The following is a 57,226-nucleotide window of genomic DNA, read 5'->3' on the forward strand; positions in this document are numbered from 1 at the left end:
GTGACACCCGAAACATAATCCGCAGACGGGTCACTTCTCGATGGAAAACCCGGGTCACTTCTCAGTGGAAATCAACAACAAGGGTCCGAAGTTTGAAGGCTGATCGCGCTGGGCTGATGTCGTCCATCCACGACTTTCCAGCGCGACCTATCATATGGTGGTTCAGTCTTGAATGATGGGCAGCCAGACGGCGCTGGCCGCGTCGCCGCCCCGGTGGATCGTCTCGGTCGCCTTCATATAGTCTTCGGGCTTGGCCTCCATGATCGAGTTCACCCAGCTTTGCGGGTTGCGGTCGTAGAGCGGAAACAGGCTCGACTGCACCTGCACCATGATCTTGTGACCCGGCAGGAACACATGGTCGACATTGGGCAGCGACCATTGGAAGGCATAAGTCTTCCCCGACTCCAGCGGCGCGGGGGTGGAGAAGCCGTGGACATAGCGGCCGCGGAAAATCTCGATGCCGATGCCCAGTTGGTAGCCCGCCATGGCTGGATTGGCGGAGTTCTCCTGAGGATAGACGTCGATCAGCTTGACGACGAAATCGCTGTCGCGCCCTGTGGTCGCAGCCCGCAGATCGACCTTGGGTGCCCCCTTGATATGCACGGGCTTGTCGAGCGTGCCGGTTGTGTAGCTGAGCACATCCGGACGACCGTCGACGAAGCGCTGGTCATGCACCAGCCAGGTTCGCCATTCCTCACCCTGCATATGGACCGGGCGCGGCAGCATCGGCACGGGCTTGGCAGGATCAGAGACATAGCTGTCACTGCCTGCCTCCGGCCTGGTCCAGGACAAGCCGAAATTGCTGCCGAGGTAAAGCGGCGTCGGCGTGCCCGCCGGCCATTGCTGCGACACCTCCCACTGATTTGCGCCGGTCGCATAGGTCAGCACGGGAGGGGTCGTGCATGGTGGCGGATTGGATTTGAGATGGCAGTCCAGAAAAGGCTTCATGTACCGCGTGCGGAACTGCAACCCCGTGTCGCCTTCCCATTGCAACGGGCCAAGGGCGCGGGCTTCATAATTAACCTGGCTATGCCGCCAGGGACCGATGACGAGGCTGACCATGTCATTGGCCGCGTCCTGCTTTTCCAGCGCCCGGTAGACAGCCGGGGCGCCATAGCTGTCTTCCTGGTCCCACTGGCCGACAACCAGCATAGTCGGAACCGTCAGCTTTCTCTTCTCCAGCAGCTTGTCGACCGCCTGCCCCTGCCACCATGCGTCATAGCTGGGATGCTCCAGCACCTTGCGCACCACGGGCAGGTCCAGCAGGCCGTAGGCCCTGGCATAGTCGGCCGCTGACCCCGCCTCCAGATAGGCGCTATATTCGTCGCCCGTCCCCTTGGGCACTGCCCCGCCGCCCTTCTTCACCGTCTGGCCCAGGTCATAATCGAAGCCGAAGGTGCGGAACGCGCCGTTGTGGAACCAGTCGTCGCCCATCCACCCGTCGACCATCGGGCTTTGCGGCACTGCGGCCTTGAGCGCCGGATGCGGGTCGATCAACGCCATGAGCGACGTGAAGCCGAGATAGGAGGAGCCGGTTATGCCGACCTTCCCGTTGCTCTCCTTCACATTCTTCACCAGCCAGTCGATCGTGTCATAGGCGTCGGTGGCGTGATCGACCTTGGTCGGGTTGAGCGGGCCGCGCAGCGGGCGGTTCATGACATAGTCGCCCTCCGACCCGTCAAGGCCGCGCACATCCTGATAGACCCGGATATAGCCGTCATTGACGAACTCCGCGTCCATTACGGGCAGGATCTCCTCGATCTTCTGGCTGCGGTTGCGGCTGGTGGATTTGTCGGCATTATAGGGCGTGCGGCTCAGCAGGATCGGCGCATCGCTCACGCCCTTGCGATACACGATAACGGTGTAGAGCTTCTTCCCGTCGCGCATCGGGATCATCACCACTTTGCGCACATAGTCGGCCTGCGGGCGAACCCAGTCATAGGCCTTGACCTGCTCGTTCATCATCGTGTCAGTCAGCGGCGGCCGCTGCATCGGCGCTGCGGCGCCCCCCAGTACCCATCCGCAAAGGGACAGGCATAGTGCGCCGGCCAAGCGGTGACGAAAGGAAACTCCCAAACTGCTTTCATGCATCATCTTTGCTGTCCTTCCGTCACGATGCGCCATCTTATGCGGCTGCACGCCCCTTATTGCCCGGCTTGGTCGCGACCGCCAGATGCGCCTTCCCCGGCATGCGGATGAGATCGCCATCGCGCCAAGGATCCAGCATGGTTTGCGCCTGCGCGATGACGGCGCGGCGCTCGCTTTCGCTCAGCCCGGCGATCAACGGGTTTGACCCGATCATCGCGCTGTCATGGGTCAAAATGCCCGCTGGCAGCACAATGTCATGAGTCCGGCTGTGCAGCGTGACGTGCGCCTGCCCTGCTGCTTCGCACGCGGCAATAATGCAATCGCCCTCATGCAGGGCCATCATGCCAGGCATATCCATGTCGATCGCAATGTCTGGCCATAGGGCCAGCCGCGCCTCCGCCAATAGCTGGTTCGGACCAAATCCATAGGGATTGGCCGCTACCCCAAGGACGGCGAGGCCGCCGGGGCGCAGCACGCGCGCCATTTCGGCAAGGCCCGCCCGCCAATCAGGGAAAAGCGGCACGCCGAATACCGAGCAGACGCGGTCAAACGAGTCTGAGGACAGATCGAGCGCCTGACCGTTCGTCTGCCGCGCCGTAATGGCAAGTCCATCAGACCGGCCAGCGAGCCGATCTATCATCGTCGCGGAAAAATCGATGGCGGTCACCTGCGCGCCTTCTGCCGCTGCGGCGAGCGCCAGCGCGCCGGGCCCCGTCGCGATATCAAGCAGGGACATGCCCGTTTCGATCTCGGCCAGCGCCACGGCATCGCGGCAAAATTGTGCGGTGAACGGTTCCGCGCCCACGATGTAGGCATCCGCCGTCTCGTCCCAATAGGCAGCGGTTTGAATGGGTTGCGTCACCTCAGCGCGCCTTGAGTTCAGCGACCAGAGCGGGCGCGGGATAGAGTTTTTCCAGCGCCTCCTGCACCGCATCGGTCGACACGACCACGGTGCGGTTCAACGCCGGATCATATCCATAATTGCCGCCCAGCGAATGGATGTTGCCATCGAACGCCGCGCCGATCACCGCCCCGCTGCGGTCGATGACGGGACTGCCCGAATTCCCGCCGATAATGTCGTTGGTAGTCACGAAATCATAGGTCGTGGCGGGATCGATCGCCTTGCGGTTGGCGGCGAAGGCGGTCGGCAGGTCGAACGGTGCGCTCCCGGTCGCGCGGTCGAATGTGCCCCCCATGGTCGTGGCATAGGGAACGGCCTTGCCCCGTTCGGTCCAGCCTTTCACCTGTCCATAGCTGATCCGCAGAGTGAAGGTCGCGTCGGGGTAGAGCGCGTTGCCATAGGCCGCAAAGCGCGCCCCGGCGAGCTTGCCCCCGGCAGCCGTCAGCGGCCCCTGATAATTTTCGTCCACCTGGCGCTTGAGAGCGCGCTGGCGCGGTTCGAGCTTGAGGGCATATTGGATCAGCGGATCCTTTGACGCCTCAATCGCCTGCAACCCGCCTTCCCATAGCTGGCGACGATAGTCGGGATCGGCCAGGCGCGTCTGCGACACCAGCCGCTCGGCCAGTTGTTCGGGACTTTCCTTGCCCAGCAGCAACTGCGTGTCCGCATCGTCCACGCCCAGATATTCGCGCGCCTTGGACAGGCTCCAGGACAATTGCAGCTTTTCCAGCCAAGGATAGAGCGGGCGCTTGTCCAATATCTGCTTTTCCAGCAGCGGCAGCGCGCTGTCGGTATAGCCTGGCAGGCGCTCTTCGTTCGGTTTGGCCCTTTCCTTCGCCGCCATGACCAGAGCCTCGGCATAACCATAAAGATCACTCGATGGCGTTATGAACCGATAGGGAAGATAGAGCGGGCGATAGGCCTGCACCGCCGCACTCACATCCGCCCATGGGTCGCCAATCGCCGCATTGCGACACGGCGCTCGCCTTGTTGATGACGACCACGTCAGCAAACTCGATCTGCTCGACCAGCAAGCCGACCAGGCTGCGGGTATCGTCCTCGCCCAGGCTCTCGCCACGGTCGGCGAGAAAATCCTGGCTCGAATAGTCGGCGAGCAGATTGAGCGCGTCGACTACCGTAACCATCGTGTCGAGCCGCGCGACATCGCCCAGGCAATTGCCATCCTCGTCGCGGAAGGAGAAGGTAGTCGCCACCGGCAGAGGCTCGGAAATGCCGGTGCTCTCGATCACCAGCGCATCGAACCGGCCCGCCTCGGCAAGCGCGCGCACTTCCTTCAAAAGGTCATCGCGCAAGGTGCAGCAGATGCAACCATTGGTCATCTCGACCAACGCCTCCTCGCTGCGCGACAGCGCCGCGTCGCCGCCGCGCACCAGATCGGCGTCGATATTGACCTCCGACATGTCGTTGACGATCACGGCAACGCGTCGCCCCTCACGATTGGCGAGAATATGATTGAGCGTCGTCGTCTTGCCCGCGCCCAGAAAGCCGGACAGTACCGTGACCGGGAGCCGATTGTCAGTGAAGCCATATTCTATCCTTGACCTTTATGTGACGGTATATCATTTCTCGATACGGCGAAGGACACAGGATGTCCAGCGTCAGTCAGAAATTGTTATGAATGTCTTTCCCCCGAAACAAAGCCTCCCCGACGAACCAGCGCGTGCACCCCTTTGTATGCTTTATCCCTTTGGCTCGCCGCCGCTTTTAGCCATGCAGCTACGCGCCCTGACGCCTATGTGGCCTGATCGGACCGCTCATATCTGGGCGCGTGTTTTCGAAGCACCTGCCACCCTGCTTGCGCAGCCCATGGTTATAAGCGCCCGGCATGCGTACCCTCCCCCGACTTTAATATTGGTGGCGAGTCGATCAGCCTTTCTCAGCAGCGATCACATAGTCGAAGCCATGGCGCAGCCCGCCGTCGCGCCCGATTATGGCCAAAGCGTCCTGTCGCAAGGCTTCGCCCCGCGCATGTAATGCCGCCGCCAGTGACCGATCCCCAAGCCTCGAAAGCCGCGACGCGCACATGTCGATCTGGCTGTTCACAAACTTCTCTTGGTAACGGATGGGGAAACGATGCGCGCTGACGACGCGAAAACCCGACGCCGTCATCTGTTCCAGCACCCATTCCATCGGAAATTCGCGGTAGGGTCGCTCGCCCGCTTGCAGCAACACGGCGTCGCGCCATCGCCCGATGTCACACAGGATGCGGCCGTCGGGTGTCTCCGGTCGTTCAGCGACATAGGGCTCAAGGCCGACCAGATAGAGCCGCCCGCGCGCCAATGTCCGCAGCCGGGCGAACATCCGTTCCTGAAAATAGGGTGCGAAGCCTTCGATCGCCCCGATCAGATAGTCGGCGAGAATGGTATCGAAACGCTCGCCTGCCAGCAGCGTCGGGTTGGCCCAGTTACCAAGGATGATCCTGTCCTGCGGTCGGCGAACGCGATCCGATGCGTCACGCACCTGAACGGCATGGCCCGCCGCGCCGGTGACGGCGACCCAGCGATCGGTCGCAAGCCCTGACACCCAGCCGATCGAATTGGTGCCCGTTCCCGCGTCCAGAAAGGTGCCCCAAGGCCGATCGCCCTGGAGCATCTCGATATGGCGGAACAGCGCGGACGGTCGCCGCGCTGTTCCTTTCGTCTTGCTCAGAATGCCCCCCCGCAGGCCGAACAAGAAGTTGCGGCCGCGCAACGGAGAAAAGGTCTTGATGAACGAGCTATGGTTATATGCCAACTCGTTGGTCAGGTTGGTGCCGCGCACGAACAGTTCCGCGCTGCGCTTGTCCCCCAGTTCGACGCGATAGGCGAGCGTCGCATTCACCATGTCATAGCCCGGCGTGCGCGTTTCAAAGGCTGCGATCCGGTCCTGTTCGAACACATGATAATATTCCGCATCCGCCGTGAACGGCCCGACATGCACATCGCCGCGTGCGCCAAGGCGCCCGGCCGGAATACGCGGCAGGTCACCGCCACCATTTTTCAGCTTGGCGCGAACATAGTCGCCGAACACCGACAGGGCGAACTGATCGTTGAAGGCATGGCGCACTTCCCCATCGATGCCGGTGAAGGTCGCCTCTGCCCCGGCATAGCGGATCAGACGGAAATCTTCGAACTGGTCGAGCGTCTGGGCGTAGATATAATTATCGAAGTCCTGATGATAGGCGCCGATGGTGAAGGTTGTCGGCCCTGCCGTCTTGCGCAGCGTCAGGTTGACCGAATTCGCCTTTTCAACGCCTTGCGATACTTTTTCGGCAAGGCGGCTGTTGCCGCTGACGATCCCGATCTCATAGGTGTTGGTCGCAAGGTGCAGGCCATAGGCATAAAGTTCCTGCACCGAAGGCGCGCGTTCGGTATGCGCCAGCGACAGGGCCAGCGAGTAGTCGCTGCCTATGCTCCAGATCGCGGCGGCTGACGCCGAAAAGGGCTTGTGCCTGATCGAGGGATAGCGCGTGATCAGCGACTTCACCGTCTGCCATTCCTGTCGGGCGGCCGCCTCCAGCCGGACATTGCCAAGCGAATAAGTCTCCAGCAGGAAAATCGCGGTATTGCTGGAGTCCGTATTCAGCGTGTGCGTCACACCGCCGCTGATCGCCTGGAACCGGCTGCCGCTCTGTTGGATGCCGAACGTACCGCGCAAGCCCCCCAGCGGCGCATGAGTCAGTTCCACACGCAGGTCGTGGGCCTTGTTGAGGAAGGTGTTTTCCGCTTCCCCATCCTCGATCTCGTCATGCGCATAGTCGGTGAAGGACAGGCGGAAGCGTACCTTCTCCAGCGCGGGCACAGGATTGTTATAATCGCTGCGAATGTCGAAGCGATTGCTGCGCAGCTTTACGAATGGCACTTCCTCCTCATGGTCGTGTTCATGATCATGGTCGTGATCATGCTCCTCTTCTTCTCCATGACTGCCGCAATGCAGGCTGATGCCATGGGGATGGCAGCTTTCATAATCATGATTGTGGCCCGGCACGCCATATTCATTACGCTGGCGGGTATAAGCAACGCCCAGATAGCCGTCCGGGCCGATCCAACTTCCCCCGACACTGACGGTCGATGTGTCATTGTAGGAGCCATGCACTCTGTCCTCCCCAAAGGCGCGAGGCACCCGATAGTCGTCGGAGCGGCGGTGGACGCCCTCCACCCGCAGAGCCAGTGGCCCGGCGCCGACCGTTGCACCGCCTACCAGGCTGCGCTCATCATCACCGGTGCCCAGCCGCCCTTCGGCTGCACCGGTGATGCCGCCCTCCGGAACATAGGTCGGAACCTTCTCGTCGAGCAGGTTGACCCCGCCGCCGATTGCGCCACTGCCATAGAGCAGGGTCGCCGGACCGCGCAGCACCTCGATCCCGCGCAGCAATAGCGGTTCGCCCGTGACATTATGGTCCGGCGAGATCGCCGAGGCGTCCTGCACATTGGCGCTGTCGCTCAGCACCTGCACGCGGGGCGAGGATTGGCCGCGAATGATCGGACGGCTGGCGCCGCCGCCGAAATTTTCGAAATTGATCCCCGGCTGACCTGCCAGCGTCTCGCCAAGCGTTGCGGCGCGCCGGTGAATCAGTTCTGCCCCCGTGAGTGTCACGACCGGCGTGGTGGTCTCATCAGCCTTCTGCCCCAAAGGAGCAGCCGTAACAACGATATCCCCCTGGCCATGCCCGCCTGCCTGAGCAAGGGCGATGCCGGGGGTGATCGCAATGATCGATACGGCGCACAAATGGTGAAGGTGATTTCTCACGGAATGTCCCCTGTCGATGTTCTGAAGATGCGGCGTGATACGTAATATTATATCACATCACAACCCTGAACTATGAACTATCACCCACGATAACGGTGTATTTCCATATAGTTACAGAATGTTTCTGGTGGCAGCCAAGATAGTAGAAGGACCGATGCTACCCTGCCACCTTATCGCGGGTCATTACGAATTGGCGGCTGATTTCACCGCAATTTCTCGCGATCAACATCGCCGATAGAAGAAAGGCGCCACGCCGCGTGTCTGGCCGGAAACGAGAGGATGAGGACCCTCGATCTTATCGGCGTAGGCCGCGATCAATAGATGCGGCACGCCAGGAGGCATCATTCACAATGGGCGGAAGTACGTCGCCTAGCAGGATGAGGAGTGATGCAACCATCATACACTCAGCAGTATTTTGACACGATATGGCTATGATATGTTGTAACGCGCAATAAAGGAGCATAAGAGACCCGCAACAGGGGAAAGCGCCTTGAGCGCAGTCAGGAGAGGATCCGAGGTTCGGATCAAAAAAGGGTACCCCATGCGCATCAGTTTGCTTCTATCGACCTGTTCAGCCATCGCGATCTTCACGCTCAGCAATCCCGCTCTGGCGGAAGATGAGAGGGCTGAGAAAGCCGCGCTGCACGAACAGACCCCTGCCAACATCATCGTCACCGCGCCGTTCCAACGTGACCGGTCCGATATCCTTTCGGGCGCGTCGGTGCTTCAGGGGAGCGACCTCACACAGGCGATACGCCCATCGATCGGCGAAACGCTCCAGCATACGCCTGGCGTGTCCGCAACCTCCTTCGGCCCCAGCGCGTCCCGCCCGGTCTTGCGCGGACTTCAGGGGGAACGCGTACGCGTGCTGGTCGATGGCATTGGCTCCATTGACGTGTCCAACACCAGTGTTGATCATGCGCCTGTGGTCAATCCATTGCTCGCCGAACGCATTGAAGTGCTGCGGGGTCCCCAGTCGCTGCTCTTCGGTGCGTCCGCGATCGGTGGCGTTGTCAATGTCATCGACAAGCGTATCCCCCGCAGCGTGCCCGACGAGCCCGTCCATATCGACGCGATCGCCACCTATGGCAGCGCAGCCGACGAGCGCAGCGGTGCCGGTTCGGTCGATGTGCCGCTGGGTGACAAGTTCGTCGTCCACGCCGATGGCAGCTATCTGAAATCGGATAATATGCGCATCGGCGGCTACGCCTTGTCGCCAAGCGCGCGCGCGCAGGCGCTGGCATCCAGCCAGCTTCCCGCCGAAGAGCCGGAAGAAGGCGAGGAAGCCATCGACTTTGCCGGTAATGCCGCGATACGGGGAAAGCTGCCCAACAGCCAAGCCAAGACGTGGACCGCGGGCGTCGGTGCAGCCCTCATTACCGAGACCGGCAATCTGGGCGTATCCTACAGCCATTATGACAGCCTCTATGGCGTGCCTGTGCGCTACGCGACGCTGCCCGGCCAGGAACAGGAGGCGCCACGCCTTGATCTGGCGCAGGATCGGCTGGATTTGCGGGCTGAGGTCGAAACGGGCGGCGGCTTGCTAAAAGCGATCCGTGCGCGCGCCAGCTACGCCGATTATCGGCATTTCGAACTGGAAGAGAGCGGAGAAGTCGGCACCGCCTTCTACAACAAGGGCATGGAGGGCCGCATCGAACTGGTGCAGGCCGATCATGGCCCATGGCAGGGCGCAAGCGGCGTCCAATATTACTCGCGGAACTTCAACGTCGTCGGCGAGGAAGCCTTCCTGCCCAAAAATGATACGCAGCGGTTCGGCGCGTTCACGCTTCAGACGCTCGACTATGGCGCGGTCAAGCTGGAGGCAGGCGGGCGCTACGAGCATAGCGAATTGCAGGCATTGCCACTTGAAGACCAGGATCAGTTCTTCGCAGGCAAGCGAACCTTCGACACCTTCTCCTTCTCGGGCGGCGCGTCCTATGGCTTCAATTCCGACTGGCGTCTGGGCGTCAATCTCTCCCGTTCCGAACGCGCGCCGTCGGCGGAAGAATTGTTCGCCAACGGCCCACATGCCGGAACGCAGGCGTTCGAGGTTGGCAATCCTGATTTCAAGACCGAACGCGCATGGGGTCTGGAAGCGGTGCTACGTGGGAAGGGCGAGAATTACAGTTTTGAGGCCTCGGCCTATCATAACTGGTTTTCCAACTTCATCTATGAAGGGCTGACCGGCGAGGAAGAGGATGGCCTGCCCGTCTACCAGTTTAGTCAGGCCAAGGCGCGCTATTACGGGTTCGAGGCGCAAGGGTCAGTCACCCTCGCCACGTTCGGGGAGATGAAGCTCGTAGCAGACGCGCTGGGCGACTATGTCCACGCGCGTATCGTCGGCGAAGGCCCCGCCCCGCGCATTCCGCCGCTTCGCTTGCTGGGCGGTCTTGGCGTCACCAGTCCCAAGGTGGACGTGCGCGGCGAGGTCGAATGGACGGACGACCAGAAGCGTGTCTCTGACTTCGAGACGGAGACGAAGGGCTTCACCCTCGTCAATGCGCAGGTCAACTACCGTCCTTGGGGTACAGAACGTCCTCTCAGCTTCGCGCTGTCGGCAAACAACATCTTCGATGTCGTTGCCCGCCGCCATGCCTCATTCCTGAAGGACTTCGCGCCCTTGTCGGGACGCGACATCCGCGTGACCGCCCGCGTCAGCTTTTGACGCCATATGTCCCGCCGGGGGAAACCGCGGCGGGACGCAATGGCAGCGTTCGTAGGAAGGATGACGCGGGCGCCAGTGGAATAGGTAAGCCTATGTGCGTCGCGGCCGCTGAGCATGATTTTTCAGGTCTGTTCTGTCGTATCTTGATAAGGAGGCATGGCAATCATGGGCGCGGTGAGATGCAAATGCGGGAGCGCCATCATTTTGATAGGACTTGGAAGATCGCCAACATGGCTGAAAATCCGAGCAATTGGGTGAAGCATCGTAGCAACGCGCCCAGACTGCTGCTTGATAGCCAGGCTATCGCCATCAAAATGAACGATGGGACTTAGCCGCAATAGGAAGCCCAGCGAATAGACAGCCGTGCACTAGCCTGACGGCGAGCAAGCCAGACGGCGGAGGGGAGCGGCTCCCTATTTGGTCCGACAACCCAACCCCGTTCATTGTCCGTTCCATTATGGCGAGCATTTTGATAAACAACTGAAAATCCGTTGTAATTTTCAAGTTCAGCAAAGGCGGCCTGGGGCTTTTCTGAGGCCCTTTTGCGCATTCCATTTCTATCATCTATTTGAAAATTAACTTAGAATTTTTGCGAGTTCGGTTCCGGCTCGGCCTCATCATGAGATCCCCCCTGTATTGACAGGCAAGTCGACCCATCTAAGGGAAAGGCGCGGCTATGTGTGCCGCGCTGACAGCCCCTTCAACAGAAAGACATATCGTGTCCGCCATGCTCAAAATCACTCTGCCCGACGGTTCCGTGCGTGAAGTCGCGCCCGGCACTACCCCGGCGGACATTGCGGCGGCGATCGGCCCGGGTCTCGCCAAGGCGGCAATCGCGGCGCGGGTCGATGGCGAATTGCGCGATATCGGCCGGCCGCTGCAAGAGGACGCCCATCTGGCGCTCGTGACCGCGAAGGACGAAGCGGACGCGCTGGAACTGGCGCGCCACGATTTCGCCCATGTGCTGGCCGAAGCGGTACAGGCGCTGTTTCCCGGCACGCAGATCACCTTCGGTCCGGCGACCGAGGACGGCTTCTATTATGATTTCGCGCCCAAGGACCGACCCTTCACTGAAGAGGACCTGCCCGTGATCGAGGCCGAAATGCGCAAGATCATCGCCGCAGACAAGCCGCTCAAACGCAAGGTGATCGACCGTGACACGCTGATTGCGCAATGGGAAGCGGCCGGCGAGACGTTCAAGGCGCAGTGGGCGGCCGAATTGCCGCAGGGTGAGGAACTGACCGTTTATCATTCTGGCACCCCCGGTTCCGAAGGCTCCTGGTACGATATGTGCCGTGGGCCGCACCTTGCCTCGACGGGCAAACTGGACCCGCAGGCCTTCAGGCTGACCCGCGTGTCGGGCGCCTATTGGCGCGGGGACCAGAAGAATGCGATGCTGTCGCGCATCTACGGCACGGGCTGGCTCAACAAGAAGCAACTGGCCGAACATCTGACGCGGATTGAGGAAGCGGGGAAGCGCGACCACCGCAAGCTGGGCGCGGAGATGGACTTGTTCCACCTCCAGCAGGAAGCGCATGGCTCGGTCTTCTGGCATCCCAAGGGCTATGTCATCTGGCGGAACCTCGAAGCCTATATGCGCCGCGCGATCGACGAGGCGGGCTATCGCGAGGTCAAGACGCCGCAGGTGATGGACGCGCGCCAGTGGGAACAGTCGGGCCATTGGGGCAAATATCGCGAGAATATGTTCGTCATCCCCGACGAAGTCCCCAATGTCGAGGACGAAGGGCCGCTGGTGTCGGACGATGCCGACTGGATGGCCTTGAAGCCCATGAACTGCCCGGCGCACGTCCTGATATTCCGGCAGGGAATCAAAAGCTATCGCGACCTGCCCTTGCGCTTCTACGAAAATGGCTGCTGCCACCGCAACGAGCCGCATGGCGCGCTGCACGGCCTGATGCGCGTGCGCCAGTTCACGCAGGACGACGCACATATCTTCTGCCGCGAGGACCAGATTGTCGAGGAAGTACGTGCCTTCTGCGCGCTTGCCGACCGTATCTACAAGGATTTCGGCTTCACCTATTCGATCAAGCTGGCGCTGCGTCCCGAAAAGCGATTCGGCACCGAGGAGATGTGGGACAAGGCAGAGGAAGAACTGCGCAACGCGGTCGCTGCCGCCGGGCTCAATACGCCGGACTATGGCTGGGAGGAGTTACCGGGCGAAGGCGCTTTCTACGCGCCCAAACTGGAGTGGCACCTCACTGACGCGATTGGCCGCACCTGGCAGGTCGGCACGATCCAGTCCGACCGGGTGCTGCCCGAACGGCTCGACGCCAGCTATGTCGGTGAGGATGGCGAGCGGCATCGCCCGGTCATGCTCCATCGTGCGATCTTCGGTAGCTATGAACGTTTCATCGGCATATTGATCGAACATTATGCGGGCAAATTCCCGCTCTGGCTCGCCCCGGTTCAGGCGGTGGTCGCAACCATCGTCTCTGATGCGGACGATTATGCCAAGGCGGCCGTCGACAGGCTTCGCGCCGCCGGAATCCGTGCCGAACTCGATACGCGCAACGAGAAGATCAACTACAAGGTGCGCGAACATAGCCTGGCCAAGGTGCCCAACCTGCTGGTCATCGGGCGACGCGAGGCGGATGAGGGCACGGTGGCGTTGCGCGAGTTGGGCAAGGATGGCCAGAACGTCCTGTCGCTGGACGATGTCATCGCCCGTCTTGAAAAAGAAGCGTCGCCCCCCGATATGCGGTGAGGCAGAAATGCTGCAAGGGTGCGTGATTTCGCCACGGCGGAACCGCGCACCCCTTTCCGCATTGGTAAAATGTCGCTAAAAGCCGCTCGTTTTCGTAACGACCATAGGAGATATTGCTATACGTCCCCCGATGATGCGCCGCCCGATGGCGCCGCCGCCGAAATCCGGCCCCCGTTATAACGAGTTCATCAACGTGCCCAAAGTGCGCGTGATTGACGATGAAGGCGAAAATCTCGGTGTGATGTTTACGCAGGAGGCGATCGAGCAGGCCTATGAGATTGGCCTCGATCTCGTCGAAGTCTCGCCTAACGCCGATCCGCCGGTCTGCAAGTTTCTCGACATCGGCAAGTTCAAGTATGAAGCGCAGAAGAAGGCGAATATCGCCCGCAAGACGCAGAAGACGCAGGAACTCAAAGAAATCAAGATGCGCCCCAACATCGACGATCATGATTATGAGACGAAGATGAAGAAGGTGCATGACTTCATCGGCGATGGCGACAAGGTGAAGATTACGCTGCGCTTTCGCGGCCGCGAACTCAGCCACCAGCAGTTGGGCATGAATTTGCTGCAACGCGTGGCTGAGAATGTCCAGGAAATCGCGAAGGTCGAAGCCTATCCGCGTATGGAAGGCCGTCAGATGCTGATGGTTCTCGCGCCGAAATAAGCGCGCGCACCAGCGAATCGCAAAAAGAGGCGGGGTCTGGAAGCAGACCCCGCTCTTTTCATTTGAGGCGCATCGACTGACCGGGTGCCTTCCGCCAAGCCATGGTATAGTCCGTCCGGCCTCAGCTCAGCCATTGGGCAGCAGCAGATATTTCTCGCCCGTGCGCCGCGCATTATAGGTCAACACTGCATCGCGCTTGAGCGCGTCCTCCAGTGAAATGCGCGCCTTATACTGGCTCGCGAAGGTCGTCGTCAGATTATCCCGCACGCGCGCTCTCAGTTGCTCCAGTGCGGCTGCATCAAGACTTTGCAAAAAGGGGAAGAGCAGCCAGCCCCCGACCGACCAGCTGAAACCGAAACTGCGGTTGAGAATGGTCGGGCCGGTATCGAGCGAGCCATAGATATAGGCCTGCTTGCGGCTGTTGGAGCCATAGCGGCTATACTCCTGCCCTTCCGACGCCACCTCTTCCATAGCGTGCAAGATCTGCCCGACCAGCGTGCCTCCGCCGATCGCATCAAAGGCCAAAGTCGCGCCCGTGGCCTTGAGCGCCGCGACGAGATGCGCTTTGAAATCGTCGCTGCTGCTGTCGACAACATGCTCCGCGCCCATATCCTTCAGCATCGCGGCCTGCGTAGGGCTGCGCACGATGTTGACGAGCGGAACGCCGTCTTCCTTGGTGATGCGCAGCAGCATCTTGCCCAGGTTGGAGGCGGCGGCCGTGTGGACGATCGCGCTATGGCCGTCGCGACGCATGGTTTCTACAAACCCGAGCGCGGTCAATGGATTGACGAAGGCGGACGCCCCCTGCTCTGCCGTCGCATTGTCCGGCAGCTCAATGACGGACCGGGCATCGACTGTCCGATATTGCGCGAACATGCCACCGGCGACACAAGCGATCGTCTTGCCCAACAAGGCTTGCGCGTCGGCGGCTTCCCCTGCCGCGACGACGGTTCCTGCACCTTCGTTTCCGACCGGCATCGCCTGCCCGACACGCGCGGCCATCGCCCGGCGCGCGCCGTCCGGCATCGTCGCTACGATGCGGCCATCGCCATATTCGGCATTGTCCAGGTCCGCCGGACCGAAAAGCAGGCCAAGGTCGGATGGGTTGATCGGCGCTGCCTCGACCCGCACGACGACGTCATGCCCGGTTGGCGGCGGCAGGCTTTCCTCCGCCAGTTCGACGACCAGTCGACCGTCCTCCTGCAAGGTCGTCAAAATCCGGCGGCCGCGCATGTCGCTCATCCTATCCTCCTGCATCGTTCCTCAAACAGGTAGGCGCAGGTCCGGCCAGAACAAGGGCCGGCTTCGCGCGCGCGTCTCAGGCGGAAGGCTGATCGCGATATGATGCCGGAAACATGGTTTTGAACGCCGCCAGCTTGGGCGCGTCCCAACGCAGGATATAGGGATGGCGCGGGTTCTTGCGCATGAAATCCTGATGATAGCTGTCGGCGTCCTGGAAGCCGGTGAACCGCTCCACCTTCGTCACGATCGGATCATTCCACAGGCCGCTTTTCCCCAGTTGCGCGAGATAGGCGCGCGCCGCCCGGTCCTGTTCGCCATTCAAGGGAAAGAGCGCACTGCGATATTGCGTCCCACGGTCGGGGCCCTGGCGGTTGAGCAAAGTGGGGTCGGCGATGACCGAGAAGAAGATGCGCAGCAGCGTGCCATAGCTGACGATCTTGGGATCATAGGTTACGCGCACGGCTTCGGCATAGCCGGTGTCGCCACCGCTGACCGTCTCATAATCAACGCGCACGTCGCGCGGGCCGCCGGCAAAACCCGAGACAGCGAGTTTGACGCCTTTGACATGAGAAAAAACGCCCTCGACGCCCCAATAGCAGCCGCCTGCGAAAACGGCTGTTTCCAGCTTGCGCTTGGGTGCGGCATCAATGGCGGGGGCAGGCGCGGACACGACACGCTCCGCGTGCGCTGGGGCGGCTGCGGCAAGCGCAGCCACCAGAAACGGGATGACGCGCTTAAAGGGCCGAGCCATCGGTCGAGGTCGCGGCGACAGCGGTGCTGCTGAACATCGGCGGCTCGTCGGGTTGCAGCATGACCATGCCAACAGCACCGATCGCAAACCCGCCCAGGAAGCGCAGGAACAAATCGGATTTGAGGAACGCCTTCATGGCAAACGCCTTTCTACCATAGTCTGCCGATCTCATCGGCTTTCCCGCTACCTTCATGCGCCTTGCCCCTGACTGAACAATCGATGCCACCGCAGCAGCTTTCGACCAATGCCAGGATAAGGACGACGAACGCCGCCGGATATTTAAGTTTCTGTTCGCAACCGGCATATAAGCCGCGCTGCGCCGAACACAAGACGGCGCAGCGGGAAAAGGACAGTTTCCAGTTTGGGCGAAAAAAGTTCCCGCCGCCTGTTTTTTTAGCGAGGCGGAAATAGACGGCCTTATTTCAGCGCCGCGCAGGCTTCCTGAATGCGGGTGCACGCCTTGCGCAGCACATCGTCCGAGGTTGCATAGCTGATGCGGAAGGCCGGCGACAAACCAAAGGCGGCGCCATGGACAGCGGCCACCTTGGCTTCATCCAGGAAATAGCCGATCAGTGCTTCATCGCTGTCGATCACCGCACCCTTGGGCGTCGTCTTGCCGATCACGCCGCTTGCGTCAGGGTAGACATAGAAAGCGCCCTCGGGGGTTGGGCAATCCAGGCCCGGTGCATCGTTCAGCATGGCGACGACCATGTCGCGGCGCTTCTTGAACACCGCATTGCGGTCTTCCAGAAAATCCTGCGGACCAGTGAGCGCGGCAACGGCGGCGGCCTGGCTGATCGAGCAGGGATTGCTGGTCGATTGCGACTGGAGCTTGCCCATCGCCTTGATGATCCATTCAGGACCGCCGGCAAAACCGATGCGCCATCCGGTCATGGAAAAGGCCTTGGAACAGCCATTGACCGTCAGCGTGCGGTCATAAAGGTCCGGGCACACCTGCGCGATGGTGGCGAAGGGCGATGCGGCATACCAGACATGCTCATACATATCATCGGTCATCACCATCACATGGGGATGGCGCAGCAGCACATCGGCCAGCGCCGCGAGTTCGTCCGCCGAATAGGCCGCGCCCGAGGGGTTGGACGGGGAATTGAGCATCACCCATTTCGTGCGCGGGCTGATCGCAGCGTCTAGCTGCGCCGGCGTGATCTTGTACCCTTGGGCAGCCGGCGCTTCGATGATGACCGGCGTGCCGCCCGCGAAATTGACGATGTCGGGATAGCTGACCCAATAGGGCGCGGGGATGATGACTTCATCGCCCTTGTCCACCGTGGCGATCAAGGCGTTGAACAAGGTATGCTTGCCGCCCGAATTGACGCTGATCTGGCTGCGCTTGTAGACAAGGCCATTGTCGCGCTTGAATTTGAAGGCGACCGCTTCCTTGACATCGACGGTTCCGTCCACGTCAGTATAGCGGGTCTGGTTGTTGCGGATCGCTGCAATGCCGGCGTCCTTGACGAAATCGGGCGTGTCGAAATCCGGTTCCCCCGCCGACAGGCCAATGACATCCACGCCTTCGGCTTTGAGCGCGTTGACGCGTGCGCTCATGGCGAGCGTGGCGGACGGCTGGATGCGACCGAGGGCAGCGGAAGTCTGGCTCATGGCAATCTTCTTTCTCAAATATCCTCTTGCCCGCACATTTAGCGGACGCGGCGGTCCTTAGTGCGCAACGCACTTAGGGGCAACCGCCAGATGGGCGGCAATGGCTTTGCCCTTTAAAAGCGCGGCTATCGACGGGCGCTTATCGCGCCAGCGTCGCCGCGACCATGCCGCGCGCGGCATTGCCGATGAAGAAGCCGCGCTCCAGGTCATGAACCTTGAGGTCCGCCTCCGCAGCTTCCCCCATGTCGATCAGGCTCTGGCGCAAAACGCCGGGTAGCAGGCCGCGCGTGAGCGGCGGCGTCACCAGCTTGTCGCCGCGTTCGACGAAAAGGGTCGAGAAACAGCCTTCGGTCAAATACCCTTTTTCATCGGTCAGCAACACTTCATAGGTGCCGCCACGGCGCAATGCGTCGCGATAGACGGCCCGATCCGTCGTTTTGTGCCGCAGGCGCGGGTCGTTAGCCGACGCCTGTCGGGGCACGACCGCAACCGGCACGATCGCGTGCGGCCAGGTGCGATGATCGCGCACCTCGATCGCCAGCGCTCCGCCCCTGGACACCAGCAACCGTACCCGGCTGCGTTCGCGCAGGCGGAAGGTCGCGGCCTGAAGTTCGTTGCGGACATCGTGCCGATCAAAGGCAAAACCCAGCGCATCGGCGCTTGCCTTCATGCGCGCGAGATGCAGGTCCAGCAGCCTTATCCCCTCATGCGGGTCGAAGGCCATGGTTTCGAGCAGGTCATACTGTCCGTCGATCAAAGACATTGCGGTTATTTCAAGCCCCTGCTCTCATTCAAGTCAAGCTGCGCAAAGAAATCGGCTCTTGGCAAGACATTCCGCCCATTCAGATGCGCCATCGGAATCCGCGACGATACCAGACCCCAGCCCCAACCGCGCCACGCCCTTGCCGTCTTCGATGCACAATGTGCGGATGGCGACATTGAACGCCGCGTCGCCGTCCGGATCGATCCAGCCCATCGCGCCGGTGTAGACGCCGCGCGGATGCGGCTCGACCGCGTCGATGATCTCCATTGCCCGCACTTTGGGCGCGCCGGTGATCGACCCGCAGGGAAACAGCACGCGCAACACATCGACGGGCGACAGGCCCGGCAGCACGCGGGCGCGGACGGTGGACACCAGTTGATGCACCGTGGGGTAGCTTTCCACCCGAAACAGGTCAGGCACGATGACGCTGCCCGCCTGCGACACGCGAGACAGGTCGTTGCGCAACAGATCGACGATCATCAGATTTTCGGCGCGCTGCTTGTCATCCTCCTCCAGCCAACGCGCCTGGGCCGCGTCGCTTGCCGGATCGACGCCGCGCGTCGCGGTGCCCTTCATCGGCCGAGCGGTCAGCTGGCCGCGCACCTGGCTGAAGAAGAGTTCGGGGGAGAAGGACAGAATGTTATGGCTGCCGGTGTGGACGACGCCACCATAGCCGGCGGCGGCGCGCGGGCGGACCGCGGCATAGAGCGCCAGCGGGTCGCCTTCGAACGGCACATCGCAAGGAAAGGTCAGATTGACCTGATAGATGTCGCCGGCATGGATATAGCCCTGCACCGCTTCGAAGGCGCGGCGATAATCCGCCACGGCGATCAGCGGCCGCACGGTTCCGATCTTTGCCTGCGCCCTGTCCGGCAGCAGGCCGGGCACGGCGGTGGAGGGGATGCGGCGCATCCCTTCGAACAGGCCGAACCACAGCAAAGGCGCGCCGCCCCCCTCGCTTCGCGCGGCGATCGGCGCCAACCTGTCTTCCAACGCCAGGCCCGCTTCATAGCTGATGAAGCCGGCGGCGTGCAGGCCCGCATCACTCGCCTGTGCGACGCGATCGAGCGCTGGTTGCACTTCATCCATGCGGTACGCCGCGATGGTGGCCACGGGATCACGATAGAGACGGGCGGGCGCGGGTCCGCGCACACGCGCGTCGTCGAACAGACAAAATATTTCGGTCGGACCCGGCAGGCGCATGACGCTTCCTAGCAGGCTTTGCGCCCGACGGAAGCGATGTCCGCGCGCCCATCATATTGCGCCGGTCCGGATGTCGTCCTAGCGATGAGGGCATGACCGATCCGATTGTCCCGCAACCGCCCGAACGCGCCGCCTGGCCCGCCATCGCGCGTGGCCTGCGTGGCCGCTGTCCCGCGTGCGGCGCGCAGGGCATGTTTGCCCGGTTTCTGAAGGTCAGGCCCTGCTGCGAGGGGTGCGGCCTCCAGCTGGACGCGCATCAGGCGGACGATTTCCCGGCCTATATCGTGATCCTGCTGCTGGGCCATATCCTGGTGCCATTAATGATCGAGACGAACAGGATGCTCGCGATCCCGCTGGCGTGGCAATCGCTGATCTGGCCCGGCTTGGCCGCGATGCTGGCCATCGCCCTGATCCAGCCGGTCAAGGGCGGGGTCATCGCTCTGCAATGGAGCCGCCATCTGGCGGGTTTTAGCTAAGGCGCCATCAGGCGGGGGTGCGCAGGAAATTCCGCTCCATCGCTTCGCGCAGCGTATCGTCGATAATGCGACGCCCTTCGGCGCCATGAGTCACCACCGTCGTATCGCAGGTCGCGACGCACACGCCCTTCTGGAACCCCGCCGAACTGATCGTCCAGCTGGTGCGGCCAATATGGCCGATGGCGCAATGGACTTCGAACGGATAGGGAAAATGCGATTCCTCCAGAAAATTGAGGTTCACATTGGCCACCAGCCAGCGCACCCCCTGTTCCTGCGGGTGACGGCCCAGATGATGGTGAAAGCGGATGCGCGCCGTTTCGAAAATACCAGAAATGGCCACATTGTTGATGTGACCCATCGTGTCGAGATCCTGGAAACGAGTATCGATGCTCGTGATGAAACGATAGGCATCGGGACTGAACCGCCAGCTTTCAGGTTTGGGCATGTTCTGCTTTCCCTTGGAAATATATGGTCATTGCCATAGCCGTCACGGCCATCGATGCAATAACATCATGCAAAATGACGAAGGTGCGGCTTTTCTGACACAGGCCTGCAACACACCATTCATGACGCACCTGTCACGACCATGACGCCAATCCGTCAACGATCCCTCACCACCTTGCAACATGCCGACGATACAGGCCCCTCGCGACCCGGCGATCAGACCGGTGTCCAGGGGGACTATCATCATGCGGCCACTTCACACTTTCTTGCTTGCATCGACTTTCCTGGCGGCGACGCCGGCTTTCGCGCAGGACGCCCTGCCCGCAGCAGCCACGCCGACGGACGGCGGGGAAATCATCGTCTTTGGCCGTGGCGAAACGCGCCAGGTGCAGGAAATCACGGACAAGGACATCGTCACGCTGACGCCGGGCACCAATCCGCTCAAGGCGATCGAGAAGCTGCCAAGCGTCAATTTCCAGTCCGCCGACCCGTTCGGCAATTATGAATGGTCGCAGCGCGTCACCATCCGCAGCTTCAACCAGAATCAGCTGGGCTTCACCTTCGACGGCATTCCGCTGGGCGACATGAGCTATGGCAACCATAACGGCCTGCACATCACCCGTGCGATCAGCAGCGAAAATATCGGCAGCGTGCGCGTCAGCCAGGGGGCAGGTTCGCTTGGCACCCAATCGACCGGCAATCTTGGCGGTACGGTCGAGACATTTTCCGCCGACCCTGCCGAATATCTGAGCGGCGGGTCGCTCGCGGGCCAGGGCAACCTGACCTATGGCAGCGACGAAACCTGGCGCGCCTTCGCCCGGTTGGCGCTGGGCACGCGCGATGGCATCCGCGGCTATGTCTCCTATGGTTATGGCGCGACCGACAAGTGGAAGGGCCAGGGGACGCAGGACCAGCATATGGGCAATGCGAAGGTCGTGATCCCGGCCGGCAACGCGACCATCGATGGGTGGCTGAGCTATTCGGACCGGCGCGAGCAAGACTATCAGGACATGTCGATGAACATGATCCGCCGCCTGGGATGGGACTGGGACAACACGTTCCCCGACTATGCGCGCGCGATCGATTATGCCGACCGCCTCAACGACGTCGATCGGGTCAGCAACAGCGGCGGATCGCCATTCCCCGACGGCCTGTACGATTATAGCGGCGCACCGGTCGCGGGCGGACAGGTCTATCCCGGCAACGTCACCAGCGCCGACGACGCCTATTATGACGCGGCGGGCCTGCGTAAGGACTGGCTGGGCGCAGTCGGCCTGACAACCCCGATCGGTGAGGCCGCGACCTTCCGCATCAAGGGCTATTATCACAATAATAGCGGCATGGGCCTGTGGGGGACGCCCTATACGCCCAGCCCCAACGGCGTGCCCATGTCGGTGCGCACGACCGAATATGACATGGACCGGATCGGCGTGTTCGGCAGCGTCGACTATACGCTGGGCATTCAGACGCTGAGCGCGGGGGCATGGTATGAGAATAACGAATTCCATCAGGCGCGCCGCTTTTACGCCTTCGCCAGCCGGACGGAGCCGGGCCTGAGCTTCCGCGACTATCCCAAAAACCCCTTCTTCACCCAATGGGAGTTCGATTTCACGACGAACACCTTCCAATATCATATCCAGGACAAGATCGACCTGGGCATGGTGACGATCAACCTGGGATGGAAGGGGTTCAAGGTCACCAACAAGGCCGATGCCATCGTCCAGGCGAGCTTCCCCGAAGGCAGGATCAAGGTCGAGGACTGGTTCCAGCCGCATGCCGGCTTTGCCGTCGAGCTGAGCCCGGAGGCGGAAATCTTTGGCGGGTTCACCCAGGTGACGCGCGCCTTCTCCTCCGCCACCACAACTGGCCCCTTTTCGACCAACCAGGTCGGCTTCGATGCGATCAGGGATGATCTCAAGCCTGAACAGTCCGATACCTATGAACTGGGCCTGCGCTACAACACGCCGATGTTCAACGGCGTGCTGGGCGCCTACCTCGTCAACTTCCGCAACCGCCTGCTGGCGGTGACGGTGGGCAGCCCGATCCAGGGTCTTGCGTCCGCGTTGCAGAATGTCGGCGGCGTGCGCGCGCTGGGCTTCGAAGCGGCGGGCGACCTCAAACTGGGGTCCGGCTTTGGCGTCTACGCGTCCTACAGCTACACCGACGCCACGTACCGGGACGATGTGCTGAACAGTTCGGACGGCACGCTGGTCGCGGCGATCAGGGGCAAGACCGTCGTCGACAGCCCCAAGCATATGGCGCGCGGCGAATTCAATTATGATGATGGGAAGGCGTTCGGCCGGGTCGGCGTCAATTACATGTCGCGCCGTTATTACAGCTACACCAATGATGCCTCGGTGCCCGGCCGGGTCATCGTCGACGCATCGGTCGGCTATCGCCTGACCGATCGGATCGAAGTGCAGCTGAATGCCACCAATCTGTTCGACAAGAAATATGTCGGAACGATCGGCTCGGGCGGCTTCGTCAACAGCGGCGACGCGCAGACCCTGCTGGTGGGCGCGCCCCAGCAGTTCTTCGCCACGCTCAAGACCGGCTTCTGAGCCGGATAGCGGAGAAAGACGCATGAAAAGACTCGCGCTTGTCGTTTCGGCCCTGACCACGGTTGTACCGCTCGCGGCCCGGGCAGAACCCGTCCTCCTCATCTCCATCGACGGGTTGCGCCCCGGCGATGTGCTGGAGGCGGACAAGCGCGGGCTTTCCATTCCCAATCTGCGTCGCTTCGTGAAGGAAGGCGCGCGTGCGACCGGCGTGACCGGCGTGCTGCCCACTCTGACCTACCCCAGCCACACAACGCTGATGACGGGCGTGTCGCCGGCCAAACATGGCATCGTCGCCAATAACAGCTTTGACCCCATGGGGATGAACCAGGGTGGCTGGTACTGGTACGCGCAGGATGTGAAGACGCCGATGCTGTGGGAAGCGGCGACCAAGGCAGGGCTGTCCACTGGCAATGTCCATTGGCCCGTCAGCGTCGCGGCCAGGGGCGTGACGTGGAACCTGCCGCAAATATGGCGCACCGGACATGAGGATGACGCGCGGCTGCTCGATGCGCTCGCGACACCGGGTTTGAAAGCGCAACTGGAAGCGCGGGTCGGCGAACCTTATGCCATGGGGATCGACGAAAGCCTGGCTGCGGACCAGAATCGCACGCAGTTCGCCCGCGCCCTGATCGACGCGCACAAACCCGATTTCCTGACCGTCTACTTTGCCGCACTGGACCATGAGGAACATGCCAGCGCACCGGGATCCCCCGCGGCGAAGGCCGTGCTGGAAAAGATCGACGCGCTGGTCGGCGATCTGGTGGCCGCCGAACGACAGGCGCATCCCGACGCGGTGATCGCGCTGGTCAGCGACCATGGGTTCGAAGCGACGCATAGCGCACTCAACCTCTACCGCCCCTTCATCGACGCCGGACTCATCACGCTGGGGTCCGACGGCAAGGTCGCGTCCTGGCTGGCGATGCCCTGGATCGCGGGCGGATCGGCGGCGATCATGCTCGCACGACCCGATGATGCGGGACTCAAGGCGCGGGTCAAGACGCTGCTCGACCGGCTGGCCGCCAATCCCGCCAACGGTATCGATCAGATCGTGGATCACGACAGGCTCGTTTCGATGGGCGGCAATCCGCAAGCGAGTTTTGCCGTGAACCTGAAGCCGGGCTTTGTGACCGACATCTTCCGGGGCGCGGCAGCTCCCGTAACCGGCCCAAGCCCGGTCAAAGGGATGCACGGCTATTTTCCCGGCCCCGCCGCCCTGGACGCGACTCTGCTGCTGCTGGGCGAGGGCATCCCGGCCGGCAAGGATTTGGGCCGGATCGACATGCGCGCCATTGCGCCCACGCTGGCGAAAATCATGGGCGCCGACTTGCCGACGGCGCAAGTGGAAGCGCTGGATATCGAGGATTAGCACGACCTCCCCCCCGGCGTTGCACGGGCCGGTCGCGGGCGTGACCTGCGTGATTGGTTGCAAGATGATGGACTTGCATGCGCGTCCGACCTAATTTGGCGGCACGCCACAACGGGGAGCATCCATGCCGCAGCGCTACAGCATAGCCGCCATCATCCTGCACTGGGCGATCGCCGCCCTGCTGGCGTTCCAGATTGCCGTGGGATGGGCGCTGGAAGATCTGGGCGCGCGCGGCTTCAACCTGTTCCAGCTGCACAAGTCGGTCGGCATCACCATATTGGCGCTGACGCTGTTGCGGATCGCCGTCCGTTACTGGAAGCCGCGTCCGCCAGCAAAGGAAGGCGGTTGGCAGGGCAGCCTGGCCTCTGCCGTGCATTTCGGGCTCTATGCCTTCATGCTGGCCGCGCCGCTGACGGGCTGGGCGCTGGTTTCCACTGCGAAGGTCAAGGTGCCGACACTGATCTTTGGCATCATCCCCCTGCCCCATCTGCCGGTGCCCGCTGGCGCGCACGAACTGGCCGAGGGCAGCCATGGCGTGATCGCCTGGATCGGCATTGCCTTGTTCCTGCTGCATGTCGCGGGCGCGCTGCGCCATCATCTGCTGCTGCGCGACGGGTTGCTCTGGCGGATGGTGCCAGGCCGCTCGCAGCTGTGGCTGGTGGCATTGCCCGCGCTGATCCTGATCGGCTTCCTGGCCGGCCGCGCGATCGTGCCGACCAGCGCGCCGCCCGCCCCGGCGCCGGTAGCGCAGGACGTGGATATGGGCAACGACGCCGCCAATGTCGCCGAAGCGCAGAATGCCACCGCCGCGACGGAGGTGGACAATGCGGTCGCCAACGCCAGCGACGCGGCCGAGGACACGACCGCAGAGCCAGCGACGTGGGCCGTGCAGCCGGGCGGCGCCATCCGATTTTCGGTGGGCAATGACGGTGAGACGATCAGCGGCACATTTTCCAAATGGACCGCGAACATCGTCATGGACCCCGCCCGGCCCGAAAGCGCGGACATCGCCGTGACGATCGACATGACGTCGGCGAGCGTCGGCGACGCCTATAAGGACGGGATGCTGCCCGGCGACGAGTTTTTCGCGACCGCCGCTCATCCGACCGCGACCTTCACCGCCAAGGGCGCACAGGAAACCAGCCCCGGCCGCTACAGCGCCGATGGCATGTTGACGCTAAAAGGGATCTCCAAGCCCCAGTCCATCCGGTTCAGCCTATCGGGCGACGGCGCGACGCGGCGGGTGCGCGGCATCGCCAGCATCGCGCGCGCGGCCTATGATGTGGGCAACGGGGAGAGCGGCGGCAGCCTGGCCCCGCAGGTGGCGGTGACGTTCGACTTCACCGCCCGACGCAAGGACTGACGCGGGACTGGCGACTGGACTGATGGCCCGGTCGATCAGCCTGATCGAGACAAATCATTGCGCAACGGACGGGCGCTACCGCTATAAACTTGCCTTGACCCGCGTGGCGGCGTAGGTGCGGCGCCTATTTTGATGCATGCGAAGGAGAAGAGACGTGGCGGCGAAGTGGACGCCGGAAAGCTGGCGGAGCCAAAAGGGCATTCAGATGCCCGTCTATCGGGACCAGGTGGCGCTTGCTTCGGTCGAGGCTCAGCTTGGCCAGTTTCCGCCGCTCGTCTTTGCGGGCGAGGCGCGCAACCTGAAGGCGGATCTTGCCAAGGTGGCGACCGGCGAGGCGTTTCTGTTGCAGGGCGGCGATTGCGCCGAGAGCTTTGCCGAATTCCACCCCAACAATATCCGCGACACGTTCCGCGTGCTGCTCCAGATGGCGGTGGTGCTGACCTTTGCGTCCAAGCTGCCGGTGGTGAAGGTCGGCCGCATGGCGGGCCAGTTCGCCAAGCCGCGATCGGCCGATACCGAGACGATCGGCGGGGTGGAATTGCCCAGCTATCGCGGCGACAATGTCAACGACATTGCCTTCACAGCGGAATCGCGGGAGCCGGACCCGGCGCGGATGGTGCGCGCCTATAATCAGTCCGCTGCGACATTGAACCTGCTGCGCGCCTTTTCGACGGGCGGCTATGCCAGCCTCGACCGGGTGCATGGCTGGATGCTCGACTTCATGGGCCGCAGCCCCTGGGCCGCGAAGTTCGAGGCAATGGCCGACCAGATCGGCCAGGCGCTCGACTTCATGCGCGCCTGCGGGCTGGACGCGGAGAGCGTGCCGCAGCTGGGCGGAACCAGCTTCTACACCAGCCACGAAGCGTTGCTGCTGCCGTTCGAACAAGCGCTGACCCGGCAGGATTCGATCACCGGCGAATGGTATGACACGTCGGCGCATATGCTGTGGATCGGCGACCGCACGCGCTTTGAAGGATCGGCGCATGTCGAATATCTGCGCGGGATCGGCAATCCGATCGGCATGAAGTGCGGGCCGAGCCTGGAGCCGGATGCGCTGCTGCGGCTGCTCGATGTGCTGAACCCTTCGCGCGAGGCGGGGCGGATCACACTCATCACCCGCTATGGCCATGACAAGATCGAGGCGGGCCTGCCCAAGCTGGTGCGCGCGGTGCTGCGGGAGGGGCATCCGGTGGTGTGGTCGTGCGATCCGATGCACGGCAATGTCATCAAGGCGCCGAACGGCTACAAGACGCGGCCGTTCGACCGCATCCTGGCCGAGGTGCGGGGTTTCTTCGCCGTGCATCGCGCCGAGGGCAGCTTTGGCGGGGGCATCCATGCCGAAATGACCGGGCAGAATGTCACCGAATGCACCGGCGGCGCGATCGCCATCACCGACGAAGGTCTGGCGGACCGCTACCACACCCATTGCGACCCGCGCCTCAACGCGGCGCAGAGCCTGGAGCTGGCCTTCCTGCTGGCGGAAATGTTGAACGAGGAACTGAAGGAACGTCGCGCGGCGGCGTGATTTCCCGTCCGATCGTGAAAGGGCGTCGCTGGCGAGGCGGCGCCCTTTTTCATGCCTATAGCGCGACAGCAAAAGCGACGGCTGTCAGGCGTTTTGCATTTCCGCGCCGCCAGGATCAAACATTATCGTTGTAAATCAGATGCTTAGCCGTTCGCAATAAGGCGCATTATTGCGAATCCTGCCATTTTGTAAAAAACGCTCCGCACCTGTCGCCTTTTCGGGGCGCGGTCAGTTGCTGCGCTGCGGCACCGAGAAGGTGCCCGAGACCCGTCCGCTGGGGCTGGTAGAGGTGCCCGCGCCGCCGCCGCTGGAGCGCCCATCGACGGTCGATCGCCCGCTGTTCAAATCCATCACCAGCCGTCCTCCGGTGAGCCGATTCGCCCCCTGCGTCAGCGCAACATTGCCCAGCATCGTGATCAGCTTGGCATTGAGGTCGTAAATGGCGACATTGCCGCGCGCGGTCTGATCGCCCTTGGTCACGACGACATTGCCCGATGCGTCGATACGGTCGATTTCGACGCCATTGGCGCCGCCGCCCGGCTGGTTGCGATAGGCGACGGTCATGCGCGCGGCGTTGAGCGTCATGCCCGCCTGCGTCACGACGACATTGCCCGACACGACGACGCGGTCGGCGCGGTCCTGCACCTCAATCCGGTCGGCGGTGAAATTGACCGGGGCGTTGCTGTCATGATTGCGGAGCGCCTGCGCGAACAGGGGGCCGCCAGAGCCGACGATCATCACGCCAGTGGTGGCCAGAAAGCCTGTCGAAAGCAGGATGAGGGTGCGTTTCATCACTTCTGCCCTTTGAGGCCATTTTGTTCGATACGCAAGCGGGCGCGGCCGTCCAATGTCACGGTGCGCGCGCCCATGTCGGCTTCGAGATGATCGGCGCTGAACGTGCCGATGGGAATGCGCCCGTCGACGCGGCCGGCGCTGCGCATTCGCCGCGTCGTGAGATCGACGCCGACGTCGCGGGTGGTGAGGCGATAGCCGCCCGCCGCCTGGAACTGCACCGGCCCCTCGATTGCGACGCGTTCGCTTTCCATGTCGTAGCGGCCCTTTTGCGCGGTCAGCACGGCGGGACCATCCGACAACAGGATGCGCGCGGACATGTCGTTCAGGTCCACGATCGGTTCGCGTGAGCTTTTCTGCACCGCCGATCCGGCGCGCAGTGAAAAGGGCTGACCCTTGCTGTCTTCGCCGCGATAGAGCGCTTCGGTGACGCGCATGCGTTCCTTGGCCACTTCCACCTTGTTCTTGTCGAGCACGAAGCTGACCTTGTCGCCGCTGGTGAAAGGCGCGGTGGCGAGCAGCGCGGCGAGTATGCCGACCGACACGGGCAGCCAGTTTTTGAGCAGCTTGACCAGTCGGTCATGGCTGCCCCCCGGCCGCGCCCAGTGGCGGCGTACATTACGTTGCTGTTCGGCCTGAACGGACATGGCGGTGCGTCCCCGTCCCCCTTACATATGCGCGAAAATGTCGGTTTCCGGCCAACCCGCCAGGTCCAGTTCGGCCCGGTGCGGCAGGAAATCGAAACAGGCCTGGGCCAGTTCCATGCGCCCTTCCCGCTCCAGCCGCTTGTCCAGTTCGGCCTTGAGCTGGTGGAGGAACCGCACATCGGATGCGGCATAATCCTTTTGCGCGTCGGACAGGACCGGACCGCCCCAGTCGCTCGATTGCTGCTGCTTGCTGATGTCCTGCCCCAGCAATTCGCGCACCAATTCCTTCAGGCCATGGCGGTCGGTATAGGTGCGCACCAGGCGTGAGGCGATCTTCGTGCAATAGACCGGCGCGGCGACGATGCCCAGATAATGGCGCAGCGCGGCAATATCGAAGCGGCCGAAATGATAGAGTTTGAGGCGCTCAGGATCAGCCAGCACGGCCTTCAGATTGGGCGCGGCATAATCGCTGCCGGGGTTGAAGCGGACCAGATGCTCGTCCCCTTTCCCATCGCTGATCTGGACCACGCACAGCCGGTCGCGCGGGGTGATGAGCCCCATGGTTTCGGTATCGACGGCGATCGGCCCGGGCGCGAGCACGCCGACGGGCAGATCTTCTTCATGGAAATGAACGGTCATGCCACCCCCTCTATGGCGAAACCGCTCGCACCGCAATCGACGCAATGCAGGACCCCCGTTGCGCGACGAGCGGACGCGCACATGCGGCAGGATGCTCATGATAGCGATAATATCGCGAAAAGGAACGGATCGGGTCCGAAGAGGTGAAAATCATTCGCATGGCCCTGAAAAGTTGATATAGTGATTCCCAAACCCGCCTTTGCGGTGGATTTTGCATGTCATTCGCCCGACATGTTTGTCCGATTGGTCTTGGGGCGAAGCGAAAGTGACTAACAGGGCATGAGTTTTGATAGAGGTCGCCGCGGCGGGCGCGGCAAGGACAAGCGCGACGGTTTCGGCGACGACAATTTCTACGATCAGGGCCGCGGCGGTTTTGGCGGCGGCGGTTTCGGCGGTGATCGCGGCGGCTTCGGCGGCGGCGGTGGCGGTTTCGGCGGCGATCGTGGCGGTTTTGGCGGCGGTGACCGCGGCGGCTTCGGCGGCGGCGGCGGTGGTGGTCGCGGCGGCTTTGGCGGTGGCGGCGGTTTCGGCGGCGGCGGCGGCGGCGGTGGTCGCGGCATGCCCGCGCAGGTCGTCGGCGAAGGCAAGGGCGTCGTTAAATTCTTCAACGGACAGAAGGGCTTTGGCTTCATCGTTCGTGACGATGGCGGCGAAGACGTGTTCGTTCATATCAGCGCGGTGGAACAGGCCGGCCTCACGGGCCTCGCCGAAGGCCAGCCGCTTGGCTTCACGCTGGTCGATCGCGGCGGCAAAGTGTCCGCCACCGACCTGGTGATCGACGGCGAACCGATGCCGGTGACCGATCGCGCGCCTCCGCGCGAACCGCGCGCCGGTGGTTTCGGCAACGATCGCGGCGGCTTTGGCGGCGGCGACCGTGGCGGCCCGCAGCGTCAGCTGACCGGTGAGCGCGCGAGTGGCACGGTGAAATTCTTCAACGCGATGAAGGGCTTTGGCTTCATTCAGCGTGATGACGGCCAGCCCGACGCCTTCGTCCACATCAGCGCCGTCGAACGCGCCGGCATGGCCGCCCTCAACGAAGGCGACCGTCTCGACTTCGAACTGGAAGTCGACCGTCGCGGCAAATATGCCGCGGTGAACCTCCAGTCGAAGGCCGACTGAGCCAACGCAAAAGACACATCCCTGTCACTAGGGAGAGGATGCGAAAGGGGCCGCTTGGAAAAGCGGCCCCTTTTTATTTGGTAGATCGAAAGACCGACCGATGCAGCAGCCCTATGCCCCCGTCGCCAAGGGCAGGGATCGCTTGCCAATGATCATAAGCCGTCAGCGATACCGATAGAGGCGGACGCGATAGACCTTGTTTTCGGCAGCGTCCGATGAGGAGAGCCGCAGGGATTGACCCTGGCCATTTTCGTCGCCGTTCAGTCTTCTCCCGGCGGACATCGTCCCGTCCTTCAAGATTTGTTCGTCGATACTCTCAATACCGACAATCGGCGGTCCGGGACGGTCCGTGGTAAAGCTGACCTGCATATCGCCAGCCCCCAAGACGATGAAATCGTCCGGTCCGGTTTGGAGGAACATCGCCGCGACGCGGCTGTCAGGATCGACATTACCATCGGGTCCGTTTGCGCGGGCCATGTTGACCATATAATCGCCGATCCGCCCCCGGCCCGATCGTTGCGCCGAGCCCTCCATGATAACAGTCGAGATCTTTCCTTCTGCCTGCTTCTCAAGCACCAACGGCGCGAGTTGTTCGAGCTGGCCATAGAGCGCGCCGATCACAGGGTCGCCATCCCCGCCAGTGCCAAGCCCGACGCTCGGATCTCCAGCCAGTTGCACGCCGCGCTCGTCAATGCCGAAGGGCGAGAAGCCGAAACCCTTGAGCGCGCCGAACGTGTAAAGAGCATTGGCCGCACCGATCGCCCCGCCCCGCGCTTCGGGCACGAACAGCACATTATCGGGGCGTCGATATTGAGACGCCCAATAGGCATAATTGTCGAAATAAATGTCGGGAGCGAGGAAATCGAGGGCCGGCGCACCCGCCTTCCAAAGATCCATGGCAAAAGGCAGCGGGCCACCCGAATTATACTGGCCCGGCTCGTAATTGGGCCGGATCAGCGCCGCATTGGTGAACATGGGCAGCGCATATTCCGCTTTGCCAGCCGCAGCGACATGATCAATATAGCGCGCATAGGACCAGGACATGAACAGAGAATCCGTCATGCCTTCGTCCCCGAAGACCTCGGTCCAACTTCCGCTGGCCCGCCCTCCATTGGCTTCCCACGCGGCGCGCAATTCCGGGTTAAGTGTCGCGCGATGCGCGGTCAGATAGGTCATCAACTCCACAGGGACCGGCCCGGCAAAAGCGGCTTCGGCGTCGGGCGCGTGGTCGCGCGATTCAGGAATGACGCCGACCTCATTTTCCACCTGCACCATCAGCACCGTCTGGCGCGCGCCATCCACGGCCTTCAAATGCCGCATCAGTTGCGCAAAGGCACGCGCGTCGGCATCGCGAGCTGTGGTGGACAGAGCGGAAATGCGTTCCGTCCCGCGTCCATCGGCAGTCTGCATGCGCGGAAACCGCTTCGTGTCGCGCTTCACCCATGATGGGACATAGCTGGAGAACGTGTTCTTCCAAGTACCGAACCAGAGAAATACCAGCCGCAGATCATGATCGCGCGCGCCCTTTATCAGGCCATCGACATTGCTAAAGTCAAACTGGCCCTCGACCGGCTCGATGGTCTCCCATGCGACGGGCACCAAGATCGTGTTAAGATTGTCGCGGACCAGCAATGGCCATTTCCGACTGAAATGGACAAGGTTGCTGGTGCTGCTGTTCTTGACCTCGCCGCCCAGCACCAGAAAGGGTTTGCCATCCACGATTAGCTGCGTTGCGGCGCCGCGTTGTTCAAAATGCGGCAGATCGGTGCGCGGGGCGGTAGCGGCGATGCCAACCTGAGGCAGGCCGCATAGGCTGGCCAGCAATAACAGCGCGCATATATGTCGCATGGAAACCCTCTCCGCATCGTATTGTGTTAACGATACCATTACGCGGAGTTACTTTGGATGCCAAGACGCAATTGGGTAAATGCCGGCCCTATCAGGATCGTCTGGAATGCCAGCCGAAAGCTGGTGCGCCCATGACAGCCCTTACCGCTACCCCGCGTCGCGGGGGCGGCGGGCTTGGGCTTCGCGTTGGGTGACGGCGAGGATTTTGGCGTGGGCGCGGATGAGGTCGCTGTCGCGATTGCGGCGCGTCTGGGCGGGCGGGCTTGCCGCCTGCGCCGCGCTGGGGGTGCGGAGGGCCGCTTGCTGGCGTTCGGTCATCGGCGAGAGGTCGCGGCCGGCAGTTGACGCGCGACATGCGAGGCGGAGCGCACCACTTCACCCTGGATCAGCTTGCCCTTCATCAGTCCGCGCAGCGTGTCGGCCTCGCGCGGGTCCAGCATCACGACGCGCACGCCGCCCGATTGCAGCGGTTCGATCACCGAAATGCGCAGCGCATGGCTGGCGCACAGGGCCGTGACCGCTTCGGGCGTGCCCTTGACGTTGATCGCGCGGCTCATGCCCGCACCTCCACATGCGCGGAAAGGGTGAAGCTCGCCGAGCCATCGGCGCGTTCCGACCGATAGGGATGAGGATGCTGGCGAATACGTCGATTATAATCGGCCGCCGATCGACGATGGGCGGAAGATATTTCAGGCGTATGCGCGCTATGATAGCGGATCAGTTCTTCCTGCTCCCGCATCAACAGATAATTGAGATCGTCCAATATTTGGCTCCCTGGCTGGCAAGCGGGAGCACAATGGTCTCTCTGTCACGGCGAATGCTTGCGGCATGGGTCGCGCGATGGCCATGATGTAGCATAATATTCAGGATATGTCGCCCTTTTAAATCTGGTGACGTCATGCAGGCAGCACCAGGCTGGCCTCCAGCCCCCCTTCCGGGCGGTTGGCGAGGAGGAGTTCGCCATGATGTTCGATCATGATCGCGCGGACAAGCGCAAGGCCCAGGCCCGCGCCGCCGGTTTCGCGGTTGCGCGAGCCTTCCAGGCGGGTGAAGGGTTCGAGCATTTCAGCCATGCGGTCCTGCGCGATGCCAGGGCCTTCATCAGCGACGGTGATACGCACCTGGCCGGGTAAGTGGGAAACGCTGACATGGGCGCGATCGCCATAGACGATGGCGTTTTCAATGAGGTTGCGCAGCGCGCGGCGGATTTGCTGCGGGCGGACCAGAGCGACCGCGCGGGCGCTGTCGGCCAGGGTGACGGGCGATCCCAACTCGACGAAATCCTCCACAACCGCGTCCGCCAGCGCCGAAAGGTCGACCTTTTGCGGGCTTTCGGCGCTGCGGCCGGCGCGGGCGAGCGAGAGAATATCCTCCAGCATCCGGTTCATTTCGTCGATCGTGTCGGACATGCGCGCACGCTCGGCGTCATCCTCCACCGATTCGGTGCGCACGCGCAGCGAGGCAAGCGGGGTGCGCAGGTCATGGCCGATCGCGCCCAGCATCCGGTCCTTTTCATCCAGCATGGCGATGATGCGCGCACGCATGGCGTTGAAGGCCATGGTGAGATCGCGCACATCGCCCGGCCCGCGTTCGTCCACTGGATCGGCCGCGCCCGTGCGCGCGAATTGCTGGGCCGAGGCGGTCAGCTGGCGCAGCGGGCGCGCAAGGCGGCGGCCGATCCACAGCAGCGGCGCGAGCACGATGATGTAGAGGATGAGCGTCTGCCCCGCCAGCCAGCCGCCAAAGCGCGGCGGGCGATTACCGATGCGCCCTTCTACCAGCAGCCACTGGCCCGCATCATATTCGACGGCCAGTTGCAGCCGGCCGACGCGGCGATCATCGGGCGCCTCCCCCTGGCGCAGGCGGAGCCTTTCCCAGCGGCGGAGTGGCATGACGCGGCTGTCCTCCGCCGCGATCACCTGGCGGACCGTTAGGCCCATATCCTCCAGCATATCGCGCGCGCGATTTGCGACATCGGGCCGGGGCTTGCCGCCGAGCGCGGGCTGCGCGGCAAGAAAGCGGATATTGCGGGCCTGCCGCCGGTCGGGCCGGCCGTCTCGCGCGGCGGCGCGGTCGGGGCGTTGATCGAGCGCGGTCAAGACGCGATAGGCGAGCGGCGCGGTCTGGCCCGTTAGCGTCAGCCGGTTGCGTTCGCGCAGCAGCAGGCCGAAATTGATCGCCTGCGCCACGAACAGCGCCAGCGCGACCAGCAGGATCACCTGCCCGACCAGGCTTTGCGGCCAGAGGCGGCGTATCGTCATGCCCAGCGCGTCACAATTTGCGCACTTCGGCCGACAGCGTGTAGCCGCCGCCCCAGACGGTCTTGATGAGCGTCGGGTTCTTGGGGTCAGGTTCGATCTTCTTGCGCAGGCGGCTGATCTGATTGTCGATCGCGCGGTCGAAGGCGTTGGCCTCCCGCCCCTGGGTGATGTCGAGCAGCTGGTCGCGGCTCAGCACCTGATTGGGGCGCGTGGCAAAGGCCAACATCAGATTATATTCGGCGGTGGACAGCGGCAGCGACACGCCTTCGCTGTCGACCAGCGTGCGTTCCTGCGATTTGAGCAGCCAGCCGGCAAAGGCATAGGTCGCGCCATCGGGTGCGGTGACGCGCTGGCCGCCGCTGGCGACACGGCGAAAGATCACCTTGATGCGGGCGACCAGTTCGCGCGGCGAAAAGGGTTTGAGCACATAATCGTCCGCGCCCATTTCCAGGCCGACGATGCGATCCGTCTCCTCCGATTTCGCGGTGAGCAGGATGACCGGGATCTCGCTCGTCTCGCGGATATGGCGGCAGAGCGACAGGCCGTCCTCGCCCGGCATCATGATGTCGAGGATCACGAGGTCGATGGCGTTGGCGTTGAGCCGCACCCGCGCCTCCGCGGCGCTGTCGACGGCGGTCACGCGAAAGCCGTTTCGGGACAGATATTGCGCCAGCGGTTCGCGGATCGAACGCTCGTCATCGACGAGCAGGAGGTGGGGACGGTCGCTCATCATGCCTGTCTGTCATGGGTTGTTCATGGTTGGAAGGGCGAAGGCCAGGCCCCCGCCCTTCCGATGAAGGCCGGACGGTCGGTGCGCGGGGCCGAGGGAGAGGAAACCCCGTGCGTCGTGCCGCCGTCAGTCACGCGGCTCAGTTCTGAGCGGACGCCTTGCGGTCCTTCCACGCAGCGCGCATCGCCTGACGGCCGGCCTTCATTTCGTCGGCGGTGACATAGCCATCCTTGTTGCTGTCAGCCCGATCGAACATGGCCATCGCGCCAGCGGTAAATTCGGCCTTGGTGATCGTGCCGTCCTTATTCGCGTCGGCAAAGCCGCCGCGCGCGCCGTGCATCATGCCCTTGCCGGGGCCGCGATGATGGCGCTTGCCCATGTGACGGCCGCCTTCGCCCTTGCCCATTTCAGCACGCTTGTCGGCGCGGGCCTGCTGACCGGCGGCGAGTTCGGCTTTGCTGAGCTGGCCATTCTTGTCGGTGTCGAGCCGGGCGAAGCGTTCGTCCATGCGCTGCTGGCGCTTTAGGTCACGATCCTTGGACGTCAGCTGGCCGTCCTTGTCGACGTCCATCCTGGCAAAGCGCGCGTCGAGCGCGGCCGTGAGTTCCGCCTTGCTGATCTTGCCATCCTTGTTCGCGTCGGCCTGCATCATCATGCCGCCGCGCGGGCCACGGGGGCCGTCTGCGCCGGGTTGGGCGAAAGCGACATGGGTGGCGGCAAGGCCCCCGACGAACAGGGATCCAACCGCGACGGTGGTGAAAAATTGGCGAAGCATATTTGTTTCCTTGGCTTGGTTCATCCGAACGAGGCCGGTGCCGCGTCCTTGATGACCCTTATGGAAACCAGTTGTCCCGCAACTTTGTCAGTCCACCGCCGAATTTGTCGCGAAATGTATCAGGCAGAGGGTGTCCGCATGGATAGCGAAGACGTCCTTTCGCAGGAATGGCCAAGGGGCAAGGCGGGTCCCCGCCTGCGCGACGACGACGGGGGTGGGCGGCTCTGGCGGCTGCGCCCGCCCCCCCCCGGTGCGATCAGCGGTCGCGCCGTCCGAGCAGACGAAGCCGCAGGGCGTTCAGCTTGATGAAGCCGGCCGCATCGCGCTGATCATAGGCGCCAGCGTCATCCTCGAACGTCACGACCTTTTCGCTGTAGAGCGAATAAGGCGATTTACGCCCGACGACATGGACGCCGCCCTTGTAGAGCTTGAGCCGGACGGTGCCCGTCACCTTTTCCTGGCTGTGGTCGATCGCGGCCTGGAGCATCTCACGCTCCGGGCTGAACCAGAAACCGTTATAGATGAGTTCGGCGTAACGCGGCGCGAGTTCGTCCTTCAGATGCGCAGCGCCCCGGTCGAGCGTCAGCTGCTCGATCCCGCGATGGGCGAGATGATAGATGGTGCCGCCGGGCGTTTCATACATGCCGCGCGACTTCATGCCGACGAAGCGGTTCTCGACGAGGTCGAGGCGACCGATACCATGTTTGCGGCCATAGTCGTTCAATGTTTCGAGAAGGGTCGCAGGCGACATGCCCACGCCGTTGATCGCAACACCATCGCCGCGTTCGAAGTCGATCGTGATATATTCCGGTGCGTCCGGTGCATCTTCCGGGTTCACGGTGCGCGAATAGACATAGTCCGGGGTTTCTTCCCACGGATCTTCCAGCACTTTGCCTTCCGAAGAGGTGTGCAGCATGTTCGCGTCGGTCGAAAAGGGGCTTTCGCCGCGCTTGTCGCGGGGAATGGGGATCTGATGCTTTTCGGCGAACTCGATGAGCTTCGTGCGGCTGGTCAAATCCCATTCGCGCCAGGGGGCGATCACCTTGATGTCCGGCGACAGCGCGTAATAGCCCAGTTCGAAGCGAACCTGGTCGTTGCCCTTGCCGGTCGCGCCATGGCTCACCGCGTCCGCGCCCACTTGTTTCGCGATTTCGATCTGCCGCTTGGCGATCAGCGGCCGGGCGATCGACGTGCCGAGCAGGTACAGCCCCTCATAAAGCGCGTTGGAGCGCATCATCGGAAAGACATAGTCCTTCACAAATTCTTCGCGCAGGTCGTCAATGAAGATATGCTCTTGCTTGACGCCCATCAGTTGCGCCTTGGCGCGGGCGGGCTCCAGTTCTTCCCCCTGTCCCAAATCGGCGGTGAAGGTCACGACCTCGCAGCCATAGGTCTGCTGCAACCATTTCAAAATCACGCTGGTGTCTAGGCCGCCGGAAAAGGCGAGGACGATGCGATTGATCTTTTCGGTCATGGAGCGGCGACTCTTTCTGATGGAAACGGCGCGTAAAGGCGTGCGCGCGCCCGGTATCAGTCACGCCGAAAAAGCGCAACCGGACTGGCGGGGCCGGGATCGCAAAAAGGCCGAGCGCATGGCCCGGCCTTCATTGCCTTTCTTGATTGCGTGGCGGGGGCCAGCCGATCAGCGTGTACGCGGTTTCAGGAAGCCGCTACGCGGACCATCCTTGTCGAAGCGATAGACCATCTGGCTGCGATCCTGCGTCGCCGGGCCGTGTGGTGCAACCGGTTCGGCATGTACTGTTTGCGGCGCATCGGGCGTGCGGGCCGCCGCTTCACGCTGGGCCAGCAGGAAACGGGCGCGTCGGGTGCGCTTGGTCCGGGTCGTAAAGGGATTTTCCGGGCTGGGGGGCGCGGCGACCATGGCGTCGAGCGTCGCGTCCTGTGGCATCACCATCGCCGGGGCCATCGCCGGACGCGCACCGATCGCGGGCCGGCTGGCGGGCGCATGCTCTACGGGCGTCTTCCGCGCCGGACCGACCATAGCAGGCGCGGGCTCAGGCATTGCCGCAGCGGTGGCATAGGTTGGCGTAACAACTCCGTCCTCCGCAACGGGGCGGCGGCGGCGCATCACCATCGCGCCACCCAGGCCCATCAGCAGCAGCGCGCCGCCACCCATGGCCCACAGAAGCGCCTGATCCGTGCGCGCGGCTTCTGCCGGGGCTTCAGCGGCCATCGATGGCGCGGTGGCGGCGGCAGCCGGCATATCTGCCGGGGCGCGATCCGTCGTGGATGGGGCTGGCGGAGTCGGCGCCGCCGTCGCGGCGGCGGGCGACATCACTGGCGCGGCCGGCGCGTCCATTGCCGTGGATTCGGGCGTGGGGGCAGCCCGGCGAGTACTTTCCTGACGCGCGGATGGGCGGTTCGCCTGATCCGTAGCGCGGCTGCTTGCCTGCTCCGCCTCGGCAGCGGCACGTGCCTCGGCGATGCGCTGTTCAACCGGGGCGGTCGACTGCACGACAGGCGCGCTCGGCTGAAACACCGGGGTTGCAGGCATAGTGCTTCCTGGCATCGTGCTTCCCGGCGTCGCCGCGGCCGGCGCGACCTGTGCCGGGGTCATTGCCGGCGGACTGACGACGCTCGCCTCCGGCGCGGCCGAGGGCGCAACAGCGGGCGGCACGATGTCCTGCGCCAGCAGAGGCGTTGCGGTAAAGGCCAGAACAGCGGCGATCGCGGCCCTGGCGGGGCGGATGGTGCGAATATGTCCAGTCATAGTGGATCATCAACCATCGACTGGTCCGAATCTTTGCATGAACTGGCCGCATCAAGGACGAACCGAAAGGACGATAAGGCGAAGCGATCATTATGAACGGATGTTCATCGCATGAAGGCCAGGACATCTCACCTTCGCTGAACGATTATTCATCCTACAGCGATTATTACTGATCTTTTTCTTGAGGCGACTCGCGAAATGCGCCCCTCAACACGGCATCCTGGCGCTCGTCTTGGGCCGCCTGCGCCGAACGTTCGGCCTTCGTGCGGCCATGAAGCGCCCGATTGGCGGCCGCGTTCGCCGCCTTGTCGGCACGAGCCTTGCGCTTGCGCGCCTGACGCAGATTGATGACAGTGCCCATCGCGCCACCATAAGGGAGCGCGCCATGGCTTGCCAAGCGCGACGACAAAGGGGCATGACAAACGCCTCCCCGCGCCATGAGCCAGGACCCATGACCAGCATTCACGACGTCGCCGCCCTCGCCAAAGTCTCGATCAAGACGGTGTCCCGCGTCGTCAACAAGGCGCCCAATGTCAGCGACGTATTGCGGGACCGGGTGCAGGCGGCGATCGCGCAGCTGGGCTATCGCCCCAACCAGTCCGCGCGGCGGCTGGCGGGCGGGCGGTCATTCATGATCGCATTCCTTTATAACAACCCCGCCCCCGGCTATGTCAGCCGCATCCAGATGGGCGCGGCCTGGCGGTGCCGGGACCTGGGCTATCATCTGGTGGTCGAACCACTATCGCCGGGCGGAGAGGAACGGTTCGACGTGCTCGACCGGCTGGTCGCGGCGCTGCGGCCCGATGGCGTGCTGCTCGTCCCGCCGCTGGCCGACGACCAGCCGCTGCTCGACAGGCTGGCGCAGATGCAGCTGCCCTGCGCGCGCATTGCCGGTTCCGGGCCTTCGCCCAGCTTCACCATCTCCACGCCCGAACAGGCGGCGGGCCGGATGGTCGCGGATCATCTGACCAGCCTTGGCCATCGCCGCATCGGTGTCATCACCCCGCCCGCGACCCACCATGCCGCGCTGCGCCGGGTCGATGGCTTTCGCGAAGGGCTGGCGGCGGCGGGCATCGCGGCGGAGGAGGCGCTGTTCGTGCCCGGCCGGTTCGATTTCGCGTCGGGGATCGCGGCGGGCGAGGCATTGCTGGCGCTGCCGCACCCGCCGACCGCCATCTTCGCCACCAATGACGACATGGCGCTGGGCGTGCTGACGCTGGCGCACCGGATTGGGTTGCGCGTGCCCGAAGACCTGTCCGTCACCGGCTTTGACGATACGTCGGCGAGCCTGACATCCTGGCCCCCGCTGACCACCGTGCGCCAGCCGCTGGAGGAAATGGGCCGCACCGTCATCGACGCGCTGGCGCAAGACGCACGCGACACACCCGAATTCCGCTTCACCCTGATCGAACGCGGCAGTTCAGGCCCGCCGGCGCAAGCGTGAGGGATAAACGATGTACGGGATGGCTGGAGCGGGTAGCGGGGATCGAACCCGCATCACAAGCTTGGAAGGCGTGTGAAGTAACGCATTTTCAACGATTTATAAAAATTTATCCGCAAACGTTACACGTACATTTAGGGAACAGAAGGAATACATCCGACATGTTTACCGCGCCGTTACCGCAAACCCTCAGTTAGCTCGGAAGCATCGGGAGATTAACTATTCAGCAGGAATAAAAGTTTTTTCATCGTTAAGCGTTGCTCAAGTCGCTCGCGTGTACTCTATTGTCGTATGAATGGCTCGACACAAGATAGGGAATACTAATGCTAAAAGGAAAATCAGCGTCAGAACTCGCCATGATCGGCCGCAGCGGCGGCGGATTCGTGTTAGACGGATCAGATTATAGCGCGTCAAATCTCGCGATGATCGGTAGGAGTTTGGACTCCCAGAGCCGGATGACCATTATGAATTCGAGCCGTTTCAGCACCAGCGATCTAAGCATGGTTGCGCGCAGCGCCCCCGGACGGATTTCGTTTAGCTAACGAGCCTTCCAAGCTCTACACATTCCCAGATTTCCGCGACATGATTTGTAAAACGGCCGAAACCTTGAGCGCTGTTTTTCAAAAGCCTAATTTGGCTCGGTAAACCTCGTCGAGCAAAAGCGCAGTCGTGAGACAGCGCCACGACTGTCGCCAAGCTAAGCCAATCCGTCTACTAATCTGTCACGTTGTCCTGTTATTGGCGGACCAATGGCCTTTCGCCTGCCAACGGGAGTTTGGCATGAAAATGGTGGAGCATTCAAAATGATCAAACGCCGCTCCTTTCTCGCGGCCTTCTCGCTACCATTCATCTTTTATCCCAGCACTCCTTTTGCGCGGAGACCACGCATCCCGGTAGGCGCTATTAGATGGGATGCTTGGTACACGCCTGGGTCGCCCCAAACTGCCGCCGTGTCGCGTAGTTTAGGCGAAAGAAGATTTAAGGACAGGATCCCGACATTCGGAAGCCAATGTGAGAGTGATCGAATTTGCTTTCCGGAGGACATCCAGTCAGAAATCAAGACTGAAATCGATATGGCCGCAGACGCCGGTTTAGATTTCTGGGCGTTCGTCGCCTATGAAAGGGGCCATCCTCTTCGCAGGGCATTTGAATATTATCTTTCAAGCAACAATAGCTCTCGCATCAAATTTTCGCTTATTTGCGATGCAGGTCGATTTCAAAACAAGGAATTACGCTTAGACCATGCGAAATTGATAGAAGATCCTCGATATCAAAGCTGTCGCAGTGGCAAGCCGATATACTGCATAATGATTAATGGATTGCAGAGAGATTTTAAGTCATTAGCAAGAGATATTCTCGACTTTCGACGATCAGTAGCGGAAAAAACTGGGAAGAATTTGACAGTTTTAGCGATGTATTCGTCTAAGAGAAATTTGGACCCTACCGGAATGGAAGCGTTCGATGGCAGCGCGTATTATTCCATCGTCTGCTCAAGGTCCGGGAATAGTTACAGTGCTCTGGCAGAGTGCGCCGAACAAACGTGGGAGCAAAAAGCGCAGTTCGACGCTCTATACGCGCCCACCATAATGACAGGCTGGGACAGATCACCCCGGGAAATGCACCCGGTATTCTGGGAGGCGCGACGCAATTATCCTGGTATCAACTTTGGGCAACCAACCCGATTGGAATTTGCTAATCATATAAAATCAGGCTTGGCATTTGCGCAAAATAATTCGGATACACCAGCAGTTTTCATTTATGCTTGGAATGAGTTTGATGAAGGTGGATGGTTATATCCTACCAAAGGCGACAAATTTGACCGCCTCGCAACTTTGAGGTCTCTGCTTTTATGAAAAGCAGAACCCCGAATTTATCACCATCAATCTATAAAATACTTTTCGTAATCCGTACCAGAAAAGTGCTCCTTCAATTCTTTCCAATTTTTCACGTAATGAGATTGCGGAAATTGCGCCTGCTTTTTCAAGGCTTGCTTAACAGGCACTTTCTCCAACTCAAGAAAGGAAAAAAGCCGAGCCGAAACTCCAGGAAAATCCCGCACGAGTTCATCATAGTCGACAGCAAAAGAAGGAACCTGCTTGGATAAGCTGTCAAGGAAACCTTTGACATCGGAATAACCCTTGAAAAAGTTTTCCGCTTCGGTCGGATCTATTGAAACAACAGCTGCAGGCACATTGGAGCGCCTCGCCTTTGCGCTTTCCATCCATTTTCCGGATGCTCGGGCAACCTGGCGAGATATAAGGCAATCGAGCAAATTGTTCCGCCAAATGGTAACCAATTTAGTATCAGGGAATGCTTCAAAAATGCGCATGAAAAGGCGCTCTGTAGTAGGCGCCTTCAGATAGTCGCCAAACAGTTTGAAACCTATAGCGCCCGCCTCCGGCGCTGGTGTAGGCCATACCTCGTTTCTCAAAAATTCGATTCCGTCCTCCGCATTGGGATCAAAAAATCGAGTGCTCCCGTCGCTCCTTACGATCGCGTGGGGACCGGATCGCTCACGGGCGACGGGGTGAAACAGTTCACCAAGCATCTTGATGCCAGGGTGCTGATCGAGTGTCGTCGCCAGTAGGGTCGAACCCGTCCTGGGCATTCCGGCCACAAAAAAATTCTGCATCGTTACCTCAATCTAGCCTAGTGATGAAATTTCAATCATGCTGCACGTCAGAGGGTTTAGGCCACGTCTCGGTCGTAAATCCGCCAGCTTTTTAAACCACGCCCCATTTCGCGATCATAAAATCGAGACATGCCTTTTTGGCCCACAAATGTCTCGAAATATCCCGGCCATTTGGATGGGCTTGGGCAGAGCGAATTCAGCGGCTCGCGATCTATGACACGGCGAAAAAATCTGCGCATTACAACTTCGGTTTCTACCTCCGCCATATGGCTCAAGCCTTTGAAGGAGTTTTGCGGGTGAAGACGATAGCTATATAACGGCTGCAAAACGACCGCCGGTTCACAATAAAATAGAGACTGAAGTACGAAGTCCCAATCGTGACAATATTTTAGCGGCAGGAATCCGCCAATTTCATCATATATGTTTTTACTGAACACAATATTTCCGGTGGACACAGCTAAGTTTTGGCGTAGCAAGCCAAATCCGGTCGTGATATCTCTATTTATATTTAACAACTGTCGAATTTTGAAATGAGCAAACGGCGCTAAGTCTTCTGCCGTAAACGTACCGTTCCCTTCGTCGACCACATCAACCAGACTAAACCCTACATCAGACCGCTTCTCTCGCATCGCGTTTACAATGCTTGTGATACGCCCGGGAAGAAATTGGTCGTCGGAATTGATGACTGTGATCAATTCCCCTTTTGCCTTTGATATACCCTCATTGATGGTGGCGTGTGCGCCTCGATTTTTGGCGTTGCGCGAAACATACACTCTATTGAAGCGCTGACCATAGGGTGTACGCAGGAGCTTCGACGCAAAAGCGAAGCTCCCGTCTGTAGAACTGTCATCAATGACGATCAGTTCGATATTGTCGTAATCCTGACTGTGAACGGAGTTTAGGCACTCATAGAGAAATTCTTCGTGATTATAAATTGGGACAACCACGCTTACGAGAGGCTGCTCGCTGTCGGTCCACCCTGCGCAATTATAGGTCATGACACAACCAGTTCGATATAAGTGGGAACTGGCACAAGGTCTTTGATATCACCAGCTTTCGAAAGCAAAAACTGAAGGCTGTAACGCCCTGGCTCTACGCCATTCAATGCTGCCTTGATCGAAAATCCGCACCACACCGAACTCTCTGAGAGGTTCAGAGAGTTGATGATGTCCTCCCGCCTTTCTCGGTCATAGATTTTTGCAAAATAACTAAAGCCAGATCGATCAGTCGGCGAAAGACTCACAAATACCGGTAGCGAAGGACTCAATAGCATAGCGGGGCTGTGTATCCATCCGCGCAGCGTCAGAGTTTGCTGACGGGAAAAGAACTCGATCTTTGTGTCATGCCCAGGTCGGCCATTGATGTTGTCCAACCATACACGATCCCCCGCCGTAATGGTCTCGACCTCAAACCATGATTTATCTACGGCTACAAACGGTGATGCTCGATCAGCAACTGAACCACCATGGTTCCTTATTAATCCTTGCAATTGCTGATTTGCATTCGCGAGTTTTTGAACCAGAGATTTGATATCTCCAACAGTCACCGCGCCTATCTCCTCGTCGTCGGGGAGTGAATCGAGCGATGCAACTAGGCCTCTATCATGCGACAAAGATCTTCGTACGGAATTGAGAAAAGCGTGAGCATTCTTTGCATCCGGCTCAAGATGCGCGCCCTCCGCCCATTCATTCCAAGCATTGATAAACACAAACCGTGAGGATGAAGGCAGATTCACTCGCGCTTGCGCGCAGAGGTAACTCATCCAAGCCTCAAAAAGCTCAGGGGACGAATGCGCGAAGACGTTGCCGTCTTTACCCTTCCGGCTCGTATTATCCCAGGATGGCATCGCGCACCTAAACTGGATATACTCTGCCGCTGGCCGGGCTATCTCTGACCGCACAACCTCCTTATAGTCATAGATCTTTCCGCGATACGCGGGGTCAAGATCTTTGATTTTGTGGTTAACTTCCGGCGCTACCACGCCATGAGGTGGGAATTGACAGCTGCTATCGCAGCCATAGGCATTTGGGTCAGTGAGGCCGAAGCTTTCTACCATACTGACGTGAAGATCAGGAAAGCCGTGTGATTTCACAATCTTGCGCCAACGGGCAACAGTAGCCTCGGGGTTTTGCAATAACGATATGCGATACACCAACAGAAGCGGTGCTCCATCAACGGTTATATACTTATCCGACTTAAAATATTCGATACAAGAATTGATAAATTCTACGTCATCTTCTTCGACATGCCGTTGCGCTATTAAGACGTCAGATTCCGAGCCATCCCAGCGCCGAGACCAGTTCTCGTTGGCCCAACACAAACAAAAGTCCAAATCTAAATTTTTTTCAACATGCCTATCAATTGGCATTGTCATTAGCTTTTTACCGGAGAACCAGTAGTAATAATAGCAGAATCCCTTGATGCCGTATCGCTTTGCTAAATCGATTTGCTTTTGCTGGACGTCTTCGACTCGGAGATCATAATAGCCAAAGTCTGCCGGAATATGGGGCTGATGATGTGTCGGAAAGAAAGGCTTTGCCCCAACGACATTCGTCCATTCGGTGAATCCTTCACCCCACCATTCGTCATTTTCCGGGAATGGGTGAAATTGGGGAAGATAAAAAGCGATTGGCTTAACTTCGCTAGTATCATCCTCTTCTGGAACAGGCAAAGAGATCAACTGATCTCTAACGCTGATATATTCGTTACGTACCTGTGACGCAATGATAGCGTCAAGTACAGGCAATATTTTAGAAACCTCTATTTTCTCAGCGAGCAGTTTGCCGGTGAAGGGCAAAATAATGTCAGTATCTGCGATTTTAATCGTCAGTATATCGCCGATAATTTGGGGGGTATCCGCAATCTTCTTAAGCTGAGTGAAGATATTTGCGGCGGCCTCAGTGCTTATCGCTGATGCGTTAATCCGAAAGCCAGCCCTGATTGGCAAGCCTACTATCTTGTCAATATCTGGACGATTATATCTCGTCGTGGTCGACGTAACATGTATTCCGCACAGGAAAATATCCAGTCCAACTGACCCCATGACGTTGTCGGTTGATAATGCCCACCCGCGGATATCCCAGTTATCAAAAGTGTCAATGCATCCCCGCCAAGCAGGTGCTGCATATAAATCCTTAAGGTTTTTTAACGGCGACTCTGGCTCAGATGATGGCAGGCGAATTGCTCTCGCGCCCGGGTTTGCTTTGCCATGAGATGTCTTTTCTTTTGATCCCTGCGTTTCTTCGGCCGAAATCTGCTTTGCATCGCTATGTGCGGTAGCGTCAGCTCGTGTTTCACCCACCTCGTCATACCCCCAGTCGTCGTTTCGCCCGCTCACGTTAGGACGGCAGCCGCGAACAATGCAATCCTTTGTTGCAGCGCGATATGAGACGTCGCGAATAGCAAGATGGGGGAGGACGGCGCAATCTGCCTCTTCGTTGGAGTATTTGTATCTTGTTTTCAGACAGGGAGAATCATCTGAAACGGCGCCTCGGGTCTGTCGATCCGACGTTTCTGAACCAATGTTGATCCGTGCGGTCACCAGCTTTTTGATGCCAAGGCGCCGATCGCAGCGAGAAAGGGTTCGTGCTGGCGCGCTCAGCGGCCTCTGTCAACAAAGCTATATCCGGGGTATGCCGGCATCATGCTCAACGAATGGTCCGATCGCGATCCTGACCCGCCCCATTCGGCATGGCGCGACAGGATTATCATGGCCCTTGCCGCCTTGACCGGCATCACCCTCCTAGTAAATATCGCTCAACGCTTCGGCTTGCTGTAGCGGGCACACGCGATCGAGCGCGCGCAGCGCCAGAGCCGCCGCCATGCGCACCCGATCCGCGTTCTCGCAACTGACAGCCGGCATGGACTGGCAGGCGGTGAGCATCAATAGCGCCGCCAGCCTGAGCGCGGCCCTCATTCCTCGCCCCAGCTGAATGGCGGTAGAGGAACCGTCTGACCCGCGAGCGCATGGCTACTATCGGTTAGAAACTGGATGCGCCCATCGGTGACGAAGGAGTGGCATACCTCCGGCGGATCGCCAGGCTCGGGCTTGAAGTTCGGGTCCACGGCGCGACCCGTGGTTACCAGGATCGACGGCGTGAATGTCGGCGCGTCCGGGTTGCCGTTATAGCCCCAGCGCGGCCCAGCACCTTCGCCCACCTTGATGCCGTGGACGGTTTTGCAGCCGGGGCACATGAACAAAATGCCGCCATCAGCCGAGCCGCGCAGCGTCGACGAAAGCGCGTTCACTTCGCCACCTCGCCCGTTCTCGATGTCAGCCAGTCGATGAAACCCCCGACCGTCTTGTCTTTCAGGATCGATGGGTTCGCAGCCGTCGCCGCCTTCCCGGCGATCAGGTCCGCGCGCTGTTCCTTGCCGGCCGCCAGGATCGACCCGGCCGTGACCGCGCCCAGGAAATGCGCGGCGTAGAGCGTCGCCCGATTGATCGGCACACCGCGCGAACGCAGATAGGCGGCGTTCTTTGCGGTGAAGGTCCGCGCCCGCGCCAGCTGCTCCGCCGGCGATGGCTTGAGGCCGCCAAATGCCGGTCGCAGGGTCGGCCCCCATGTGCCGCCTTCGCCGACCCATGTCGACCGGATGAACTGATACAGGCCGGATGCGCTGGACGTGGTCGCCTGTGCGTAGGGCTTGTCGCTGCTCTCGATCCGGGAGAGCATCGGCCAGTAGCTCTCCGGGATGCCGGCCGCGTCGATGGGATCGAGCACCGGCGGCTTGAGGCTGTCAAGCATCGCGATCGTGCCACGCCCCGCCCAGCCGTCGACCTTCAGGCCATGCTTGCCCTGGAACAGACGGACGAAGGCGTCGTCATCGACGGGCAGGCGACGGGGCGCTTTCACCCCCAGATGGCCGATCGTCACAGCCCCGGCTATGCCGTCCCGTTTCAGGCCGAACCGCCCCTGAAACAGGCGCACGAAAGCGTCATCAGAAATGATGGTCATAAGTTCCTCGCATTTTTAGAATTAGGGCGGGCGACGCCTCAGTCTTCGGGTTGGCCCGCCAGCCGCTTGGCGCTTAATTCGGTCTGCACCGCGTTTCGCAGTTCGCCCTTGCTTTCGGTCACCTCACGCGACAGGTCGCGCAGCGTGATCGCCTCGACCTGTCGCATGAAGCGTTCGGTATAGAGCTTGACGACACGCTCCGCGCCGATCGTCGCTCCAGCCGACACCAGCGCGGCCGCTTCGCCGCTGACGCCGAACTGCGTCACCAGCCAGTAGGCGATCAGCCCGACCATCGGCAGCAGCAGGATGTCGGCCATCAACAGCGACGGCCGCACCTTCACGCCCTTCTTGATCAGCAGCGCATATTTCGCCGCCAGCCCGAATGTCAGTCCGATCCATATCCACGCATATTTGGCGAACGCCGCCTCGATCCATGGCGTCATCGCCGATGCTCCCTGTTGTGTGTTCATCTTCGCCGGCTTTGAGAAAGCCGCCGCAGCCATGCCCCGAACAGGTCATTCTCCCGCGCGTGGGCGTGCGCCTGCGCTTCGCTCATCTGCCCGGTGAGGTAGCAGGGCTGGAGGGCGGCGAGGGTCATACCGCTGCCACAGCGCCGGTGCTGTTCTTCGACTTCAGGATCCCGCCTTCGAAAAACAGAGCAAACGAATTGGCGGCAGGAGTAGGAACATCAGCCGATGCGAGCGCTGGGATAACAAGCGCCTTCTGGCACTTCACCTGATCTGAACGCGCGTCGAGAATGACCGCGCCATCCACCTGCATGGATGCGGCGACTGCGGAGCCACTTGATCCCGTCGCCCGTGCACCGATACGCACGCGCTCACCTGTTGCGCCGCTGGCGTCGTCGGTTTCGTAAATCTGGCCGCCCAGCCAGCTATCTTCGCCGGTCCATCCGCTGTCATTGGCGGTCGCATGATAATAGTCGAACAGTTTGCGCGGCGCACGGCGATAGCGGGCGCGGTCCCATGGCACGCCATCCCGGCTAAAACCATAGCGGGTCAGCGCGCCAGTTGTGGTGCCCAGATCGGGCACGCCGATCATTTTCAATGTGACTTCGTTCCTGTCGCACAGCGAGCCTTCGATCAGGCCGGTATTCACCCGCCTGACGGTGCCGTTGATGACATTATCCGTAGCGCCTTCATCCAGGCCGGTGTCTTCGTTGACCGTTCGCTCGATCCGCACGGCGGTCGTTGCCGCAACAATGCTCGGATCTTCGTTGTCGATTACGAAATCAATCCGCGAACGACTGGTGCCGAGCAGCTTGACGATATTTACCTCTGCTGGCGACGTGCCATCAGGATAGCGCCCAATTGTGCCCGAAATAACGGCATCGACATGGCTGTCATAAGCGCGGCGAAGATCAATGGCCGACGAAATCGGATTGTCGATCTGCGCACCCTTGACCGAGACTTTACGCGCCGCGTTGGTGAAGCCGGTCACCGGGTTGGAGGATGACGCCGGTGCCGTCGAGAAGGAATTGAAGCAGTTATCGAAATAGTCGCCTACCGACCGGATATATTCAAAGGCCCGCTTTGCAGCCCACCCACCGCGACACCCATAAAAGTTATTTCCGAAAAACAGAGCGCTGGTGTTATCCAGCGAGCCATCCGGGTTCGCGGTCAGGTAAAGGCCGGCGTCCAGAAATCCCCAGAAATTGGAGCGCGAAACAACCACGCGGTGGCCACGAAGGCCCGCACCAGCATCTCCCTTGTCGCTGCCATAAAAATGGTCCGCCGCATAAAAGTCGCACTGGTCGATGTGGGTGAGTCGAAAACCATTAAGATTGAGGCAGTCGGCGCTGGTGAGGTTGCCACCGGGCACGAAGCGAGCGTCAAACCTGATATTGTTCACGATGGCGTCGATTGAGCGGGCGAAGGTTTCTCCCACATCCGCGATGTTGGATGCTTTGACGATAGGACCGACAACGCCGGGACCACCGATAATGCTGCCCTCGCCCATGCCGATGATTTTGAGCAGAGTCCCCTCGGCGGTGACGACAGCCCCGGTGTTGCACCAGATAGGCTCGGTGACGATTATGTCGCGACCCTTCTTGAGCGCATCGAATATCGCAGCTGTCAGCCGCGGGCCGTCATCAATCAGCGAATCACCAGCAATATGCGCGGCAATTAGCGCCCGTTTGGTGCGGTAGATATTGCTCGATTTGAAATGGATCGGCAGGACCGCCTGCGCACCTGTGAGAATGGCACTGGGAGAGAGGGACTGGCCGTTGCCGTCGATGGCAATCGCACTCGCTCCGTTATCTACGATGTCCTGCACCGGTTCGACCAGGTTCTCCGCCTGATGCCGCGCCGCGACCGCCGCTTGAGCCGCGGCATCCGCCGCCTCCGCAAAGGGCGCGCCACCTTCACCGCCCCATTCGCGGATCTTGTCGCGCATCAGCGCAGGGTCGGCCTCGGTAATATCGCCCAGGTCCTTCAGCCGCTGCTCGACGCCAGGACCGGCCGCGCCGCGCTCACTGACGCGGACGACCGGTCCGTCGGATACCAGTTCGGCCACGGGCAGGTCGATCCACCGGGGCGGGGCATCGCTGGGCAACGCCGTGCTGGGCTGCGCCGAGATCCTGCCCGTCCAGCGCGTGGTCGACGCGCCGGCCGTCGTCTCGATGACGTCATAGACGATCGGATAGCCGACGCCTGCCTCATAGATTGCCGTCGCCTGATCGGCCGTGATCGGCGCGGTCACATAATAACCATCACCCGACAGGATCATCGGGATCGGGTCGAAGATCGCCTGCGTCAATATGTCCCGCCGCACCGCGAAGACGAATCTGCGCCCCGACAGCGACTGCGGCGCGCCGGCCGCGTCGAAGAAGGGAAAATGGACCGGGCGCGGATCACCGGCATAGATCGTCAGCGCCCCGGAAACGGTGCGGAACATCGTCATGGATTGTCCTCGGCTTTTTAGGGTGTCAGGCAGGCCAGGTGGCGGTGTCGAAGGCGGTCTGTTTTGCCGCGGCAGTGGTCGCCGCACGGATGCGACGCTTGGCGAGCACGGCGGCCGCCTCGACGGCGGCTATGCGGGTGCAGGATGCGGTCATGCCCGCTTCGATCCGGCCGATCACCGTGGCAAGGGGGTCGCCGGTCGCGGCTACCTCCGCCATGGCGAAGGGGAAGCGGTTCGTGCGCTGCGCTGTCGTCAGGGCAGCGATCACGCTGCCGAGCGTATTGCGATAATCGCGTACCTCGGCCGCCTTCTGCGCATAGGCGTAGGATTGTCCCACGCCCTGCGTCATCACCGCCGACCGCATCTGTTCCCGCTTGCGATCGATGCGGGCGATCAGGCTCGCTTCGGCCGCCGCCAGGTCGATCGCCTCATAATAGCCGGCGGGAAGCACCTCGATATCGGCGGCGGCATAGCCCTCCGGAAATACCAGTGATCCGTCGGCTTTCAGGCGGTGCGTCGGGCGATTGCTCATCAGTTCCAACCGATCGTCATGGCGGCATCAGCATCGACCGTCAGCGTGCCTGCGCCCAAATATCGACGCGTCAGCAGCTGGAACTCCCACGTCGTTGCGCTGGCCGGACCGGCAATGGACTGGTCGATCGACAGGACGGATGGCTCGCCGACCGTGGCGCCATAATCGTCCTGCACCTCGGCCGCCAGATCGGTCCAGCTGCCGCTGCCCGGCGTCGTGCGATACTGGATCTTGCCCGCCAGCTTCGCGCTGCCGACCGACGCCGAATAGGGCAGGTTTACCTGCGCGGTGATCAGCCCGTCCGGCCCGACGGCCAGGCCGAGCGGCCCGCCATTGACCGGGCCATAGGTGGCACTGTTGTTGATCGACAGCGTCGTATCCGTCGCGCTGTTCACCGATCCGCCATCCCGCACCTTGGTCAGGCTGACATTGGCGACGCCGATCGCGGTGCCGTCATAGCGGATCGTCACCTGCGCGGTGGCGCGATCGGCGGCGATCGAACTGATCGTCAGCACGCGATTGTTCGCGCCGCCCAGTGCCGCCACGCAGTTGCTGGTGGTCAGGCTATAGGTGGTCAGCGGATCTTCGCTGATATCCTCCGACCCCTGATACACATAATAGGTCGCCGACAATGGAAACTGCCCCGATTTCGGCACACCGGCATAGGTGCAGCTGATCGCCCGCACCCAGCTGGACGGCGCGATCGAAAAGCCGTCTGCGCCGCGATCGACGCCGTCGGACACCTCGTCACGCTCTTCCCCTGTCGTCAGCGCCGGGGTCGGCGGCGCGGTGCCGGTGCGGCCGAGCGCGAAATCATGCTTGCCCGCGCTTTCGGACATCATCGTGAAGGTGACGACCATGGAGGCCGGGTCCAGCTCGCGCTTGATGATCACCGCGTCCACGCCGCCCAGTCCATGCTCGGGCAGGTCCAGTGTCAGCATGTCGCCGGGACCGAAATGGCGCATATGCGGCTTGCAGGGCACTCTGATCGGGGCCAGCTCGCGGGCGTTGAGCAGGCGGTAGGCGGCCAGCTGCGCGACCTGATCCTTGTCCTGGACCAAGTCCCATTGCACTTCCTCGACCTTCTGCTCGCCATCTTCGGTGACATAGCTGGCGATCGACACCAGGTCGGACTGGACATATTCCCATTTATTGGCTTCCGACCGATATTTGGGGCGGATACCGTTCATCCGCGCGCCCCATGGCTGCATCGCGGTCACGTCGACGTCCGGGTCGGCCAGATCATCTTCGGTCAGTGTGTAAATCGATACGCGCGGCGCGTTGAAACGCACGCCCAGCCGGCCGCCGCGCCACATCGGCTCGGCCGCTCCAGCCTCCAGGATGCGCTTCAGATTGGCCCAGCGATCGCCGGGCTCATAGATGACGCCACCCACCTTCCAGCCATTGGCCTGGCAGATATTGGACAGTGCCACGAAATCCTCGACGATGATGGCATCCAGCGGCAAACCGACGCCAAACATCATCATGTCGTAGCGAATCCGCCCCAACACATAGGATATCGCCTGTACGCCCGGATCTTCGCTATAGGTCCAGGTCGCTTGATCATTGATACGCTGCGGCCCTGATCCGCCGGGAAATGTGCTATCCTGCCGCGCATCATAGCCCATGACCCCGCGCCACACCGCGCCTGATGCCGGGAAACCGGAAGCGAAACGCTTGCCATCCCGATCGAACTTCGCGTTCCACAGGATCGCCGCCTTCGACGACAGCTTGTGCGCGCTGGTCCAGTTCGGCATCCCGCTCCAGTGCGGGGTCAGCGCGGTTTCGCTCCACAAACCGGTGCGCACGCTGCGATAGAGAAAGCCCGAATAATAGCCCGTGGCCGCATCGCCGGAGAAAGGCACGGGGGCATAGTCGAGATACATGCCCTCCAAGCCGTCGCACGGCCCCGCCACGCTATATTCGATCACCATGCCCCGATAGGGGTTCGGCACCTTCTTCAGCTTCGCGCCATAGCCGACATCGTGGCGCAGCACGCCGCCGGAATAGGTGCGGCCCAGGATGCAGGGCGCGATCGGCTCGGCGGCGATGATGACCTGGTTGATCGTGCCGCGCGCCGGCGGTTTTTTCGCCGTCATTTGCGCGCCGATCGACGCGACGGTTGATGCCACGGAGGCGATGGTCGCGACCGTCGATAGTGTCGCCGCCGAAACACCAGCGACACCCGCAGTTCCGGCAAGGCCAGCTGGAGCGAGCAGCGCCGCGCCAGCACCGGCCGTCGCCACGGTCAGCGCGACCGCACCGGCGATGACGGCCACCGTCCTCAAGGCTTTAGACACGCCACGCCCCCAATATCTCGCCGACGACATGCAGCGGCTTGATCCCGCTCGGATCATCCGGGTGCCATCCCAGCAGCTTGCCGCCGGCCGACACGCAGATGCAGTCGAACAGGTCATCGCCCGGGATCAGCACCAGGTCGCCGACCAGGATTTCCGCCGCACCGATCCGGGGCAACAGGCTGTCGAGCAGGCCGGCCAGGTCCGCATGACCCGTGCCCGCCAGCGCCGTACGCGCGCCCACGGGCGATCGAAAGTCCGGTATCGCCGGCGGCTTGTGGCCCATGTTGCGCAGATGGGTCCGCGCCAGATGGATGCAGGTCGCCCGCTTCCTCCAGTCGAACGGCTTGGCCCGATATTTGTCGAGCGTCTTGCGGGTCGCCGCCGCGCGGCGCGGCAGGTCAGACTTCACGGAACGGCGGATTGTTGATGATGTTGGACCAGCCCGATGCGGGGTAGATGGACGCCGCCCGCCCGCCATTGCTGCCCGGCTGCGCCTCCACGCCCCAGGCGACCGCGCTGGTGAGGCCGGTGGCATTGTCCTCGCCCAGTTCGCCGGGATAGACCGACTTGTGGAACGCGCTCGACAGCGTGTTGCCGTCATTGGAATTGAAGAACCGCTCGCCGCGCGGAACGAAGGTCATCGGCAATTCCCGCTTGGCGCGTCCGGTGACCAGCCGCACCTGATCCAGCATCCCGTCAAACTGCTGATCCGGCGTGCCGATGATCTGTCCGGTCAGGTCGTTGATTTCCGCGATCCACAGCCGCAGGCGCGACCCCTGCATCCCCGGCGCAGCCAGATCTACGGCAGCGGCCGTGCTGGCAGGCAGGAAGGTGATGGAAAAGGCCGGCACCTCGTCGCCCACGCCTTCCTCGAAACTGTCGATCGACCCGATGATGCCGAACTGCGTATCGTTGACCCGGTAGATTTCGCTGCCCCATGGCACGAAGCCGCCATCGCACAGCCGAATGACGCGCCCGTCGCGCAATTCCAGCTTCAGCAGGCCGGCAAGGCGGATGCGGTCCAAGGGCAAACTCCCACAGCAAACATGCGGCAGCGCCGCACGATGGGTTTCATATGGTCGAAATTCAGGCGGAGATGACGCTGCTAAGTGCGAAGCCCGCGCCGGCGACGAAACCGATCAGCGCCAATAAGGCGAAGGCCACGCCGCCCATACGATAACGATCGCCCCACCGAAGATGGGGCATATGGTCGCGGTTAGGCTGCACACCGTTCAGCCGTTCCTGCGCATCCCATGCGCCGCCTTGCGCTGCAATATAGAATTGATCCTGCGACAGATGCGCGAACAGATAGGCAAGGATGTTGCACGTCAGTCCAGCCGCGAAACAGGCGAAAGACCACCACAGCATGGCGATGCTGAACCGGATCGACCCGGCCGCGCCCACGAAAGTGAACAGCGCGACCAGGGCGCCGCCGTTGATCAGCGTCAGGGCCTGCAAGCCGCTTTGCGCGAAGCTGACCGAAAAGCGGAGGCGCTCGGCAGCTTCCTCACTTTCCAGTCGATAGTCTCGCTCAAGATAGGCCCGCGTGGCGTCATCCATGCCCGTAGCTTGAGGCGCAGGCGTCGATAATGCAATGTCAGTCATCACCCCATCTCCTCGATCGTGAAGCCGATGCCGATCACGCGATTGCCCCGCTGCAATTGCCAGCTTTGCTCATTCCCGCTGATCTCGCCCTCGATCATTGGCGTCGCCAGCTTCACGGTCGCCCCATTAGCAAAGGGCACGCGCAAATGTTCGGCCAACGTGATCGTCACCTTGCCATCGCCCGCCACCGCGCCTCCGACATGAACATTGTGCAGATAATGCTGCCCGGCCGCGTCCACGATCGACAGCCAATAACCCTTGGCCGCGACATAGCCTGGCGTCAGGCCGCGCAGATTGATGACCCGTCCCGCCTGGTTGGCACCGTCCATGACCGGCGTGCCCGGCGCGCCCTGGTCCACGCCCATCAGCGGATAGGGCAGGCGCAGGCCCTCCTGCTTAGCGCGGACCAGATCACTGATCAGGGCGGCGCGACCATTGGCCGTCCCGATGCCGATCGTGATGGCCGCGCGATAATGCGATCCCAGCCGATCGACGCGCAAGCCGGCGGCATTGGTCGCGCCGCGAATCGTGCCGCCATTGTCGACAAAGGTCGGGGTGACGCTCGCCACCGCTCCCACGCTCGACCAGACGATCATGCCAGCCGCCGCGAATTGCGACGGTAGACGGCGCGCTGCGCGCCGCTGCTGGCGCCGGCCGCGATGACGGGTGCCGCCTGCGCGATCTGCGCGCCGCTGATCTGCGTAACCTCCACGTCGAACATATCGCCCTTGATCACGCGCACCGTAACCTCCGCCGCGCCGCCCCCCGCCATCGCGCGCCGCGTGTCGCTGGCGGTCACCACCTTCGCACCGCGCGGCATGTTCACGATCTCCGGGCCATTCTCGCCCACCAGCATCGCGCCGGCGGGCGTATACGCATGGCCAATGGCACTGCCGGGCACGCTCTTCTTGCCCAGCAATCCGAACAGGCTGCCGATGGTGGGCAGCGATCCGCCGGTCAGCTGGTTCTGGATCGGGTTGACGATCGCCAGCTTCCAGAGCGCCGACGTTACCTCGTTGATCGCGCTCATCCCGACATTCTTCCAGCTGGTCCAGGTCGCCGGATTGAGCAGCGTGTTGGCCAGGTTCGCGCCGATGTCCTGCATAGCCGTCATCTTGTCGATGCTCTGGTCCAGCGCCTGGTTGAAGCCAATCTGGCTCGCCTTGCGCGCCACCAGCTGCTGGCCTTCCGCGCTGGCAAGGTCAATGCCCTGCTGCTGCAGGTCGATCTCATAGCGCTTGAGCTCGACCGCCGCCTCGATCTCCCGCCGCGACTTGCCGCGCATCTCCCATTCGACATTGAGCAGGGCTGTACCCGCGCTGATATCGTCGTTCATCGACCGGATCAGGCGCTGGCGATCGGCGAGTTTCTCTCCATCGGCATTGAGGGCGGATCGTGCGCCGCCTCCGATATCCTGTTGGTTGAGCCATCCATTATTCTCGGTCCTGACCCGCTGCGCGCGCTGCGCTTCTTCGCGGGCAAGCCTCTCGGCTTCGCGCTCGCGCTCCCTGTCTGCCTTCCGCGCCGCGCTCGCCGCCGACCGGCCCGCCGCAGCGGCAGCGCGATCCTGCTGGCCTAGTGCGTCTAGTTTGATCCGGTTGTCCCATGCCATCTGTGCGCCAGCAACGGTCGCCTCTGCCGACCCGAGTTCGCTCGCAAGTCCCGCGCGCTGCCTTTCCAACTGGCGGCGGCGTTGCTGCGCCGCCCGCGTGCCCGTGCTGTTCGCAATTTCCTGATCGAGTGTCTGCAACTGGCCGCGGAGTTGCTCCACCCGAACCTTGCCCATGCCCAGGTCATTGGCCTGCACGCGGCCCTGTGCGTTCGCCAGGCGATTGAGCGCCGCCGTCAGCGTGTCGACCTTCTTTGAAGCGGACTCAGCATCGTTGCCGGCGGCGAAGAATTTCTCTCCCAGCAGGACAGCCAAGGGGATGGCGACGCCGATCGCGACACCCACCGGACCACCCAATATGCTCGCAAACCGCGCGAATTTGCTGGCCCCGCCCTCTGCCCCGCCTGACATCATTTGCAGCGCGCCTAAGGCCTGGGGTGCCTGTATGGCGAACGCCCGCACGGCATCGGTTCCGCCGATGACCTGCACGGTAAAATCCTGTGCCTGGAACCCCAGCTGTTGCATGCCGGCGCGCATCGCGCCGCTGGTGGCGGTCGCCCGCACCTGGACAGTCTGGAC

At 61.6% G+C, this 57,226-nt stretch carries 52 protein-coding genes and 1 tRNA gene; 11 read left to right on the forward strand and 42 right to left on the reverse strand.

The window, feature by feature from the left end:
- Positions 1-162: 162 nt before the first annotated feature.
- From LL253_RS17250 to LL253_RS17270, 5 genes are all read right to left on the reverse strand, one after another.
- Positions 163-1,992, reverse strand: a complete 1,830-nt coding sequence (locus LL253_RS17250) for a CocE/NonD family hydrolase (RefSeq protein WP_228227938.1) — start codon at positions 1,990-1,992, stop codon at positions 163-165.
- Positions 1,993-2,125: 133 nt separating this feature from the next.
- Positions 2,126-2,950, reverse strand: a complete 825-nt coding sequence (locus LL253_RS17255) for a class I SAM-dependent methyltransferase (protein WP_228227939.1) — start codon at positions 2,948-2,950, stop codon at positions 2,126-2,128.
- A gap of 1 nt (position 2,951) precedes the next feature.
- Positions 2,952-3,929 (reverse strand): S46 family peptidase, encoded by a 978-nt coding sequence (locus LL253_RS17260; RefSeq protein ID WP_228227940.1) that lies wholly within the window; start codon positions 3,927-3,929, stop codon positions 2,952-2,954.
- The gene (locus LL253_RS17265) at positions 3,862-4,545 is read right to left on the reverse strand and encodes a GTP-binding protein (protein WP_323133423.1); all 684 of its coding nucleotides are present in this window, start codon (positions 4,543-4,545) and stop codon (positions 3,862-3,864) included. Before LL253_RS17265 ends, LL253_RS17260 begins: the two co-directional genes overlap by 68 nt.
- A gap of 331 nt (positions 4,546-4,876) precedes the next feature.
- Positions 4,877-7,738 carry a TonB-dependent receptor domain-containing protein gene (locus LL253_RS17270; RefSeq protein WP_228227941.1) on the reverse strand — a complete coding sequence of 954 codons (2,862 nt, stop codon included), beginning with the start codon at positions 7,736-7,738 and terminating at the stop codon, positions 4,877-4,879.
- A 541-nt stretch (positions 7,739-8,279) separates the two neighbouring features.
- Between LL253_RS17270 and LL253_RS17275 the strand changes: the two genes are divergently transcribed.
- The 3 genes from LL253_RS17275 (at position 8,280) to infC (ending at position 13,792) form a co-directional block, all read left to right on the forward strand.
- The gene (locus LL253_RS17275) at positions 8,280-10,403 is read left to right on the forward strand and encodes a TonB-dependent receptor (protein ID WP_228227942.1); all 2,124 of its coding nucleotides are present in this window, start codon (positions 8,280-8,282) and stop codon (positions 10,401-10,403) included.
- A 727-nt stretch (positions 10,404-11,130) separates the two neighbouring features.
- The gene (gene thrS / locus LL253_RS17280; RefSeq protein ID WP_228227973.1) at positions 11,131-13,128 is read left to right on the forward strand and encodes a threonine--tRNA ligase; all 1,998 of its coding nucleotides are present in this window, start codon (positions 11,131-11,133) and stop codon (positions 13,126-13,128) included.
- 130 nt (positions 13,129-13,258) lie between these two features.
- The gene (gene infC, locus LL253_RS17285) at positions 13,259-13,792 is read left to right on the forward strand and encodes a translation initiation factor IF-3 (RefSeq protein ID WP_037542090.1); all 534 of its coding nucleotides are present in this window, start codon (positions 13,259-13,261) and stop codon (positions 13,790-13,792) included.
- Positions 13,793-13,918: 126 nt separating this feature from the next.
- Here infC and LL253_RS17290 read toward each other — a convergent pair whose 3' ends face one another.
- From LL253_RS17290 to pabB, 6 genes are all read right to left on the reverse strand, one after another.
- On the reverse strand, positions 13,919-15,034 hold the full coding sequence (locus tag LL253_RS17290) for a zinc-binding dehydrogenase (RefSeq protein WP_228227943.1): 1,116 nt from the start codon (positions 15,032-15,034) through the stop codon (positions 13,919-13,921).
- A gap of 76 nt (positions 15,035-15,110) precedes the next feature.
- On the reverse strand, positions 15,111-15,785 hold the full coding sequence (gene msrA, locus LL253_RS17295) for a peptide-methionine (S)-S-oxide reductase MsrA (protein ID WP_228227944.1): 675 nt from the start codon (positions 15,783-15,785) through the stop codon (positions 15,111-15,113).
- Positions 15,769-15,921: a hypothetical protein gene (locus LL253_RS17300; protein WP_009821017.1), complete on the reverse strand. Its 153-nt coding sequence runs from the start codon at positions 15,919-15,921 to the stop codon at positions 15,769-15,771. Before LL253_RS17300 ends, msrA begins: the two co-directional genes overlap by 17 nt.
- Before the next feature lie 281 nt (positions 15,922-16,202).
- Positions 16,203-17,405, reverse strand: coding sequence for a pyridoxal phosphate-dependent aminotransferase (locus LL253_RS17305; RefSeq protein WP_228227945.1), 1,203 nt, complete (start codon positions 17,403-17,405; stop codon positions 16,203-16,205).
- A gap of 139 nt (positions 17,406-17,544) precedes the next feature.
- A complete protein-coding gene (locus LL253_RS17310) occupies positions 17,545-18,168 on the reverse strand; it encodes an aminotransferase class IV (RefSeq protein WP_009821015.1) in 624 nt (207 codons plus the stop codon).
- A 33-nt stretch (positions 18,169-18,201) separates the two neighbouring features.
- A complete protein-coding gene (gene pabB, locus LL253_RS17315; RefSeq protein WP_228227946.1) occupies positions 18,202-19,371 on the reverse strand; it encodes an aminodeoxychorismate synthase component I in 1,170 nt (389 codons plus the stop codon).
- A 92-nt stretch (positions 19,372-19,463) separates the two neighbouring features.
- On the opposite strand from pabB, the gene LL253_RS17320 reads away from it, so the two are divergent.
- Positions 19,464-19,847, forward strand: a complete 384-nt coding sequence (locus tag LL253_RS17320; protein WP_228227947.1) for a DUF983 domain-containing protein — start codon at positions 19,464-19,466, stop codon at positions 19,845-19,847.
- Positions 19,848-19,854: 7 nt separating this feature from the next.
- On the opposite strand, the gene LL253_RS17325 is transcribed toward LL253_RS17320, so the two are convergent.
- A complete protein-coding gene (locus LL253_RS17325) occupies positions 19,855-20,292 on the reverse strand; it encodes an acyl-CoA thioesterase (protein WP_009821012.1) in 438 nt (145 codons plus the stop codon).
- A 244-nt stretch (positions 20,293-20,536) separates the two neighbouring features.
- On the opposite strand from LL253_RS17325, the gene LL253_RS17330 reads away from it, so the two are divergent.
- The 4 genes from LL253_RS17330 to LL253_RS17345 all read left to right on the forward strand — a co-directional run bounded on the left by LL253_RS17330 (position 20,537) and on the right by LL253_RS17345 (position 27,106).
- Positions 20,537-22,852: a TonB-dependent receptor gene (locus LL253_RS17330; protein WP_228227948.1), complete on the forward strand. Its 2,316-nt coding sequence runs from the start codon at positions 20,537-20,539 to the stop codon at positions 22,850-22,852.
- A gap of 22 nt (positions 22,853-22,874) precedes the next feature.
- Positions 22,875-24,218: an alkaline phosphatase family protein gene (locus LL253_RS17335; RefSeq protein ID WP_228227949.1), complete on the forward strand. Its 1,344-nt coding sequence runs from the start codon at positions 22,875-22,877 to the stop codon at positions 24,216-24,218.
- 124 nt (positions 24,219-24,342) lie between these two features.
- Positions 24,343-25,581 carry a cytochrome b/b6 domain-containing protein gene (locus LL253_RS17340; protein ID WP_228227950.1) on the forward strand — a complete coding sequence of 413 codons (1,239 nt, stop codon included), beginning with the start codon at positions 24,343-24,345 and terminating at the stop codon, positions 25,579-25,581.
- 154 nt (positions 25,582-25,735) lie between these two features.
- On the forward strand, positions 25,736-27,106 hold the full coding sequence (locus LL253_RS17345; RefSeq protein ID WP_228227951.1) for a class II 3-deoxy-7-phosphoheptulonate synthase: 1,371 nt from the start codon (positions 25,736-25,738) through the stop codon (positions 27,104-27,106).
- 228 nt (positions 27,107-27,334) lie between these two features.
- Here LL253_RS17345 and LL253_RS17350 read toward each other — a convergent pair whose 3' ends face one another.
- The 3 genes from LL253_RS17350 to LL253_RS17360 are packed head-to-tail and all read right to left on the reverse strand — an operon-like array spanning position 27,335 to position 29,184.
- Positions 27,335-27,898 carry an LptA/OstA family protein gene (locus tag LL253_RS17350; RefSeq protein WP_009821006.1) on the reverse strand — a complete coding sequence of 188 codons (564 nt, stop codon included), beginning with the start codon at positions 27,896-27,898 and terminating at the stop codon, positions 27,335-27,337.
- Positions 27,898-28,545, reverse strand: coding sequence for an LPS export ABC transporter periplasmic protein LptC (locus tag LL253_RS17355; protein WP_228222061.1), 648 nt, complete (start codon positions 28,543-28,545; stop codon positions 27,898-27,900). The genes LL253_RS17350 and LL253_RS17355 overlap by 1 nt, the downstream gene beginning before the upstream one ends.
- A gap of 21 nt (positions 28,546-28,566) precedes the next feature.
- Positions 28,567-29,184: a ribonuclease D gene (locus tag LL253_RS17360; RefSeq protein ID WP_009821004.1), complete on the reverse strand. Its 618-nt coding sequence runs from the start codon at positions 29,182-29,184 to the stop codon at positions 28,567-28,569.
- A gap of 279 nt (positions 29,185-29,463) precedes the next feature.
- Between LL253_RS17360 and LL253_RS19955 the strand changes: the two genes are divergently transcribed.
- Complete coding sequence (locus tag LL253_RS19955) at positions 29,464-30,303, forward strand: cold-shock protein (RefSeq protein WP_037542085.1); 840 nt, start codon at positions 29,464-29,466, stop codon at positions 30,301-30,303.
- 162 nt (positions 30,304-30,465) lie between these two features.
- On the opposite strand, the gene LL253_RS17375 is transcribed toward LL253_RS19955, so the two are convergent.
- From LL253_RS17375 to LL253_RS17420, 10 genes are all read right to left on the reverse strand, one after another.
- The gene (locus tag LL253_RS17375; RefSeq protein WP_228227952.1) at positions 30,466-32,151 is read right to left on the reverse strand and encodes a GH35 family beta-galactosidase; all 1,686 of its coding nucleotides are present in this window, start codon (positions 32,149-32,151) and stop codon (positions 30,466-30,468) included.
- Between the two features lie 147 nt (positions 32,152-32,298).
- Positions 32,299-32,469 (reverse strand): hypothetical protein, encoded by a 171-nt coding sequence (locus LL253_RS17380; RefSeq protein ID WP_009820999.1) that lies wholly within the window; start codon positions 32,467-32,469, stop codon positions 32,299-32,301.
- A complete protein-coding gene (locus tag LL253_RS17385) occupies positions 32,466-32,708 on the reverse strand; it encodes a hypothetical protein (RefSeq protein ID WP_009820998.1) in 243 nt (80 codons plus the stop codon). Before LL253_RS17385 ends, LL253_RS17380 begins: the two co-directional genes overlap by 4 nt.
- Complete coding sequence (locus LL253_RS17390) at positions 32,705-32,914, reverse strand: hypothetical protein (RefSeq protein WP_009820997.1); 210 nt, start codon at positions 32,912-32,914, stop codon at positions 32,705-32,707. Before LL253_RS17390 ends, LL253_RS17385 begins: the two co-directional genes overlap by 4 nt.
- 133 nt (positions 32,915-33,047) lie before the next feature.
- Positions 33,048-34,412: an ATP-binding protein gene (locus LL253_RS17395; RefSeq protein WP_228227953.1), complete on the reverse strand. Its 1,365-nt coding sequence runs from the start codon at positions 34,410-34,412 to the stop codon at positions 33,048-33,050.
- A 10-nt stretch (positions 34,413-34,422) separates the two neighbouring features.
- Positions 34,423-35,142 carry a response regulator gene (locus LL253_RS17400; RefSeq protein WP_062733281.1) on the reverse strand — a complete coding sequence of 240 codons (720 nt, stop codon included), beginning with the start codon at positions 35,140-35,142 and terminating at the stop codon, positions 34,423-34,425.
- 139 nt (positions 35,143-35,281) lie between these two features.
- On the reverse strand, positions 35,282-35,917 hold the full coding sequence (locus tag LL253_RS17405) for an EF-hand domain-containing protein (protein ID WP_228227954.1): 636 nt from the start codon (positions 35,915-35,917) through the stop codon (positions 35,282-35,284).
- 256 nt (positions 35,918-36,173) lie between these two features.
- Positions 36,174-37,391 (reverse strand): argininosuccinate synthase, encoded by a 1,218-nt coding sequence (locus LL253_RS17410; protein ID WP_009820993.1) that lies wholly within the window; start codon positions 37,389-37,391, stop codon positions 36,174-36,176.
- Positions 37,392-37,559: 168 nt separating this feature from the next.
- Complete coding sequence (locus LL253_RS17415; protein WP_228227955.1) at positions 37,560-38,648, reverse strand: hypothetical protein; 1,089 nt, start codon at positions 38,646-38,648, stop codon at positions 37,560-37,562.
- A 166-nt stretch (positions 38,649-38,814) separates the two neighbouring features.
- A complete protein-coding gene (locus LL253_RS17420) occupies positions 38,815-39,009 on the reverse strand; it encodes a DUF4169 family protein (protein ID WP_228227956.1) in 195 nt (64 codons plus the stop codon).
- Positions 39,010-39,099: 90 nt separating this feature from the next.
- Here LL253_RS17420 and LL253_RS17425 point away from each other — a divergent pair, with 90 nt between their 5' ends.
- Positions 39,100-40,092 carry a LacI family DNA-binding transcriptional regulator gene (locus LL253_RS17425; protein WP_228227957.1) on the forward strand — a complete coding sequence of 331 codons (993 nt, stop codon included), beginning with the start codon at positions 39,100-39,102 and terminating at the stop codon, positions 40,090-40,092.
- A 24-nt stretch (positions 40,093-40,116) separates the two neighbouring features.
- Here the strand turns inward: LL253_RS17425 and LL253_RS17430 are convergent.
- Positions 40,117-40,206, reverse strand: a tRNA-Gly gene (locus tag LL253_RS17430).
- 632 nt (positions 40,207-40,838) lie between these two features.
- On the opposite strand from LL253_RS17430, the gene LL253_RS17435 reads away from it, so the two are divergent.
- Entirely contained in the window at positions 40,839-41,942 is a 1,104-nt protein-coding gene (locus tag LL253_RS17435) for a glycoside hydrolase family 99-like domain-containing protein (RefSeq protein ID WP_228227958.1), read from the forward strand.
- 26 nt (positions 41,943-41,968) lie between these two features.
- Here the strand turns inward: LL253_RS17435 and LL253_RS17440 are convergent, their stop codons facing one another.
- From LL253_RS17440 to LL253_RS17510, 16 genes are all read right to left on the reverse strand, one after another.
- Positions 41,969-42,721, reverse strand: a complete 753-nt coding sequence (locus LL253_RS17440; protein WP_228227959.1) for a sulfotransferase family protein — start codon at positions 42,719-42,721, stop codon at positions 41,969-41,971.
- 56 nt (positions 42,722-42,777) lie between these two features.
- Complete coding sequence (locus LL253_RS17445; RefSeq protein WP_228227960.1) at positions 42,778-43,719, reverse strand: glycosyltransferase family 2 protein; 942 nt, start codon at positions 43,717-43,719, stop codon at positions 42,778-42,780.
- Complete coding sequence (locus tag LL253_RS17450) at positions 43,716-46,262, reverse strand: glycosyltransferase WbsX family protein (protein WP_228227961.1); 2,547 nt, start codon at positions 46,260-46,262, stop codon at positions 43,716-43,718. Before LL253_RS17450 ends, LL253_RS17445 begins: the two co-directional genes overlap by 4 nt.
- Before the next feature lie 201 nt (positions 46,263-46,463).
- Positions 46,464-46,637, reverse strand: a complete 174-nt coding sequence (locus tag LL253_RS17455; protein ID WP_228227962.1) for a hypothetical protein — start codon at positions 46,635-46,637, stop codon at positions 46,464-46,466.
- Entirely contained in the window at positions 46,634-46,969 is a 336-nt protein-coding gene (locus LL253_RS17460) for a DUF6527 family protein (protein WP_228227963.1), read from the reverse strand. The genes LL253_RS17455 and LL253_RS17460 overlap by 4 nt, the downstream gene beginning before the upstream one ends.
- On the reverse strand, positions 46,966-47,679 hold the full coding sequence (locus LL253_RS17465) for a lysozyme family protein (RefSeq protein WP_228227964.1): 714 nt from the start codon (positions 47,677-47,679) through the stop codon (positions 46,966-46,968). The genes LL253_RS17460 and LL253_RS17465 overlap by 4 nt, the downstream gene beginning before the upstream one ends.
- Positions 47,680-47,717: 38 nt before the next feature.
- Positions 47,718-48,122 carry a hypothetical protein gene (locus LL253_RS17470; RefSeq protein WP_228227965.1) on the reverse strand — a complete coding sequence of 135 codons (405 nt, stop codon included), beginning with the start codon at positions 48,120-48,122 and terminating at the stop codon, positions 47,718-47,720.
- 23 nt (positions 48,123-48,145) lie between these two features.
- Entirely contained in the window at positions 48,146-48,277 is a 132-nt protein-coding gene (locus tag LL253_RS19865; RefSeq protein WP_266101059.1) for a hypothetical protein, read from the reverse strand.
- Complete coding sequence (locus LL253_RS17475) at positions 48,274-50,601, reverse strand: hypothetical protein (RefSeq protein ID WP_228227966.1); 2,328 nt, start codon at positions 50,599-50,601, stop codon at positions 48,274-48,276. Before LL253_RS17475 ends, LL253_RS19865 begins: the two co-directional genes overlap by 4 nt.
- A 25-nt stretch (positions 50,602-50,626) precedes the next feature.
- Positions 50,627-51,133, reverse strand: coding sequence for a hypothetical protein (locus LL253_RS17480; RefSeq protein ID WP_228227967.1), 507 nt, complete (start codon positions 51,131-51,133; stop codon positions 50,627-50,629).
- Positions 51,133-53,433, reverse strand: a complete 2,301-nt coding sequence (locus LL253_RS19960) for a phage tail protein (protein WP_228227968.1) — start codon at positions 53,431-53,433, stop codon at positions 51,133-51,135. The genes LL253_RS17480 and LL253_RS19960 overlap by 1 nt, the downstream gene beginning before the upstream one ends.
- The gene (locus tag LL253_RS17490; protein WP_228227969.1) at positions 53,426-53,842 is read right to left on the reverse strand and encodes a DUF6950 family protein; all 417 of its coding nucleotides are present in this window, start codon (positions 53,840-53,842) and stop codon (positions 53,426-53,428) included. Before LL253_RS17490 ends, LL253_RS19960 begins: the two co-directional genes overlap by 8 nt.
- A complete protein-coding gene (locus LL253_RS17495) occupies positions 53,832-54,458 on the reverse strand; it encodes a hypothetical protein (RefSeq protein WP_228227970.1) in 627 nt (208 codons plus the stop codon). Before LL253_RS17495 ends, LL253_RS17490 begins: the two co-directional genes overlap by 11 nt.
- 61 nt (positions 54,459-54,519) lie before the next feature.
- A complete protein-coding gene (locus tag LL253_RS17500; RefSeq protein ID WP_228227971.1) occupies positions 54,520-55,038 on the reverse strand; it encodes a hypothetical protein in 519 nt (172 codons plus the stop codon).
- Positions 55,038-55,634 carry a hypothetical protein gene (locus LL253_RS17505; RefSeq protein WP_228227972.1) on the reverse strand — a complete coding sequence of 199 codons (597 nt, stop codon included), beginning with the start codon at positions 55,632-55,634 and terminating at the stop codon, positions 55,038-55,040. Before LL253_RS17505 ends, LL253_RS17500 begins: the two co-directional genes overlap by 1 nt.
- Positions 55,631-57,226, reverse strand: a 1,596-nt coding sequence (locus LL253_RS17510) for a hypothetical protein (protein ID WP_407696125.1), incomplete at its 5' end; no start/stop codon positions are given. The genes LL253_RS17510 and LL253_RS17505, both read right to left, overlap by 4 nt.

This window comes from Sphingobium soli, from assembly GCF_020782245.1.
Classification (GTDB): domain Bacteria; phylum Pseudomonadota; class Alphaproteobacteria; order Sphingomonadales; family Sphingomonadaceae; genus Sphingobium; species Sphingobium soli.

What these genes read in the sequence shown, in the direction of transcription:
- LL253_RS17385 (WP_009820998.1), bottom strand. Translation starts at nt 32,708, where the DNA reads ATGAGCCGCGCGATCAACGTCAAGGGCACGCCCGAAGCGGTCACGGCC.
- LL253_RS17335 (WP_228227949.1), top strand. Translation starts at nt 22,875, where the DNA reads ATGAAAAGACTCGCGCTTGTCGTTTCGGCCCTGACCACGGTTGTACCG.
- LL253_RS17445 (WP_228227960.1), bottom strand. Translation starts at nt 43,719, where the DNA reads ATGACCTATAATTGCGCAGGGTGGACCGACAGCGAGCAGCCTCTCGTA.
- LL253_RS17305 (WP_228227945.1), bottom strand. Translation starts at nt 17,405, where the DNA reads ATGAGCCAGACTTCCGCTGCCCTCGGTCGCATCCAGCCGTCCGCCACG.
- LL253_RS17275 (WP_228227942.1), top strand. Translation starts at nt 8,280, where the DNA reads ATGCGCATCAGTTTGCTTCTATCGACCTGTTCAGCCATCGCGATCTTC.
- thrS (WP_228227973.1), top strand. Translation starts at nt 11,131, where the DNA reads ATGCTCAAAATCACTCTGCCCGACGGTTCCGTGCGTGAAGTCGCGCCC.
- LL253_RS17325 (WP_009821012.1), bottom strand. Translation starts at nt 20,292, where the DNA reads ATGCCCAAACCTGAAAGCTGGCGGTTCAGTCCCGATGCCTATCGTTTC.
- LL253_RS17455 (WP_228227962.1), bottom strand. Translation starts at nt 46,637, where the DNA reads ATGAGGGCCGCGCTCAGGCTGGCGGCGCTATTGATGCTCACCGCCTGC.
- LL253_RS17250 (WP_228227938.1), bottom strand. Translation starts at nt 1,992, where the DNA reads ATGCAGCGGCCGCCGCTGACTGACACGATGATGAACGAGCAGGTCAAG.
- pabB (WP_228227946.1), bottom strand. Translation starts at nt 19,371, where the DNA reads ATGCGCCTGCCGGGTCCGACCGAAATATTTTGTCTGTTCGACGACGCG.
- LL253_RS17500 (WP_228227971.1), bottom strand. Translation starts at nt 55,038, where the DNA reads ATGACTGACATTGCATTATCGACGCCTGCGCCTCAAGCTACGGGCATG.
- LL253_RS17340 (WP_228227950.1), top strand. Translation starts at nt 24,343, where the DNA reads ATGCCGCAGCGCTACAGCATAGCCGCCATCATCCTGCACTGGGCGATC.
- LL253_RS17290 (WP_228227943.1), bottom strand. Translation starts at nt 15,034, where the DNA reads ATGAGCGACATGCGCGGCCGCCGGATTTTGACGACCTTGCAGGAGGAC.
- LL253_RS17480 (WP_228227967.1), bottom strand. Translation starts at nt 51,133, where the DNA reads ATGAGCAATCGCCCGACGCACCGCCTGAAAGCCGACGGATCACTGGTA.
- LL253_RS17355 (WP_228222061.1), bottom strand. Translation starts at nt 28,545, where the DNA reads ATGTCCGTTCAGGCCGAACAGCAACGTAATGTACGCCGCCACTGGGCG.
- LL253_RS17320 (WP_228227947.1), top strand. Translation starts at nt 19,464, where the DNA reads ATGACCGATCCGATTGTCCCGCAACCGCCCGAACGCGCCGCCTGGCCC.
- LL253_RS17300 (WP_009821017.1), bottom strand. Translation starts at nt 15,921, where the DNA reads ATGAAGGCGTTCCTCAAATCCGATTTGTTCCTGCGCTTCCTGGGCGGG.
- LL253_RS17330 (WP_228227948.1), top strand. Translation starts at nt 20,537, where the DNA reads ATGCGGCCACTTCACACTTTCTTGCTTGCATCGACTTTCCTGGCGGCG.
- infC (WP_037542090.1), top strand. Translation starts at nt 13,259, where the DNA reads ATGATGCGCCGCCCGATGGCGCCGCCGCCGAAATCCGGCCCCCGTTAT.
- LL253_RS17475 (WP_228227966.1), bottom strand. Translation starts at nt 50,601, where the DNA reads ATGACGATGTTCCGCACCGTTTCCGGGGCGCTGACGATCTATGCCGGT.
- LL253_RS17400 (WP_062733281.1), bottom strand. Translation starts at nt 35,142, where the DNA reads ATGAGCGACCGTCCCCACCTCCTGCTCGTCGATGACGAGCGTTCGATC.
- LL253_RS17415 (WP_228227955.1), bottom strand. Translation starts at nt 38,648, where the DNA reads ATGACTGGACATATTCGCACCATCCGCCCCGCCAGGGCCGCGATCGCC.
- LL253_RS17310 (WP_009821015.1), bottom strand. Translation starts at nt 18,168, where the DNA reads ATGTCTTTGATCGACGGACAGTATGACCTGCTCGAAACCATGGCCTTC.
- msrA (WP_228227944.1), bottom strand. Translation starts at nt 15,785, where the DNA reads ATGGCTCGGCCCTTTAAGCGCGTCATCCCGTTTCTGGTGGCTGCGCTT.
- LL253_RS17350 (WP_009821006.1), bottom strand. Translation starts at nt 27,898, where the DNA reads ATGAAACGCACCCTCATCCTGCTTTCGACAGGCTTTCTGGCCACCACT.
- LL253_RS17470 (WP_228227965.1), bottom strand. Translation starts at nt 48,122, where the DNA reads ATGACGCCATGGATCGAGGCGGCGTTCGCCAAATATGCGTGGATATGG.
- LL253_RS17405 (WP_228227954.1), bottom strand. Translation starts at nt 35,917, where the DNA reads ATGCTTCGCCAATTTTTCACCACCGTCGCGGTTGGATCCCTGTTCGTC.
- LL253_RS17505 (WP_228227972.1), bottom strand. Translation starts at nt 55,634, where the DNA reads ATGATCGTCTGGTCGAGCGTGGGAGCGGTGGCGAGCGTCACCCCGACC.
- LL253_RS17420 (WP_228227956.1), bottom strand. Translation starts at nt 39,009, where the DNA reads ATGGGCACTGTCATCAATCTGCGTCAGGCGCGCAAGCGCAAGGCTCGT.
- LL253_RS17360 (WP_009821004.1), bottom strand. Translation starts at nt 29,184, where the DNA reads ATGACCGTTCATTTCCATGAAGAAGATCTGCCCGTCGGCGTGCTCGCG.
- LL253_RS17465 (WP_228227964.1), bottom strand. Translation starts at nt 47,679, where the DNA reads ATGACCATCATTTCTGATGACGCTTTCGTGCGCCTGTTTCAGGGGCGG.
- LL253_RS17380 (WP_009820999.1), bottom strand. Translation starts at nt 32,469, where the DNA reads ATGACCGAACGCCAGCAAGCGGCCCTCCGCACCCCCAGCGCGGCGCAG.
- LL253_RS17425 (WP_228227957.1), top strand. Translation starts at nt 39,100, where the DNA reads ATGACCAGCATTCACGACGTCGCCGCCCTCGCCAAAGTCTCGATCAAG.
- LL253_RS17395 (WP_228227953.1), bottom strand. Translation starts at nt 34,412, where the DNA reads ATGACGATACGCCGCCTCTGGCCGCAAAGCCTGGTCGGGCAGGTGATC.
- LL253_RS17435 (WP_228227958.1), top strand. Translation starts at nt 40,839, where the DNA reads ATGGCCTTTCGCCTGCCAACGGGAGTTTGGCATGAAAATGGTGGAGCA.
- LL253_RS17375 (WP_228227952.1), bottom strand. Translation starts at nt 32,151, where the DNA reads ATGCGACATATATGCGCGCTGTTATTGCTGGCCAGCCTATGCGGCCTG.
- LL253_RS19865 (WP_266101059.1), bottom strand. Translation starts at nt 48,277, where the DNA reads ATGACCCTCGCCGCCCTCCAGCCCTGCTACCTCACCGGGCAGATGAGC.
- LL253_RS17410 (WP_009820993.1), bottom strand. Translation starts at nt 37,391, where the DNA reads ATGACCGAAAAGATCAATCGCATCGTCCTCGCCTTTTCCGGCGGCCTA.
- LL253_RS17440 (WP_228227959.1), bottom strand. Translation starts at nt 42,721, where the DNA reads ATGCAGAATTTTTTTGTGGCCGGAATGCCCAGGACGGGTTCGACCCTA.
- LL253_RS19955 (WP_037542085.1), top strand. Translation starts at nt 29,464, where the DNA reads ATGAGTTTTGATAGAGGTCGCCGCGGCGGGCGCGGCAAGGACAAGCGC.